The 57,671-nt window shown below is 64.8% G+C and carries 48 protein-coding genes, 3 pseudogenes and 1 riboswitch (2 of these 52 only partly in view); of the genes and pseudogenes, 16 read left to right on the forward strand and 35 right to left on the reverse strand.

The window, feature by feature from the left end:
* On the reverse strand, positions 1-896 hold the 5' portion of the coding sequence (locus FYJ92_RS18490) for a DMT family transporter (RefSeq protein ID WP_185262001.1). It extends 109 nt beyond the left edge of the window; the window shows 896 of its 1,005 coding nt (coding positions 1-896); it begins with the start codon at positions 894-896; its stop codon lies off the left edge, out of view.
* A gap of 71 nt (positions 897-967) precedes the next feature.
* Here FYJ92_RS18490 and FYJ92_RS18495 point away from each other — a divergent pair, with 71 nt between their 5' ends.
* Positions 968-1,513 carry a CGNR zinc finger domain-containing protein gene (locus tag FYJ92_RS18495; protein WP_185262002.1) on the forward strand — a complete coding sequence of 182 codons (546 nt, stop codon included), beginning with the start codon at positions 968-970 and terminating at the stop codon, positions 1,511-1,513.
* A 61-nt stretch (positions 1,514-1,574) separates the two neighbouring features.
* Here the strand turns inward: FYJ92_RS18495 and FYJ92_RS18500 are convergent, their stop codons facing one another.
* From FYJ92_RS18500 to FYJ92_RS18510, 3 genes are all read right to left on the reverse strand, one after another.
* Positions 1,575-1,946, reverse strand: coding sequence for a hypothetical protein (locus FYJ92_RS18500; RefSeq protein ID WP_185262003.1), 372 nt, complete (start codon positions 1,944-1,946; stop codon positions 1,575-1,577).
* Between the two features lie 106 nt (positions 1,947-2,052).
* Positions 2,053-2,643 carry a hypothetical protein gene (locus tag FYJ92_RS18505; RefSeq protein ID WP_185262004.1) on the reverse strand — a complete coding sequence of 197 codons (591 nt, stop codon included), beginning with the start codon at positions 2,641-2,643 and terminating at the stop codon, positions 2,053-2,055.
* Between the two features lie 25 nt (positions 2,644-2,668).
* Entirely contained in the window at positions 2,669-4,021 is a 1,353-nt protein-coding gene (locus tag FYJ92_RS18510; protein ID WP_185262005.1) for an MATE family efflux transporter, read from the reverse strand.
* Between the two features lie 128 nt (positions 4,022-4,149).
* Between FYJ92_RS18510 and FYJ92_RS18515 the strand changes: the two genes are divergently transcribed.
* On the forward strand, positions 4,150-4,584 hold the full coding sequence (locus tag FYJ92_RS18515) for a DoxX family protein (protein WP_185262006.1): 435 nt from the start codon (positions 4,150-4,152) through the stop codon (positions 4,582-4,584).
* Between the two features lie 98 nt (positions 4,585-4,682).
* Here the strand turns inward: FYJ92_RS18515 and FYJ92_RS18520 are convergent.
* Positions 4,683-4,991, reverse strand: a pseudogene (locus tag FYJ92_RS18520) (hypothetical protein); the annotation flags it as partial.
* Between FYJ92_RS18520 and FYJ92_RS18525 the strand changes: the two are divergent.
* The 3 genes from FYJ92_RS18525 (at position 4,915) to FYJ92_RS18535 (ending at position 6,537) form a co-directional block, all read left to right on the forward strand.
* Entirely contained in the window at positions 4,915-5,154 is a 240-nt protein-coding gene (locus tag FYJ92_RS18525) for a hypothetical protein (protein ID WP_185263883.1), read from the forward strand. The pseudogene FYJ92_RS18520 and the gene FYJ92_RS18525 overlap by 77 nt on opposite strands.
* Before the next feature lie 45 nt (positions 5,155-5,199).
* Entirely contained in the window at positions 5,200-5,439 is a 240-nt protein-coding gene (locus tag FYJ92_RS18530) for a hypothetical protein (RefSeq protein ID WP_185263884.1), read from the forward strand.
* 129 nt (positions 5,440-5,568) lie between these two features.
* A complete protein-coding gene (locus FYJ92_RS18535) occupies positions 5,569-6,537 on the forward strand; it encodes an acyl-CoA thioesterase (RefSeq protein WP_185262007.1) in 969 nt (322 codons plus the stop codon).
* 26 nt (positions 6,538-6,563) lie between these two features.
* On the opposite strand, the gene dnaB is transcribed toward FYJ92_RS18535, so the two are convergent.
* The gene (gene dnaB / locus FYJ92_RS18540) at positions 6,564-7,946 is read right to left on the reverse strand and encodes a replicative DNA helicase (protein WP_058930676.1); all 1,383 of its coding nucleotides are present in this window, start codon (positions 7,944-7,946) and stop codon (positions 6,564-6,566) included.
* A 688-nt stretch (positions 7,947-8,634) separates the two neighbouring features.
* On the opposite strand from dnaB, the gene FYJ92_RS18545 reads away from it, so the two are divergent.
* Both FYJ92_RS18545 and FYJ92_RS18550 read left to right on the forward strand, forming a co-directional pair.
* Entirely contained in the window at positions 8,635-9,090 is a 456-nt protein-coding gene (locus FYJ92_RS18545) for a hypothetical protein (RefSeq protein WP_185262008.1), read from the forward strand.
* Between the two features lie 2 nt (positions 9,091-9,092).
* Positions 9,093-9,665 carry a hypothetical protein gene (locus FYJ92_RS18550; RefSeq protein WP_185262009.1) on the forward strand — a complete coding sequence of 191 codons (573 nt, stop codon included), beginning with the start codon at positions 9,093-9,095 and terminating at the stop codon, positions 9,663-9,665.
* Between the two features lie 192 nt (positions 9,666-9,857).
* On the opposite strand, the gene FYJ92_RS18555 is transcribed toward FYJ92_RS18550, so the two are convergent.
* From FYJ92_RS18555 to rpsF, 6 genes and pseudogenes are all read right to left on the reverse strand, one after another.
* Positions 9,858-10,484: an FMN reductase gene (locus tag FYJ92_RS18555; RefSeq protein ID WP_185262010.1), complete on the reverse strand. Its 627-nt coding sequence runs from the start codon at positions 10,482-10,484 to the stop codon at positions 9,858-9,860.
* Between the two features lie 174 nt (positions 10,485-10,658).
* Positions 10,659-11,072 (reverse strand): annotated as a pseudogene (locus FYJ92_RS18560) (PhzF family phenazine biosynthesis protein); the annotation flags it as partial.
* Positions 11,073-11,292: 220 nt separating this feature from the next.
* Positions 11,293-11,745, reverse strand: coding sequence for a 50S ribosomal protein L9 (rplI, locus tag FYJ92_RS18565; RefSeq protein WP_160676130.1), 453 nt, complete (start codon positions 11,743-11,745; stop codon positions 11,293-11,295).
* 17 nt (positions 11,746-11,762) lie between these two features.
* Positions 11,763-12,002, reverse strand: coding sequence for a 30S ribosomal protein S18 (rpsR, locus tag FYJ92_RS18570; protein WP_003800144.1), 240 nt, complete (start codon positions 12,000-12,002; stop codon positions 11,763-11,765).
* Positions 12,003-12,130: 128 nt separating this feature from the next.
* Positions 12,131-12,724 (reverse strand): single-stranded DNA-binding protein, encoded by a 594-nt coding sequence (locus tag FYJ92_RS18575; protein ID WP_185262011.1) that lies wholly within the window; start codon positions 12,722-12,724, stop codon positions 12,131-12,133.
* A 73-nt stretch (positions 12,725-12,797) separates the two neighbouring features.
* Positions 12,798-13,103, reverse strand: a complete 306-nt coding sequence (rpsF, locus tag FYJ92_RS18580) for a 30S ribosomal protein S6 (RefSeq protein ID WP_011693941.1) — start codon at positions 13,101-13,103, stop codon at positions 12,798-12,800.
* 442 nt (positions 13,104-13,545) lie between these two features.
* On the opposite strand from rpsF, the gene FYJ92_RS18585 reads away from it, so the two are divergent.
* From FYJ92_RS18585 to FYJ92_RS18610, 6 genes are all read left to right on the forward strand, one after another.
* Entirely contained in the window at positions 13,546-16,236 is a 2,691-nt protein-coding gene (locus FYJ92_RS18585; protein ID WP_185262012.1) for a LuxR family transcriptional regulator, read from the forward strand.
* 197 nt (positions 16,237-16,433) lie between these two features.
* Positions 16,434-17,597 carry a DegT/DnrJ/EryC1/StrS aminotransferase family protein gene (locus FYJ92_RS18590; RefSeq protein ID WP_185262013.1) on the forward strand — a complete coding sequence of 388 codons (1,164 nt, stop codon included), beginning with the start codon at positions 16,434-16,436 and terminating at the stop codon, positions 17,595-17,597.
* The gene (locus tag FYJ92_RS18595; RefSeq protein ID WP_185262014.1) at positions 17,594-18,229 is read left to right on the forward strand and encodes a NeuD/PglB/VioB family sugar acetyltransferase; all 636 of its coding nucleotides are present in this window, start codon (positions 17,594-17,596) and stop codon (positions 18,227-18,229) included. Before FYJ92_RS18590 ends, FYJ92_RS18595 begins: the two co-directional genes overlap by 4 nt.
* Positions 18,230-18,381: 152 nt before the next feature.
* Positions 18,382-18,531: riboswitch (cyclic di-AMP (ydaO/yuaA leader) on the forward strand.
* Positions 18,532-18,534: 3 nt separating this feature from the next.
* Positions 18,535-19,644, forward strand: a complete 1,110-nt coding sequence (locus FYJ92_RS18600; RefSeq protein ID WP_219729670.1) for a family 16 glycosylhydrolase — start codon at positions 18,535-18,537, stop codon at positions 19,642-19,644.
* 129 nt (positions 19,645-19,773) lie between these two features.
* Positions 19,774-20,940 carry a glycosyltransferase gene (locus FYJ92_RS18605; protein ID WP_185262016.1) on the forward strand — a complete coding sequence of 389 codons (1,167 nt, stop codon included), beginning with the start codon at positions 19,774-19,776 and terminating at the stop codon, positions 20,938-20,940.
* On the forward strand, positions 20,937-22,388 hold the full coding sequence (locus FYJ92_RS18610; RefSeq protein ID WP_185262017.1) for a lipopolysaccharide biosynthesis protein: 1,452 nt from the start codon (positions 20,937-20,939) through the stop codon (positions 22,386-22,388). Before FYJ92_RS18605 ends, FYJ92_RS18610 begins: the two co-directional genes overlap by 4 nt.
* Here the strand turns inward: FYJ92_RS18610 and FYJ92_RS18615 are convergent.
* The 8 genes from FYJ92_RS18615 to FYJ92_RS18650 all read right to left on the reverse strand — a co-directional run bounded on the left by FYJ92_RS18615 (position 22,385) and on the right by FYJ92_RS18650 (position 33,368).
* Positions 22,385-23,395 carry an aminoglycoside phosphotransferase family protein gene (locus FYJ92_RS18615; RefSeq protein ID WP_185262018.1) on the reverse strand — a complete coding sequence of 337 codons (1,011 nt, stop codon included), beginning with the start codon at positions 23,393-23,395 and terminating at the stop codon, positions 22,385-22,387. The two genes, FYJ92_RS18610 and FYJ92_RS18615, sit on opposite strands and share 4 nt — an antisense overlap.
* Complete coding sequence (locus FYJ92_RS18620; protein ID WP_185262019.1) at positions 23,392-25,371, reverse strand: hypothetical protein; 1,980 nt, start codon at positions 25,369-25,371, stop codon at positions 23,392-23,394. The genes FYJ92_RS18615 and FYJ92_RS18620 overlap by 4 nt, the downstream gene beginning before the upstream one ends.
* A complete protein-coding gene (locus FYJ92_RS18625) occupies positions 25,355-26,065 on the reverse strand; it encodes a glycoside hydrolase family 16 protein (RefSeq protein WP_185262020.1) in 711 nt (236 codons plus the stop codon). Before FYJ92_RS18625 ends, FYJ92_RS18620 begins: the two co-directional genes overlap by 17 nt.
* Before the next feature lie 118 nt (positions 26,066-26,183).
* Positions 26,184-28,451 carry a hypothetical protein gene (locus FYJ92_RS18630; RefSeq protein ID WP_185262021.1) on the reverse strand — a complete coding sequence of 756 codons (2,268 nt, stop codon included), beginning with the start codon at positions 28,449-28,451 and terminating at the stop codon, positions 26,184-26,186.
* Positions 28,452-28,518: 67 nt separating this feature from the next.
* On the reverse strand, positions 28,519-29,826 hold the full coding sequence (locus FYJ92_RS18635) for a glycosyltransferase family 2 protein (protein WP_185262022.1): 1,308 nt from the start codon (positions 29,824-29,826) through the stop codon (positions 28,519-28,521).
* Positions 29,823-30,809 (reverse strand): glycosyltransferase family 2 protein, encoded by a 987-nt coding sequence (locus tag FYJ92_RS18640; protein WP_185262023.1) that lies wholly within the window; start codon positions 30,807-30,809, stop codon positions 29,823-29,825. The genes FYJ92_RS18635 and FYJ92_RS18640 overlap by 4 nt, the downstream gene beginning before the upstream one ends.
* Positions 30,810-30,822: 13 nt before the next feature.
* On the reverse strand, positions 30,823-31,587 hold the full coding sequence (locus tag FYJ92_RS18645) for a glycosyltransferase family 2 protein (protein ID WP_255482205.1): 765 nt from the start codon (positions 31,585-31,587) through the stop codon (positions 30,823-30,825).
* A 338-nt stretch (positions 31,588-31,925) separates the two neighbouring features.
* Complete coding sequence (locus FYJ92_RS18650) at positions 31,926-33,368, reverse strand: IS1380 family transposase (RefSeq protein WP_185261092.1); 1,443 nt, start codon at positions 33,366-33,368, stop codon at positions 31,926-31,928.
* Positions 33,369-33,838: 470 nt separating this feature from the next.
* Here FYJ92_RS18650 and FYJ92_RS18655 point away from each other — a divergent pair, with 470 nt between their 5' ends.
* Positions 33,839-36,073 carry a PKD domain-containing protein gene (locus FYJ92_RS18655; protein WP_219729671.1) on the forward strand — a complete coding sequence of 745 codons (2,235 nt, stop codon included), beginning with the start codon at positions 33,839-33,841 and terminating at the stop codon, positions 36,071-36,073.
* A gap of 37 nt (positions 36,074-36,110) precedes the next feature.
* Here the strand turns inward: FYJ92_RS18655 and FYJ92_RS18660 are convergent, their stop codons facing one another.
* The 15 genes and pseudogenes from FYJ92_RS18660 to FYJ92_RS18730 all read right to left on the reverse strand — a co-directional run bounded on the left by FYJ92_RS18660 (position 36,111) and on the right by FYJ92_RS18730 (position 54,832).
* Positions 36,111-37,445: a M18 family aminopeptidase gene (locus tag FYJ92_RS18660; protein ID WP_185262025.1), complete on the reverse strand. Its 1,335-nt coding sequence runs from the start codon at positions 37,443-37,445 to the stop codon at positions 36,111-36,113.
* A 10-nt stretch (positions 37,446-37,455) separates the two neighbouring features.
* Positions 37,456-38,125: pseudogene (locus FYJ92_RS18665) on the reverse strand (intradiol ring-cleavage dioxygenase).
* A 141-nt stretch (positions 38,126-38,266) separates the two neighbouring features.
* Positions 38,267-38,902, reverse strand: a complete 636-nt coding sequence (locus FYJ92_RS18670; protein ID WP_370526278.1) for a response regulator — start codon at positions 38,900-38,902, stop codon at positions 38,267-38,269.
* Between the two features lie 49 nt (positions 38,903-38,951).
* Positions 38,952-40,301: a sensor histidine kinase gene (locus tag FYJ92_RS18675; protein ID WP_185262027.1), complete on the reverse strand. Its 1,350-nt coding sequence runs from the start codon at positions 40,299-40,301 to the stop codon at positions 38,952-38,954.
* A 20-nt stretch (positions 40,302-40,321) separates the two neighbouring features.
* Positions 40,322-41,209: an ABC transporter permease gene (locus tag FYJ92_RS18680; protein ID WP_255482207.1), complete on the reverse strand. Its 888-nt coding sequence runs from the start codon at positions 41,207-41,209 to the stop codon at positions 40,322-40,324.
* 14 nt (positions 41,210-41,223) lie between these two features.
* On the reverse strand, positions 41,224-42,186 hold the full coding sequence (locus tag FYJ92_RS18685; protein ID WP_185262029.1) for an ABC transporter ATP-binding protein: 963 nt from the start codon (positions 42,184-42,186) through the stop codon (positions 41,224-41,226).
* Between the two features lie 173 nt (positions 42,187-42,359).
* Positions 42,360-43,856 (reverse strand): bifunctional phosphatase PAP2/diacylglycerol kinase family protein, encoded by a 1,497-nt coding sequence (locus FYJ92_RS18690; protein WP_185262030.1) that lies wholly within the window; start codon positions 43,854-43,856, stop codon positions 42,360-42,362.
* Positions 43,857-43,899: 43 nt separating this feature from the next.
* Positions 43,900-45,096 (reverse strand): MFS transporter, encoded by a 1,197-nt coding sequence (locus FYJ92_RS18695; protein WP_185262031.1) that lies wholly within the window; start codon positions 45,094-45,096, stop codon positions 43,900-43,902.
* Positions 45,093-45,866 (reverse strand): DeoR/GlpR family DNA-binding transcription regulator, encoded by a 774-nt coding sequence (locus FYJ92_RS18700; RefSeq protein ID WP_185262032.1) that lies wholly within the window; start codon positions 45,864-45,866, stop codon positions 45,093-45,095. The genes FYJ92_RS18695 and FYJ92_RS18700 overlap by 4 nt, the downstream gene beginning before the upstream one ends.
* A 45-nt stretch (positions 45,867-45,911) precedes the next feature.
* Positions 45,912-47,594, reverse strand: coding sequence for an ABC-F family ATP-binding cassette domain-containing protein (locus FYJ92_RS18705; protein WP_185262033.1), 1,683 nt, complete (start codon positions 47,592-47,594; stop codon positions 45,912-45,914).
* A gap of 98 nt (positions 47,595-47,692) precedes the next feature.
* Positions 47,693-49,684 (reverse strand): penicillin-binding transpeptidase domain-containing protein, encoded by a 1,992-nt coding sequence (locus FYJ92_RS18710; protein WP_185262034.1) that lies wholly within the window; start codon positions 49,682-49,684, stop codon positions 47,693-47,695.
* 55 nt (positions 49,685-49,739) lie between these two features.
* Complete coding sequence (locus FYJ92_RS18715) at positions 49,740-51,179, reverse strand: NAD(P)/FAD-dependent oxidoreductase (RefSeq protein WP_185262035.1); 1,440 nt, start codon at positions 51,177-51,179, stop codon at positions 49,740-49,742.
* A complete protein-coding gene (locus FYJ92_RS18720; RefSeq protein WP_185262036.1) occupies positions 51,172-52,638 on the reverse strand; it encodes a glycosyltransferase family 87 protein in 1,467 nt (488 codons plus the stop codon). Before FYJ92_RS18720 ends, FYJ92_RS18715 begins: the two co-directional genes overlap by 8 nt.
* A 104-nt stretch (positions 52,639-52,742) precedes the next feature.
* The gene (locus FYJ92_RS18725; protein WP_185262037.1) at positions 52,743-53,327 is read right to left on the reverse strand and encodes a histidine phosphatase family protein; all 585 of its coding nucleotides are present in this window, start codon (positions 53,325-53,327) and stop codon (positions 52,743-52,745) included.
* Complete coding sequence (locus tag FYJ92_RS18730; protein ID WP_185262038.1) at positions 53,324-54,832, reverse strand: CCA tRNA nucleotidyltransferase; 1,509 nt, start codon at positions 54,830-54,832, stop codon at positions 53,324-53,326. The genes FYJ92_RS18725 and FYJ92_RS18730 overlap by 4 nt, the downstream gene beginning before the upstream one ends.
* Positions 54,833-55,039: 207 nt before the next feature.
* Between FYJ92_RS18730 and FYJ92_RS18735 the strand changes: the two genes are divergently transcribed.
* Positions 55,040-55,540 (forward strand): NUDIX hydrolase, encoded by a 501-nt coding sequence (locus tag FYJ92_RS18735; RefSeq protein WP_185263878.1) that lies wholly within the window; start codon positions 55,040-55,042, stop codon positions 55,538-55,540.
* Between the two features lie 111 nt (positions 55,541-55,651).
* Positions 55,652-57,671, forward strand: the 5' portion of a protein-coding gene (gene murJ, locus FYJ92_RS18740) for a murein biosynthesis integral membrane protein MurJ (RefSeq protein ID WP_185262039.1). The gene runs 116 nt beyond the window's last position; 2,020 of the gene's 2,136 nt are visible here — the first part of the coding sequence; the start codon lies at positions 55,652-55,654; the stop codon falls past the right edge of the window.

Below are 57,671 nucleotides of genomic sequence, written 5' to 3' on the forward strand. Positions count from 1 at the left end.
CCCACAATGAGGGTGCCGCCCAGGAGTTGGATGGCACCGGGAAGCTCACCCAGGAGCAGCCAGGCCCAGACCACCGCGAACAGCACCTCGGTCAGCGAGACGAAGGACGCAACTTTGGAGCCAAGGGCGCGGGCAGCCACAATGCCGGAAACGTACGCCAGGACTGTTGCCATGATGATCAGGCCACCCAGGGAGACCCACCATGGCGTGATCCATGGGCCCAGCTTGGTATCCGCGGTGCTGAATGCCATGGGAAGCAGTCCCGTTGCGGCCGCCAGCCACATAACGGCCGCCCCCGCCAGCAGCCCGGCGGACGCCAGGACGATGGGCGGCAGGGAATCATTTTCCTTGGCCGTGATGAAGAAGTAAATGGCAAGGCATACGGCAGCGGCCATCCCCCACAGGACCCCGACGATGTCGATCTTGACCGTTCCGGTGAGGTCCAGCACCAGGATCAGGCCGCCGAGCGAGAGCACTGTTCCGCCTAAGGTCAACGCCCGTGGGCGCTTCTTGCTCGCCCCCCACAGCCAAAGCACGATGAGGACGGGCGCCAGGTATTCAAGCAACAGCGCTACGCCCACGGAGAGGCGGGCTACGGCATTGAAGTAGAACAGCTGGCACGCGGCCACACCGATCAGACCGAAAAGACCGATGGTGACCCAGTTGTCGCGCAGCTGGTACCACCGTCCGCGCAAGGCCAGAATCGCAGGAATTACGAGAATCAGCGCAGCACCGGTCAGGCGGGCTGTCACGGCAGCGCCCGGGGTCCAGCCGGTTTCCAGGAGCGCCTTGGCGAAGGAGCCGGAGAGCCCGAAGACGGCAGAAGAGAACAACGCGATTCCAAGACCGGAGCCAAGGAATCTGCCCGCGGCTGCGGGGTTAGGGGCGGCAGTCACCGACACCTCCTGTCAGGAGTAAAGTGGGGTAATGGTCCTGACATTACGCCCGCTCCCAGTAAGGAGTCAAGATGGTCTTTGCCCCTGACACCGAAATAGCCCTGCGCACCGTGGTCAACCTGGTCAACACGGCCGCCAACGGACGCGAATTACTCGCCACGGTGGCGCAGCTGGATGGCTTCCTTCGCTCCGAAGGGTTCAGTGGATCCCGCGCCGGCGATGCGGCGGAGCTGTCGAGTGTCCACGAACTGCGCGGGCGGCTTGCCACCCTCTGGACTGCAGACGAAGACTCCGCCGTGGCGGGCGTCAACCGCCTGTTGCGCGAGGCCAACGCACTCCCCCAGCTGATGAAGCACGATGAGTGGGACTGGCATCTGCACGCCACCGCCAGAGACGCACCGCTGGCAGAGCGAATGGGCACCGAAGCTGCCATGGCCCTGGCGGACGTCATCCGGAGCAAGGAAATGGACCGCATGCTGGTGTGCGAGGCCGAGGACTGCGATGCCGTGGTCCTGGACCTCAGCCGCAACCGGTCGAAACGGTATTGCGACACCGGGAACTGTGCCAACCGAGCGCACGTGGCAGCGTACCGGGCGCGGCAGGCGACGGTCCACTAGCCAGCGGCGGGACCTGGGCAGGACCGGCGCGCGGGAAGCCAGCCTACGGGAAGCCGGTGCGCTAGGAGTTGCTGGAGCCGGGGCTGTCAGCGTCCGGAGCCTCAGGGGCGCCGCCGGCCTGGCTTGAGCCGTGTCCCCCGAATCCATGCAACGGCTTCCGCGCTGAACTCAGGTTGACGCCCGATCCCTTGCCCAGGTGTTCGGAGTTCTCTTTGTGGCTCATGGCCAGCATGGCCGCGATCACCAACGTAACGATGAACGCAATGCCGGCCCCCGTGAAGGCGAGGTCGAACCGGGGGGTCTTCGAACTGCCGCCGGAGGCGAAGATCAGCACCGCGATGAAAGCGAGGACGGCCCAGAACGCAGAGAACATCAGCGGCCCCTTCACCGAGGTCCGCAGATTGCGCGGTTTTCCTGGTTTCTGGTCTGCCAAGGTAGTTCCTCTCCTACAGCCATGCCGAAGGGCTTGCTGGTTCGAATGTGTGCGGGGGTTGTTCCGGGCGCGTTTTCTACGCCGGGTAGAACCTTTCGCTTCTAGTTTACGGCTTCCCGGAGGCGGGCCGGGAATCGTGCCTTAGCGTCAGCCCGGACAGGACCCAGAGCACACCGGAGATGATGGCTCCGCCGCCGGCGACGCCAAGCAGTGCATGGGCTCCGAGACTGATGAAGAAAGGCAGGATCGCCGCGGTACCAAGCCCGACGATGCCCGAGGCCAGCCAGTCACGGGCCAGTATGTGCCGGCCGCGATATCGGAGGCCGCAGTACAGCTCCACCGCTCCGGCCAGGCCAAGTCCCGCCGCGGCGACAACGCCGAAGACGCGGTCCCCATGCAGCAGCGCCAAGGCAACACCTGCGCCTGCCAGGGACGCCCCGGCGGCGGAGAGGATTTTGCCGGGCATGCCGTCACGCGCGTAGCCGGTCTTCGGGATGGCCCATAGGACCAGCAGTCCCGTGACCAGCAGATAGAGCCCGCCTGCCCAGCCCATGACCTGGACCGACGGGCCGGCCCAGAAAATGGTCACCGCGCCGAACACTAGCGCGGCCAGAGCCCGGAGCAACACCGGTTTCCACAGGTCAGCCTGCGGTGCGGCGCCGGGCGCGATGTCTGCGGGGGTCACTGGTTGGCTCACCGGTCCAGTTTAGTGGCCGCCGGCCCTATGGCGAACCCAGCACCATCCAGCGGTCCGAGCGGGCACGCAGGCCCAGGGTCACAGCCCGGGCGGCCATGTAGCCCAGCGCAAAAGCGGCCCACAGCCACACGAGGCCTGCAGCCGCGGACATGCCGGAGGCAGCAACGGCCACGAGCATGGGCACGTAGACGGCGAGGTTGGCCACACCTGCCAGTGCCAGATACTTGGCGTCGCCGGCGCCGATCAGCACGCCATCCAGGACAAAGACAAAACCCGCAATTGGCTGGCCGGCGGCAAGGATCCACAGGGCGTACGTCAGGACGGACTGGACGCCGGCGTCTGACGTGAACAGCGCCCCGGCCCAAGGTGCAGCGACGGCCAACAGGGCACCTGTGATCACGCCGAAACCGGCACCCCAGCGGATCATTGTCCGGGTCAACTGCCGCGCCCTCACGGGATTGGACGCACCGAGTTCCTTGCCGATCAGGGCCTGGGCGGCTATAGCGAGGGCATCCAGGGCAAAAGCGAGGAAGGAGAAAATGGTCATGGCCAGCTGGTGCGCGGCAAGGTTGACGGCACCTTGCCCCGTGACCACAAAAACCGTGGCCAGGATGGCTATGCGCAGGCTCAGGGTGCGGAGCATGAGCCACGAACCGACGCGGGTCATCGCGCGGATACCGCTCCAGTCGGGCCACAGGCTGATGCCATGACGGACAGCATTTCGCTGGACCATCAGCAGATAGACGGCCGCCATGGCCCATTGCGCCACACTGGTGCCCGCCGCCGAGCCCGCAACGGACCAGTCCAGCCCGTAGACCAGCCATAGGTTAAGGACAATATTCAGGGCAAAGCCTGCGGTGGCCACCAGCAGCGGTGTCCTGGTGTCCTGCAATCCGCGGAGGACTCCGGTGCCCGCGAAGATGAGCAGCATGGCCACCAGGCCAGGCATGGACCAGCGGAGATAGTCAACAGCAAATGAGCGCACATCACCCTCTGCCCCCATCAGGGACACCAGCGGTTCAGCGGCCCAGAAACCGGCCACCGCCAGGACTATGCCCAGCAGCAGAGCCAGCCAGACGCCGTCGCGCCCTGCCGCAAGCGCCTTGCCCAACTGGCCGTGTCCCATCGCGCGGGCCACGGCCGGGGTGGTGGAGTAAGCGAGGAAAACCATCAGGCCGACGGCGGTGTGCAACACCGCGGAGGCTAGCCCCACACCGGCCAGCTGGGCCACGCCGAGATGGCCCACAATGGCCGAATCCGCGAGAAGGAACAGCGGTTCGGCGATCAGTGCGCCGAACGCAGGCACGGCGAGCCGCAGGATTTCCCGGGCATGGCTGGCGGGACGCTGCACGGCGGCGGGGGCGGATTGATTGGGCACAGCTTCAGCCTAACGGCCGGCGCCGACCACCCGGCGGCCCTGCTTCCATGACGCCGGATGTCATGACAAAGGACACAATGGCGGATGGTTAGTTGACACTTCAACTAAATGTCGGGGAGACTCGATTTATGAATCAGTCACGCCTTATCACCACGGCCATCACCGTCCTGCGCGTCATCCTCGGCTTCCTCTTCGCCGCCCACGGCTGGCAGAAGTTCAATGAATGGACCATCGCCGGCACCCAGGCCGCGTTCTCCCAGATGGGCGTCCCCGCAGCCAACATCTCAGCTCCCCTCGTTGCAGGCCTCGAGCTCGCCGGCGGCGTTGCCCTCATCCTCGGCGTACTCACCCGCGTGGTGGCTGCCCTGCTGGCCCTAAACATGATCGGCGCCCTCTTCCTGGTGCACGCCCCGGCAGGAGTCTTCGCCGACAAGGGCGGGTACGAACTGGTGCTGCTCCTGGGCGCTGCCGCCCTGGCACTCGCACTCACCGGAGCCGGCCGGGTGTCCGTGGACCGCGTCCTGTTCGCCCGCAAGGGCTCCAAACTGGCAGTCCTCGCCTAAGCGGACTCCTCCAAAACGAGCAACGCCCGACGGCGGACCGGCACCCAGGTGCCGGTCCGCCGTCGGGCGTAAAATTCCTTGGCTAAGGTCAGCCGGAGACCCCGGCCCAGGGAGCGGAAGGAATAGCTGGTGCCCAGGTCCACGAGCTGCAGCGTGCCGGTGTCAGTGTTGACGAGTGAGACTCGGGTCGGCCTCTCCAGCTCCGCATCCCTGTCCACCTTGTAGTCGCCGAGGATCACCGGGGAGGCGGCGCTTCCGGCCTGGTTGCCCATGCGGCCGTAGAGGTCAGGGCTTGCAATCTTGGTGAAGGCCCCGTCGCGGTAGACCAACATGCCGTCTTCACAACCCACCACCACGGTTTCCCCACCGGCAACCGCCTCGCCATGCACGCCGGGGCACCCCGCGCTCCGGAGCAGTTCACTGCGCACCGGCTACTCCGTCGCCGGCAAATTCGGCTTTACGGACACCGCCGTCGCGGCGGAGAAAATGGCCAAGGTCCAGATGAGGGACAAGGCGGCCGGCCAGTACCGGGAAATGGAGTCCTCATCTCCCTGGTGGACGGTCAGCTGAACCTGGATTTCAGCGGCACGGCGGCCAAAATCAACTCGCTCGTGATTGCGGCCCGCGCCAGGGACGGCCACCACTGACCCGGCATCTACAGAGGACTTCACCGGTCCGGGAGTCGCGGAATGTGCCGTTGTACGGCTCCGCACCCCGGCGCATGATCCTGTGTACCGGCAGTCGGTTGCGCGCGAGAACATCGCGTACAACAAGCCGCCGCACCCCAACTTCTTCATCGGGGTGGGCATGGAACTGCCCGCGCGGCCGGATATCACCTACACCCGCGCAGAGTAGGCAACAGCAGCCAGCAGCCACAGACGAAACTGCCCCCTTCCGTCCAAAAACGGCGGGCGGGGCAGTTACGTTGCGAATATGTGTCAGCCCCGACCCGCCCTTAACACTGCCTCTCAGTAAGATCGCAGCATGACTGAGACCGCAGCCAACTCCGTAACCCTCCGCTTCCTGGCCGCCCCCACGGATGTGGGCCACAGCGGCTCGGTGGATGCGGGGACCGTCCTCGAATGGGTGGACAAGGCCGCGTACGCTGCCGCCGTGGGCTGGGCCAAGTCCTACTGCGTCACCGCCTACGTGGGCAACATCCACTTCGCGGACCCGGTGAACAGCGGCGACATGGTGGAGGTGGAAGCCACCATCGTCTACACCGGACGCTCCTCCATGCACATCCGGACCGTCGTCTCGTCAAGCGATCCCAAGGGCGGGCCGGCCACAATGCGCAGCCAGTGCATGGTGATCTTTGTGGCTGTCGGCGACGACGGCAAGCCGATACCGGTTAAACAGTTCGAACCGGCCACGGCAGCGGAGATCGAACAGCGGGACCACGCCCTGGCACGGATCAAGGTCCGTGAACGCATTGTCGAAGCTATGAACGCCCAGGAATATACCGCCGCCGGGACCGCCGAACGGGTGACGCTGCGGTTCATGGCGTCCCCCACGGACGTGAACTGGGGCGGTAAAGTGCACGGCGGAATCGTGATGAAGTGGGTCGACGAAGCCGCTTACGTCTGCGCGTCCCGCTACTGTGGCATGGACACCGTGGCGGTCTTCTCCGGCGGCGTTCGCTTCTACCGACCCCTGCTGATCGGCCACGTAGTGGAGGTCGAGGCCAGGCTGGTTTACACCGGGACCAAAGGCATGCACATTGCCGTACATGTGCGCTCCGGAGATCCGAAGGGCAAGGAACTGGACCTCACCACATATTGCCTTACGGTGATGGTGGCCCGCGACGCGGACGGCAACTCGGTCCCCGTCCCCAGCTGGGTGCCGGTCTCGGCAGAAGATACACGGCTGCATGCCCACGCCCGCGAACTGCTCGAAATCCGTGGTACCGCACCAGGGAACCGGCTGCCCAACCACCTGCTGGGGCAGGGCTGAGCCAGCCAGCCCCGGCAGTAAGGGTCCTAGAAGCCGCTGCCGCCGGCGTCGGCCGCCATGTTGGCGAAGCGCGAGTAGTGACCCTGGAATGCCACCACGATGTCCTTGGTAGGGCCGTTACGGTGCTTGGCAATCAGGATGTCCGCCTCGCCCGCACGCGGGGATTCCTTGTCATAGACGTCTTCACGGTGGAGCAGGATAACCATGTCCGCATCCTGCTCGATGGAGCCGGATTCACGAAGGTCAGAGACCATGGGCCGCTTATCCTGGCGCTGCTCGGAGCCACGGTTGAGCTGCGAGAGTGCGATGACGGGGACCTGGAGTTCCTTGGCCAGCAACTTGAGCGCACGGGAGAACTCGGAGACTTCCTGCTGGCGTGACTCCACTTTCTTGCCGGAGCTCATGAGCTGCAGGTAGTCCAGGATCACGAGCTTCAGGTCATGCTGCTGCTTGAGGCGGCGGCACTTGGCCCTGATCTCCATCAGCGACATGTTCGGGCTGTCATCGATGAACAGCGGGGCATCATTCATCCGGCCCATGGTGGTGGCGATCTTGGACCACTGTTCGTCCTTGATGGTGCCCTTGCGAAGATCCTGCAGACCGATGGTTGCTTCGGCGGACAACAGGCGCATGGCAATTTCGTTCCGGCCCATTTCGAGCGAAAACATAACCGTGGCCAGGTTGTTCTTGATGGCCGCCGAGCGGGCGAAGTCCAGGGCGAACGTGGACTTACCAACTGCCGGGCGGGCGGCGATGACGATCATCTGTCCGGGGTGCAGCCCATGGGTGAGTTCGTCGAGTTCGTAAAACCCGGTGGGCACACCGGTCATGCCTTCCCCGCGGTGTCCGGACGCTTCGATCTCGTCCACCGTGGCTTCCATGACGTCCTTGAGGACCACGTAGTCCTCTGCTGTGCGCCGCTCTGCCACAGCGTAAACCTCAGCCTGCGCCTGGTTGACCAGGTCCTCCACCTCGCCGTCGGAGCCGTATCCAAGCTGGACGATCTTGGTGCCCGCGTTGACCAGCCGCCGCAGAATGGCGCGCTCTGCCACGATCTCGGCGTAGTAGCCGGCATTGGCGGCCGTGGGGACAGTCTGGATGAGCTCATGCAGGTAGGCGGGCCCGCCGATCCTGTTGATCTCCGCGCGCTTGGTCAGTTCGTCCGAGACTGTAACGGCATCTGCAGGCTCGCCGCGGCCGTAGAGGTCGATGATCGCCTCGTAGATGGTCTCGTGCGCAGGCCGGTAAAAGTCCTGGCCGCGGAGGATTTCCACAACGTCCGCGATGGCATCCTTGGACAGCATCATGCCGCCGAGGACGGACTGCTCGGCGGGGATGTCCTGTGGCGGTTTACGGCTGCCTTCTGATCCGCGGGTACCCTCGATCGAGTCCAGGTGCGTTACTGACAAAGCTGCCGTCCTCCATAGTGTGCCGCGTCATGGTGCGGCGAGTAAGTCATTTACCTGCCGGGCGCCATCCTGCGGGACCTCCACGGGACGGCATACGTTCAGGTCTATCAGCGGCCACCGACAATGAATCCCGGCGGCCCCATTGAAGTCTGTGCAAAGCGGAGTCTGCGCAGCGCGCGGGGGAGTTATCCCCATGTTCCGCAAGTTATCCACAGAATGTGCCCCAGCGGCCGGGCCGAAGGCCTCCACTGCGACGACAGCATATGTCCGCGACGGCGTCACAGCGCCCCAAAAGCAGGTATCCCGCAACGGTAGTCGCCCCCGCCCCAGCGGCCAAGCCCACAAGCCCGCAGGCCTGTGGATAACCTGTGCACTAACAGGCATAGCTTGTGCACAGCCTGTGGGTGAACCTGTGGAAACAAAAAAACTTTCGCCGGATGCAGGCGTCTGACCTGCGAAAACGTTGGTCGAGGATGTGGACGAAATTCTTTTTTTCCCAACCTTCATCCACAGCTTTCAGCGCGGCGCTGTTGAAAGTTCCGCCCTTCCGGGCGCCTTGGCCGCCGATTCATGCCCTATTGGTGATGCTGCACACGCCGCCCGGGATATTTTGACGCCATAGCGAATCGGCTGTATGCAACGGCAGGAATGTGCTGTGGATAACGGGCATCTGGCATAAGCTCTGACTATGGGCGACGTACTGATGGCTTTTCTGCCGGCCGGCGTGTTGGCGGCAATAATCTGGGCATTTACGACGGCCCTCAGACCGCGTGATTCCGGGACCTCCGACGCCGAGAAGTACCAGCAGGACCTGGCGAGGCGCTCGGCGGAGCACTATGCCGAGCAGGTGCGCGTGGCAACAGCCGTGCGTGCCCGCCTCGAAGCCAACACCCGGCCCAGCCAAAACGAACAGCAGCAATCGCAGCAGGAAGACCACGCCCGGGCGGCCCGGCGCGGGCAGTCCGGCGCGGGCGCCGGCCAGTATGGCTATGCGGCGCTGCCCGGCGGGATTCTGGACCCTCAGCTGGCAATGCAGTTGCAGACGATGGCGCAGGACGGGCACAAGATCCAGGCCATCAAACTCCTCCGCCAGGCAACCCACACCGACCTGGCGACAGCCAAAAAGTATGTAGATCGGCTTTAGGAATGGAATCGCTCGTGATCCCCGTCATCATCCTTGCGGTCGTAGCCGCCGGAGTCGCACTGGCAGCCCGGGCGGTCAGTAGGCGGCAGGCGGCCGTCAGGCAGGCCGGGACCGCCTCCGCGCCGGATCCAGTTGAGGTGGCCCGCCTGGCCGCCGCCAAGCTCTCTGAGGACCAGCACCGCAGGTTGTATGCGCTGATTGCCCAGGGACAGGCTATGGCGGCCATCAAGCTGTACTACGAGGCCACAGGAGAAGGCCTGCGGGCCTCCCGGGACGCGGTGGGGGCGTTGGCCGCCCATCCGCAGGCCTACCGCAGCCCCGCCGCTGAAGCGGCGGAGGCAGAACCCGACGACGACGACACGCCCCAGCGATTCCCTTACCGCTACCGCGCCATTGCCAGCAAGGGCGACGTGACGCGTGAGGTCAGCAGCAACATGCTCAACGACGAGATCTACGGCCGCATCCGCACGCTGGCGCGCAGTGGAGATACCGAAGGCGCCGCCACTGCCCTGACCAAGCACTCGGACATCACCCTGAAGCAGGCACGCGAGTTCATCGCACTCCTGGACGACTAGGACTCCTGGGCGGCTGCGCTTCCGGACGCCCGCACTCCCGGACCCCCGGGACCCAGCCGCTGCGTTCGCCCATGTTCAGGTCAATTGAATTCACAGGACACCTCATGTTCCGGTCATTGACCGGGGAGACCGAACAGTTCGGCAGCCGTGATCACCGGCGGGACCGGCGCGGCGGTAGGGGACGGCCGCGCACTAGCGTCCGCCGGAAATGCCCGCCAAGAGCTGCTCGAACGGCAGGGACTCCAGGGCCGCCGACTTGCGGCCGGACTGGTCCCCCGCCAGGAGGGCGGCAAACTCAGCCGCAGCACGGTCAATCCGCGACGATAGGGGGGAGCCGCCGTCGTCCGTGTTTCCCCAGTCCTGGGGGCCTGCGAAAACAGCCGTTGCGGCCATCCGGGTGCGCAGGTAGCTGAACAGCGGGCGCATTGCGTACTCAAGGACCATCTGGTGGCGGTCCGTACCGCCGGTGGCACCCAGCAGGACAGCCTTCCCCTCCAGGGACTTGGGGTCCAGGACGTCGATGAAGGACTTGAACAGGCCGCTGTAGGAGGCACTGAACACCGGGCTGACGGCAATGATGCCATCGGAAGCCTCCACGCCGGCAATGACATCCGCCAGGCGCGGGGCCGCATAGCCGGTAACGAAGTTGTTGGCGATGTCCACCGCGAGGTCGCGGAGCTCAACGATCTCAACCGTCACCTCAAAACCGGCATCGGCGAGGCGGTGCTCCGCCACAGCGGCGAGCTGGTCGGCGAGCAGCCTGCTTGAGGACGGCACACCGAGGCCGGCGGATATTACGGTGATGCGGCGGGTTTCCACTTGGACTCCTGAGATTCGGTACAGCCTATGTTACATGTATTTGCATGTAATTGGGTAACCGGCGACTGTCCGCGTTTATTCCACCGGCTCTACAGCTCCACCGTGCCGGTGATGCGAGTGGTGGAACTGCCGCCCACCCGGACGTCTTCGCCGAGAGCTTCTACGTGGACGCGCCACGGGACCGGAGCGCGTCAGGGGCGGGGCAGCGAATGCCAGCCGTCCGCCGTCGCGCTTCACGCGGACCAGGCCGGCCGCGCATTCCTGGACCAGGACCCCGTCCCGCTTCGGGACGCCACCGGCCTCAAGCCACGCGTGCGCCGACCCCAGCGTGGGATGCCCGGCAAAGGGGAACTCCTCGTGGGCGGTGAAGATGCGGACACGGTAACCGGCATCGGGATGCGTCGGCGGCAGCAGGAAGGTGGTCTCCGAGAGGTTCGTCCAGTTCGCGAAGCGCTGCATGTGTTCCGTGCTGAGACCCACGGCGTCAAGAACCACCGCGAGCGGATTGCCCCGGTAGGGTTCGTCCGTAAATACGTCCACCTGGGTGAACGGACGACGGCGGCGCGCGGGGGATGAATACTGGTTCACCGCCGCAGGCTATCACTACGGGCGGCCTGGCTGACACGTGAGCCGTGCTCTGCGAGGGAAGCCTTCATATGGGGTCCGACGATGGTGGGCTTCGGCGGCTACGACCGAATCATGGCAGAGCCGCGCACGACCTGGCCTCGGCGTGAGGCACAGAAAAACCCCGTTGCCGGTGACGGCAACGGGGTTTCTCGTGCAGTTTGAGGCTGCCTAGCCGGAAAGGCTACTTGCCTGCAACTACGTTGAGTTCGATCACAGCGGCAACGTCAGCGTGAAGGCGGACGTTGGCCTGGTAGGAACCAACCGACTTGATGTGAGTCGGCAGTTCAACCTTGCGCTTGTCGATGCGGCCAAGGCCAGCGGCCTCAACAGCGTCGGCGACGTCGGCCTGCTTGACGGTGCCGAACAGGCGTCCGGTCTCGCCAGCCTTGACGACGAGCTTGACCGGCTTGGCGGAGAGTGCAGCGGCCTGCTTCTGAGCGTCTTCCAGGGAAGCGTGCTCGCGGGCGGCGCGGGCAGTCTTGATGGACTCAACCTGCTTCTCGCCACCCTTGGACCAGGTCAGGGCGAAGTTGCGGGGCAGCAGGTAGTTACGTGCGTAACCGTCCTTGACCTCGACAACGTCGCCAGCAGCACCGAGACCGGTTACTTCGTGGGTCAGAATGAGCTTTGCCATGTTAGTTAATCCCTTCCCTAACCGCGGCCAGCGCCGGAGTAAGGCAGCAGTGCAACTTCGCGGGCGTTCTTGATTGCCTGGGCGATTTTGCGCTGTTCCTGCACCGTGACGCCAGTGACGCGACGGGCGCGGATCTTTCCGCGGTCGGAGATGAACTTGCGCAGCAATGCTACGTCCTTGTAGTCGATGACAGTGATGTCAGCGGCCTTCAAGGGGTTGGACTTTGGTTTGGGCTTACGGAGTTCAGCCTTAGCCATCGTGGAGCTCCTATTCTATGGAGCCCGTGGATATTGATCCACGGGATGGTGGTGGTCCGACGGCGGCAGTCACGTCACGTGCCTTGCGGCACCTTCGGCGGTCCCGGCGTCGGGCCTAGATGATTGGTTTAGAAGGGAGGTTCGGAATCGGGGCCGTTGCCCCAGCCACCGCCTGCGTTGGAGACGCCGGGCGTTGCCCAGGGATCCTCCTGTGCAGCCTGCTGGTTGCCACCACCGAAGCTTCCACCGGAGTTGCCGCCCTGGTTTCCACCAGAGTTGCCGCCTCCGAAGCCACCGCCGCTGTTGCCGCCGCCGAAGCCACCCTGAGCGCCGTTTCCGGCACCCCCACCGCCAGAGCGCTGGGTGCGGTTGACCTTGGCATTGGCATAACGCAGGCTCGGGCCGATTTCATCGACTTCGAGCTCCATAACGGTGCGCTTTTCGCCTTCTTTTGTTTCGTAGGAACGGCTCTTCAAACGGCCGGAAACAATCACGCGCATGCCCTTGGTGAGGGACTCGGCAACGTTCTCGGCTGCTTCACGCCATACCGCCGCGCGGAGGAACAGGGTTTCCCCGTCCTTCCACTCATTGGACTGGCGGTCAAAGGTGCGCGGGGTGGAAGCGATGGTGAAGTTCGCTACTGCCGAACCTGACGGTGTGAACCGCAATTCCGGGTCATTGGTTAGATTACCGATGACCGTAATAGTGGTTTCGCCTGCCATCTACTGCCTCCTTGTTCGATCCTGGGTGAAGAATTCGATCCTGCGGGGTAAAGAATGAAAATTGGAGCTGAAATTACTCAGCAACGACCTTCTGCTCTTCGGGGCGGGTGATCTTGGTGCGCATGATGGTCTCGTTAAGAGACAACTGGCGGTCAAGTTCCTTGGCGGTGTCCGGCTTGGCGGTGAAGTTCACCACGGCGTAGATACCTTCGGACTTCTTCTTGATCTCGTAAGCCAGTCGACGACGGCCCCAGATGTCAACCTTTTCGATGGTTCCACCATCGTTGGTGATGACGTTCAGGAACTTCTGAAGCGACGGCTCAACGGTACGCTCTTCGACCTCGGGGTCGATGATTACCATCAATTCGTAAGGACGCATATGTGAACCCACCTCCTTTGGGCTAAGCGGTTACGGCATTTCCGTAACAGGAGGTTCATTTGCGATGCCGTGCGATGCCCGGCCAACAAAACGGAGGCAGGGCGCAGCACAGACTTCAATATCTTAGTGCATTTGGACCGGATAGGCGATTCGCGCTTGACACAAGGCTAAGCGTCCTGGGACGGGCGCGGAAGCCGGGATGCGAGTATGTGGATAACTCCCCAAGTAGAGGCGGCCCAAAAATGAGTACCTTAGCGCCGGGACTTCGCTGGTGCAGGAGCATGACTGAAGCTATATTGCTATCCAACGGCTGGGTACCGTGCTGGTCGCGATGACGGGGCCAGAAAGTCCGGTCCGAACGGTCACGAAATGACCGGACGGACCTCATCAAATGTGAAATGCAAGCAGCAGCGGTCTCCTTCGATGAACAGATGGGGACCGCATGTCGTTAATAGGGCGAACCAAAGAGTTGGACCGGATCCTCTCGGTGATCCGCAGGCCCACCGAGTCCGCCCTGACGATTGTGGGCCGGCACGGCATGGGCAAGTCTGTGTTACTGTCCGAAATTCCGCGCCTGTCGGACTACCGGACTGTTGTTCTGAGAGCCTGCTCGTCCGAATCGGACTGGCCGCTGTCCGGCCTCACCGCACTGTTGAACGGCATCGATGATCCCGTCCTCAGCCGGTTCGCGGACGAACTGCTGCGGGATTCAACCGGCGCCATGAGCGTTCCCACCGTGTCCACGATGCTGCTGAACGGACTTCACCAGCGCTCATCCTCACGGACCATCATTGTCATTGACGACGCAGACCAACTGGACCCCAGCAGCCAGGCTGTGATCGGATTCCTGGCCCGCCGCCTGTCCGGCACAGACATTGTCCTGTTCACCAGCGCGCGCGAAGAATCGCCGGACAGCCCGTTCGCATCCCTTCCGGCCCTCCAACTGGGGCCGTTGAGCTACAACGACACGGTCCTGATGCTGGAGGCCATCCCCTCGCGACAGACCGCGACGGCGGCGGTCCACACAGTCGCTGCGGCCACCAAGGGAAACCCGCTCGCCGCCGTCGAGCTTTTCAGGTTGTTGCTGGAACGCGCGGCTGAGGGAAAATACGCACTGCCCGTACCACTGCCCGGCAAGGGTAGTTTCGAAGCGGAGTTCGCCGCCATCGTGGGGGGGCTTTCGCCGGTCGCGAGGCAGGTTCTGAACCTGCTTTCCCTATCCTGCCGCAGTGACATCGCCACCTTGGAAGGGGCCTACAACCCGCTGTGGGGCGGAATCGACGAACTGCTAGCAAATGGCATGGTGAGCAGGTCCGGGCCGCATCTGCGGATCCGGGACCAGTTGCTTCGGGGCTACGTCTATGCGGCAATGATGCCTGCAATGCGGACCGCCGGCCACCGTTCCATGGCGGAAGCAGCGGAACCCGCAGATCCATACGCCCACCGCTGGCACCTGAGTTTTACTGCCCTGGAGCGGCAGACCCCGTTTGGGCTGCTCCGCTTTGCCGTTGACCTGATCCGGAGCGGCGAGGTGCCGTTTGCCATCGAATACATCGAACGGGCACTGACCATCAACCCGTGGGAAGCGGAGACGGCCGCGAGACTCACCACCGTAGCCGAACTGCTGCTGAACCGAGGAGAATTCGTTTACGCCAAGCGCTACCTGGACTGGGCGCAACGCGTGACACGGAACCCAGCCCTGATCCTTCGCCTTACCGGCCTCGCCTTCGAAATCCAGTTCATGCAGGGTGGAGCCGTGCGCTCCAGCATGGTGATCCGGCTGGTGAAGGAGCTCGGCCAGCATGATCCGGCCTTCGCAAACCGCCTGCTCGTGGCCGGCGCACTGTATTACGCGGACCGTTGGGAGCCCGCGGACGCCACCAGCCTGCTGCGGTGCGCCAGCGAGTTCGAGGACCACGCCTCCCCCGATGGCCTAGCCATGGCCGAGAGCGCCATGCAACTCATCGACGTGATCAGCGGGAAGCCGGAGCAGAGCCGCAGGCCCGACGGCGGGAACGAAACAGTTGCCGTCCTTCTGGTGCAGGGTCGCGCGCTGAGCTACTCCGAACACCACATTGCCGCCCAGGAGGCCTTCGCCCGGGTGCGGAACTTCCTGGAGGCAAACACAGTCAACTGTCGCGAAACCGCAGACTTTCTCGCGGTGGACAACGAAATCCGTGCCGGCAACGTCCGGAAAGCGGTGAGACTGATCGAGGATCTTGAGCTCGCGCAACCGGAAACCAAATATCACCGGGGAATGCGGCACGTCTTCCGGATCTGGCGGGCCAACGCGATCGGAGACGAGGAACTTGCCCGCGCCTACACAACAGAATCCCAGCACTTCTCAGGCGCGGAGAGCCATCCCGCGGTCACGGCGCAGCTGGCCGCGTGCCAGGGCCATTTTGCCCTCATGCGCGGCAACCTCGCCGAGGCGTTCGCGCAGCTGTCCCGGGCAGCGGAAATAGGCCAGGCCTTCAGCAACCCAACACTGCTCCGGTGCGCGGCCGATTTGGTGGAAGTCCTGGTCAGGCTTGGCCGGCACAGGGAAGCCGCCCAAGCACTGTGGCATCTGGAGAGCCAGGCAGTTGGCCTGCGTTCCCCGTGGCTCATGACGGCTGTTGCCCGGAGCCGGGCCATGCTGGCGGACGGTGAACAGTCACTGCAGCTTTTCAGTGACGCACTCGCTGGCAGGAACCCGCAGGAATCACTGCTGGAACGCGCCCGGACCGTGCTGTGCTACGCCGAACGGCTTGGCACCTTAGGCCGCCTCCGGAGCGCCCGGGACCTGCTGCTCCGAGCGAAAGTGATGTTCGACGAAGCTGGTGCCCGCGCCTGGGCCCAGCACGTCGACTCGCTGCTGCTTGACGAACGAGTGGCATCAGCAGGTGCGCTCGTCAGCCCCGCGATCCTGATGCTTGCAGACCACGAACGCGTATTGGCCCAAATGGTGGCCCGCGGGATGAGGAACAAGGAAATCGCGGCCACCCTGTATGTCTCCGTCCGGACCGTAGAAGTGCGCCTCACCGCGATCTACCGGAAGCTCGGAGTGGAATCACGCGCGCAGCTGACGGCCCTCGCTGCCGGCATGGAAGCCACACAGGCCAAGGAACCACTAATCCTTTCCATCCTTTAGCCCTCCAACCGGGCACAAACGCCCTGCAGGTACCCGCAGTTCCCGCATTGTTCCGGGCCGATGCCCACACGGCAGCCGGCTTTCCGCACCGGAACGGCACCCGGCAGACTAATTTTGCAGTACGAACTGCGCACTCCCCGGGGCGAATGTGGGAAGGACTCGGACATGAGAACGGCCGCCGCGAAGGCCGGTGCCAGATGACGGCTGAAACCGTCCTGGCCCGCATCAACGTCATGGAACCCTGGCTCGGCGAGGACGAAGCCCGCGCCGTGGCGGAGGTCCTCGCCTCCGGCATGCTGACCCAGGGGCCGAAGGTCCAGGCATTCGAGACGAAGTTCAGCGCCGTCCAGGAGGTGCGCCACGCGGTGGCGACCTCCAGCAGCACCACCGCGCTGCACCTGGCCCTGGTGGTGGCCGGTATCGGCCCCGGGGACGACGTGGTTGTTCCATCGCTGGCCTTCATCGCCGCCGCGAATGCGGTGACATATGTCGGGGCCCGGCCCGTGTTCTGCGACGTGGATCCGGCCACCGGCACCGTGACCGCACCTGCGCTCCGGGCCGCACTGACCCTTGACACGCGGGCCGTGATCGTGGTGGACCAGGGTGGCATGCCGGTTGACTTGGACCCCGTCAGCGAGTTGTGCGATCGCCACGAAATCATCGTGATCGAAGACGCTGGCTCGGCTGTTGGCTCAGAATACAAGGGCAGGCCCGTGGGCACGGGGGCGGACATTGCCGTGTGGTCGTTCCACCGGGACAACCTGGTGACCACGGGCGAGGGTGGCATGCTGACAACCCACCGGGCAGACTGGGCGGCCCGGGCCAGGAGCCTGCGCGGCCACTCCCTGAGCGTGCCGTCGGCGGACCGTGGCAGGGCCCGCCCGACTGCGCCGGAGGTGTATGTCGAAGTCGGCTTCGACTACCAGATGACGGATCTGCAGGCCGCCATCGGCATCGTGCAGCTGGGGAGATTGGCCGGGATAGTGGCTCGCCGCCGGGAAATCGCCGCGAGGTATGAGGCAGGCCTCTCCGGCCTATCCGGACTCCGGTTTGTGGCCGATCCACCATACGGGACCACCAACTTCCAGTCATTCTGGCTCGAAGTCCTACCCAGTTTCGCGACGGACCGTGAAGGGCTCCTGGCCCGCCTGGCCGAGGGCGGCATATCAGCGCGCCGCGGCACCATGGCGGCGCACCGACAGCCTGCCTATCGCTGGCGCGGAACGGGCAACGCAGGGCTCCAGAACACGGAACGGCTGACCGACCGGACGCTGGTACTCCCTATTTTCCACAGTCTGGACAACGTGAGCCTGAACCGGGTCATGAACAGCGTCCGGGTCGCTGCCGGGATGCCCCGGTGAGCGAACTGGTTCTGGTCGCCGCCAGCGGGCTGGCCCGGGAAGTTCTGACCATGGTCCGTGCCAGCGGTCAGTACGACGTGGTCGGGCTGCTCGACGACAACAGGGAAATGGCCGGCGTCACTGTGGACGGCGCGCCGGTGCTGGGAACCATTGACGATGCCCCCAAGTTCACCCATGCGCTGGTGCTGGTGTGCCTGGCGTCCGGAAAGTCCCGGGAAGCCGTAGTGGAACGCTTGGCCGCCCTGGGCCTGCGCGATGCCCGCTACGCCACTGCGATCGATCCCACCGTGGAGTGCCCGGAGGGCTGCCGGATCGGCCGCGGCAGCATTCTCCTGAAGAACGTGTCCCTGACGGCCTCCGTCACGATCGGAACCCATGTTGTGGCAATGCCTTCCGTGACTTTTACGCACGACGACGACGTGGCTGACTTCGCGACGTTCGCCGCCGGCGTGTCGCTGGGCGGGGGAGTCCGGATTGGTCGGGCGGCCTACCTCGGGCTGAACTGCAGCGTCCGTGAACGGACTTCGGTGGGGGCCTACGCCACGGTTGGTATGGGTGCCGCCGTTCTGAGCAACGTGCCCGATGGCGAAACGTGGGTCGGCGTCCCGGCCCACCCCATCGAACAGCGCTAGCACACGGCAACTGCCGCCGGGCGCAAGGGGACGCACCGCAACTGAGAGTTCCGTTACCCGATTGTGATTAATCGAATCCTGTCGTGTACGGTCGATCAGGTGGGCCGACCTTCCAGGCCCAAAACCGGGCAGACGCCAAGCTCTGCCGCTGCCCGGAATCCACAACATACTTAGGCAGAGGCGGGGGACCCAGAGTGTCCGGGCACGGCATTAAGCCGACCCTAGGGGTGGAGCCGCTTTACGCGGCCGGATGGCCTCATCCGAACCCGACAGCTAACTCCGCAGGCGTTGAGAGGCAATCACTTATGTCTGCATCCAATGATCAGCCGCGCACTCACGCGCGCCCATATTCTGACGAAGCCGCGTCGCCCACCCAGCGACGGTCTGTGCTGAAGAAGTCCGCGGTCCGTGCCAAGTCCAAGCGCAACATGTCGCTGACCGCGGCCGCTCTTGCCGCCCTGCTGGGAGTCGTATCCCTCGGCCAGGTCTCCGACCAGGCACCGCAGAGTGCCGAATTGAACCGCGTCGCGGACACGTCCAAGCGTGACCAGGCTCCGGGACAGGTCACGCGCGACACCAACGCTGTTCCGGCACCGCTGCCGGCCACGGACCCCTCCCCCGATCCGACCACGGCGCCTGCGCCTGCGCCTGAAGAGCCTGCGGTTGCTCCCGCACCCGCCCCGGTAGCGACGACAACGGCTGCACCAGAACCGGCCCCTGCCCCTGCACTCCTTGCATCAACCGGGACAACCGGCGCCATGCCTGTAGGTGTCCCCGGCGCATGGACGATGGCTTTTGCCGACGAATTCAACGGCACGGCCCTGGACACGGCCAAATGGTCCAACTGCTGGTTCTCCCCCACCTGCGGCACCATGAACAAGGTCACCACCAGCCCCAGCAACGTTTCCGTCGGCGGCGGCAACCTTGTCCTCTCCCTCAATTCGTCCACCTCGGGTGCGCTGGTTTCAACCAACCCCAAGGGCGGGGCCACCACTGGCTACGAATTCACGACAGGTTACGTCGAGGCCCGGATCAAGTTTCCCGGCGACGGCACAAACCTCTACAACTGGCCCGCATTCTGGACCAATGGTCAGAAATGGCCTACCAACGGTGAGAACGACATCGCAGAGGTTTTGAGCGGAAAGATGACCGTCAATTACCACTCGACGACGGGAGCCCACAACCAGGGCACGGTTCCCGGCAACTGGGGCAACGACTTCCACACCTTCGGGCTGCACCGGACCGCCAACTCGGCTGACGTCTACTTCGACGGCGTGAAGGTGAAGTCCTACGCCACCGACGACGGCGGTGCACCGCAGTACATCATCCTCAACGTCGGCGCCTCAGGCAGCTCCCCAGCTGCCTATGGTGCCGCGTCACAGGTCCAGGTTGATTACGTGCGCGCCTGGAAGTAGTACCGCCATCATGTGAGCGGACGACGGCGGGGGGATCCTGCCGTCGTTCGCTTTCTTTAATTTTGTGTAAAGCCGCAGTTGTTGCCGCCATTCAGGCAGAACACCGCACCCGCAACGTAAACTCTTGCAATGAAGCTTCTGTACATCACAGAAAGCGTGCCCAACCGCGACCCCATGCTGGGGGACGGCAGTTCCATGATCCCATTCGAGGTCTTGCGGAACCTGCCCGCGGACATAGCTGTGACGCTCCTAACCTTCGCGGGGCCGGTGGATGTGCCGGCCGAAATTCGCACTCGCTGCAACACCGTTCACGTGATGCCCACCCGTCGACGCGGCTGGGCCGCCATACTGTCACTCGGCGGCCTCACTGGCTTCGGAAAGCACCAACGCTCAACCGCCAAAGCGCACACCACCGCGGCTAAACTTTCAGCTGCCCACGAAGCCACCCTGATCCACGGTCCGCATGCCCTGTTTCTCGCCCACTCCGTAACCGGGCCCCTGGTCCTGCAGACGGTGGATCCATGGTCCATCCGTGCCGCGATGGAGACATCCGTTGCCCACGCGCTGTGGCCCGCATACCGCTTCAGGGAATTCCTTGCCGTGCGGTCCGAGCGGAGGCTGCCGCCGCGTGCGCGGCTCCTCACCGTGGGAGCCCAGGATGCCGTCTCATGGTCCGAGCATCTCGCGCGGCCCGCCAGGAGTATCCCCAACGGCGCCGAACGGTCGACGCGTCGGGCCTCCACAGCAGGCAGTCCCGTGGCCTGTTTTGTCGGCAGTCTGAACTACGGCCCCAATGTCGACAGCGTGGGCGTTCTGATCAACAAAATTGCCCCGCTGGTGTGGCAACAGGTTCCGGATGCCAGGTTTGTACTCGCCGGGCGACGACCCGCACCCTCCGTCCGCGCACTGGCTGGCCCGAGGGTGGATGTCCTGGCCAACGTGCCGTCGGTTCTGGAGGTCTTCCACTCCGCCGACGTCGCCGTCTTTCCCGATGAGCACGGGGTAGGCATCCGGAACTCTGTCCGGGAAGCCCTGGCCGCTGGCCTTCCCGTCGTTGCGACGCCCGTGGCCGCCCGCGAGCAAGCTGCCCACCCTTTGCTCACCGTTGCACCTGACCCGCAGGAGTTCGCCGATCACATCGTGCGGCGGTTGACGACGCGCGGATGGCACCGCCCGGGAGCGGACGAAGCCTCCCTCCGAACGTGGCGGACGGTGGCCCAGGAATATGCGGATGAGATCGGCAAGGCAATCAAGTCCGATTCCGCCGGCATCCTGCACGGAAGGTCCCCGGCATGAGCCTCGCTCCCGGTGATCTGACCCGCGCAGGCGTCCGCGGAGCAGTGTGGCAGGGGCTGGCATTCATCTCCGGCAGGGTAATCGTCCTGATCACCACCATCATTCTGGCGCGACTCCTGTCCCCCGAGGAGTACGGCCTGGTGGCGCTGGCCCTGGTCCTTATGGCGTATGCCGAGACCATTGCCGACGCCGGTGTGGCCCAGGCGCTCGTCTATCTGCCACGAACCGGAGTCATGGCACGGTCCGCCCTGCTGATTTCCGTGCTGCTCGGTGGTGCGCTCGCCACCGCCATCGTCCTGGCCGGGCCGTGGATTGCCAGCCTCTTCAATCTGCCAGGTGTGGGGCCACTGGTCCAAGTACTGGGGATCTCTGTGTTGGCCACGTCCTTCGGCGCGGTCCCGGAAGCCCTGCTGCGACGGGATCTGAAGTTCAAGCCCCTGACCCTGGCACCCGTGGTCCGGGCTGCCACCATGGGAACCGTGACCCTGGTCCTGGCCTTTGCGGGCAACGGCGCGTGGTCACTGGCCGTGGGTACGGCGGCCGGGTCCGTTGCTTATGCCGTCACTTGCTGGTTTCTGGTCCGCAAAAACGCCCCTTGGCAGATCTGGCGCGTGGGCAGAGATGCTCTCCGGGCCAACATCGCCTATGGGGCGCCTGTAGCGGGAAGCAGTCTGCTTGCCCGCCTGATTTTCGACGTCGACTACCTCATCATTGGTCTGCTGCTGGGCGCGCAGGCTTTGGGCTACTACACACTGGCCTTCCGGCTTCCCGAAGCCCTGATCCTCAACGTCTTCTTTGTCCTCTCGACGGTCCTGTTCCCGCTTTATGCCCAAGTACGCGGCGATCCAGACCGGCTTCGCGGCGGATACCTGAAAAGTGTCCAGATCCAGACCCTGTATGGGGTGACCGCCGGCGTGGGCTTGGCGGTTCTGGCCCCGGTTCTGGTGCCTCTGCTTTTCGGACAGAAATGGACCGAGGCGGTGCTGCCGCTGGTTTTCCTGGCCCTGTACGCAGCAGTGCGGTCCCTCGGCGCGGGTGCCAACGACGTCTACAAGGCGCTTGGACGCCCTGGCCTCTCCATCGGAATTTCCGTGGCCCGGCTGGTGATCCTCGTGCCGGTCCTGTTCGTCGCCGCCCAATGGGGCATCGTCGGCGTCGCCTGTGCGCAGTTGGCAGTGGCGTTTGTTTTCGCCTGCGGCATGCAGGCTGTCGCGGCCCGGGTGATCAAGATCCGGGCGAGCCGCCTGGCCGGCGCCGTCGTCCCGGGCGTGGTCTGCGGGGCCGCTGTTGGGGTGGCCGGGTTGGGCACACTGGGACTTCCGTTCCTCGGTCCCATAATGACCACCGCCGTCGTGGTGGTCATGGCCATCGGGCTGGTGTACGCCATTCTGCGGCTGGGATTCCCGGCCTTGCTCAGGGAACTGCTGAAGCTTGCGCGCCGGGCCTAGCGCTCCTGCAGCACGCCTGTCACAACGTGCCGCCATAGCCAGAAATCCCGATCGGAGGCCACTGCCAGGCGGACCTGGTCTGTTCCGGGCCCAGGGCCCGTCTGGCGGTCCAGTCGGTAGGCAAGCGTGGCCGCCGACCGGGCCCAGGTGGCAATAACCAACATTGGAAGCACTCCGGCGTCCACCCCCCGACGCCTCAGATGGGCGGCGAGCGGTGCCAATGCCCACCCGCCCGCGCCGAACGCCTTCTCAAAGGCCGCTATCTGCGCGCCCCGATGGAATGCGTGTTCAGTTGATTCGCTGAGGTACTGAAGGTAGAAAACCAGGTCATGGCCCGGAACACCATCGGTGCGGGCCCGCTCCCAGTCCACCACCTGCAAAGTTCCGTTGTCCCGAAGGAAGAGGTTGGGATGGCTTAAGTCACCGTGCTCCACGATGGCGGGCAACGGCACATCGTGCAGCGGCGCCAGAAGCTCGTGAGTGCGTTTGACCAGCTCCTTGGTTTCCGGCTCGTCCGCAACCAGCCGGCAGAGCGCCTGCAGCGGCTCGCCAATGGTCCGGTCGTACCATCCGTCATTCTGGGCTGCTGCCTGCGTGCACGGCAGCGCGTCTACAAAGTCCGTCCCCGCGCTGACGGCGCCCGATAGGTCCGCGACCACAAGCCGGGGATCAAGGGGGGCTCCAGTCACAGCGGTTTCCACGAGCACTGTGTGGGCGCCGACGTCACAGACAGTCACCACATGCGGGACACCGGTGGCAGGTCCGGCGCCGAGCTGCCTCAGAACCTTGGCTTCGTGCCGCACGCTGTCGTTCTCGCCCGGCTGCCGCGGCACCTTCACCACAAGGCTGGGCTCCCTCGCTCCTGCCGCGAAAATCAGTGCCACCACGTGCCGGGACGTGATGAATCTGGGTGTCAGGAGGACGGTCTCCCACTGCCTGCCAATGCCGTATTTTTCGAGCTGAAGCTCCTCATAGCGCTCTGCCAGGAACCGGTCAACGAATGTCATTGCGGCTCCTCCGCCGAGGGGCGGCGGCCCGTGACAGTTCCTTCCGGAATAGCCAGGTCAAAGAGATGGAGCATGAGTGCCAGCCGTGCGGCGAGGGCTTTGGCGGCGCCGAAACGGACATCCTTGTGGAGTGAAAGGGTGTTCCTGATAGCGGCAGCCGAATCCACTGGAACGATGCGGGCCGTACGGTCCAGCGACGGCGCATTCCAGTACGCGCTGACATCCTGGTAACCGCTGCGGATAAGGGCGTGTTTCCAGCCTTTCAGCGTCCGGGGTCCGGACCGCCGGAACAGAGAACGCCGGACTTCAACGCACATCCAGCCGCCAGGTTTGACGGCGTCTGCGGCAGCCTTGAAGTCCATCAGATCGGGGTTGCTGAGCAGGACAACTCCGTAGGTGCTGCCTTGATCCGCACGTCCGGGCGCTACCGCTGCCGCTGCGGGATCGATCAGGTGGAGCGCGGACTTCAGTTCCGGGCTGGTGGTGCCGCCGTACCCGACGCTGCTGACCTGCAGGTCGGGGAGCAGGAACCGCCAGTCCAGCCGCCTCCAGAGGTGCGATGTGAGGGCTCCGATCGCGCCTGAGCCGGTTCCTTGCGTCCCGGATGGTTCCTGGCCGGGTGATCCGGCCCCGGAGCCGGACTCTCGATCGACACCTGGCCCCGTCTCCGCCGTCTGCGAGACCTGGTTCCACACGATCCCGGTGGCCTGGCGCAGCACCGTCTCCGCTCCTTGGGTGGCATCGATGAGAGTGCTGCCCGGCAACTGGCCAGCAAGTTTCCGGTAGGCCTGCCTCCAGCCTTCCAGGATCTCAGGGGAGTGTTCACCCTTCCTGCTGAACATAACGTGGCCAGGGACATCAAGAACGAGCAGGAGGTCAGGGGGTTGAACCACAGTAAAGGCAACAGTGTTGGTCATCTTTTCCAAAATGCCTCCCGCGCCAGTACCGGGCAGCAGGGCGTCGTAGGGCACACGGTCCATCAGCACCAGGCGCCCCATTAAGCTGTAGAGCCTTTCCAACAACCCACCCCGCAGCATCCGGTACACCTTCTTGGCACTCCGGCCGCCCGGAACCTTCACCAACCAGGCGTCCCATGGGCCCGCTCCCCACATGCCCATGTACAGATACTTGATTGGCAGGGGTACGGTAGCCTGCAGCCCGCGGAGCAGCGTCGTCTTTCCCGCGCCGTCTGGCGCCATTACTGCGACGACAGGTCCGCTGCCTTGTAGTCGGGCACCAAAGAGGCGAAGACCCTTATGCCTGGCAGCGGTCAGGCGGGGCGCAGCCGTACCGCCGGCCCACCTGGACGCCATCGACGCCGCGGTGGCCGGCACTTGGTTGAAGTTGCCCGCCCGGACCAGAGCCAGTATTTCCGCCGCTGTCCCTTGTCCCATGCGGTGGTCGACAAAGCACGCAATGAAATCGTAGGCAGAAGCGGCCTCGGCCGCCTTTCTGGCCGCGTCCACCCTCGCAGGTGCGATTTGACCTTTGTCCAGGAAGAGGTGGAGCAACTGGAGCCAGCCCTGGTCTGCAGGTGCCGGGAGCCACAACGGACCTCGGCGCACGCGACGGCCCAGACACTGCGGGGCCAGGGAAGTCCGCCACTGCTGATAGGGCCCGAAGGCGATCTCCGAGACGATATCCAGCTTCACCCAGCTGCCATCGGTGGCCGAATAGCAGAAGTAGAACCAGTGGCTGCCATGGCCGGGCGCCAGGACACGGCGGAAGCCTTCCGCCTGGAGCAGATCGTCCAGTATCGGCAACAAGTCGCTGGCCACAAGAATGTCCACGTCTCCAGTGGGGCGCGCCAAGTCGTCTTGCCCCCGGAGCAACAACCAGGACTGTCCCGTGGCCTCGAGGGCATGCAGGGCCGCTCTGAGGTTGCGCTCGATGACCGGCGCCTGCTGCAGCCCGACAGCCCCCGCGGCATCTGGTTCCGGGCGGACAGGACCCCCGGCTTTAGGGGGTGTAGGCATATTGCACCGCCCAATCGATTTGAAGATACCCGGATGTTTCGGCAGACGGATACGACGCGCTGGCGCGATCGGAGGTCTCCACCTGCAGCGTCCACCTCATCGGCGTATCGGGAACGCCGGCGGGGTCCGTTGTCTGGCTGATGAGTTGTCCATCCCAAAACCATTTGACGTTTCCCGGAGTCCATTCAGTGGTGGCCACATGCCATCCGTCAGGCCCGTCGGGTGAATAGACGCGGTTGGGCGGGTCAAATTTCATGGGTCCGGTGGCACGGGAGCCCTTGATTGCCGAGCTAGCATAAAGAGCACCATCCAGGCCCCCTTCCGGCCAATCAATTTCCCCTTCATTCCAGTCATCGCTGACAGGCCACAGCAGAAAGGCAATCTTGTAGCCGGGCATGGAATCATACCGGAACTTCACGGAGTACCGTCCATAGGTTTGACCGGTATAGCCAAAGGGAACAACGCTCGCCACCCGTGGGGATCCTGCGGCCGTATGGAGGAAGTAGTCAAGATTTCCCTGACTTACCGAGAGAACCTCGTCCGGCGCGTAGAGCCCTCTGCCGGAGCTGTCGGCGAAACCGGCATATCCCCTCATCTCTGCACCATAGACCTCGCCAACACTTCCGGAGCCGGCTGGCCGGGTGAAATCCTGGGCACCGGTCAGTTTCCATCCCGGAAGATCTCCAACGGGCATTTCCGTAAGCCTCTCTGTGAGTTGTTCCGCAGCCAGGTAGGGAATCACAATTGCCCCCGCGATAAGTGCAGCTGTCGCACCGATGGATAAACTGACAAACCTGCGAAACCGAGCAAGGTTAAGGCGCCGATTTGAATTGGTAGATTCGGACCGTAGTATTGCTGAAGACATTCTCGACGCCGGTTCCGTTCTCAAGTAAACGCTGCAGTTCCGGTAAGTACTGGGCCTCGAAAAGCTTTTCTTCCACCGCTTGGCGTTTTTGCTCTTCGGTAATGACCACATAATTGTTGTCCGCCGCTCGGAGCCTGTCAGCATAGGCCCGCAGGCCCTCAACACTGATTTTTCCTTTTGCTTGCCGGAAATAGTCAACCAGCGACGTCACACTTCCCCATTTGAGATAATGCGGATAGTCGGGCCCCACCAGCAACGGGAAGAAGTACTTCGTCTTAAAGACAATGTCGCCTGCCTTGGTGTTCGCGTCTAGCCACTGGCTGGCGCTGACGTCGTCCTGGGACACGCGATAGTCGGCCTCAGGCTGGAAGTGCACCACAGTGAACAGCATGGCCATCGTGACGATGGTTGCGCTGGCGCCAATGACTGTTCGACGAGTCCGGACAGGTCCGGACCAGAACAGCCACGCTACGCCAATAGAGAGCCAGGGCAAGGCGAAGAGAAAAACCCTGAACCGCGCCTCGCCCCCGTAAGACTGCGCCAGCAGCCCCAGGGCCGGTGCGAAGGCGAGCCAGGCCACAACAAGTGTGGTCCGTACGTGACCATGAAGCAGGCGGCGGACGAATCCGGCCACCGCCAGCACCCCCGTTAGCAGTGTAAGCACAACCGCCAGGTGCGCCAGCGTGTGCCCTGTCAGTACCCAAGTTCCCAGGACCAGCGGATCGCCGCGTGGCGGGCGGTAGCCGATGTTGCCAAAGATATTGAATCCGCTGAACAGACCATACTTTCCCTTAACGTATGCCAGGTTCGGAATAAAATATGCCAGCGGCAGAACAACCAGCGCGGGCGCGAGCCAGCGCGGCCTGAAATACCCAGAGACAAGAAGCGGGAATAGACCCAAGAGTGCGAGATAAGGCGTCAGTTGGTGACTCACCACAATTACAGCTTGGAGTACAAGGATGGCCACACAGGCTAAAATTTGTCTCTGAGGTACATTCCCCTCCCATATACCAGGCATAGCGCCGGACCGCCCGCTCTTGGCCCGCTGCACCGTCCGTGAAAGTCGGATCCGCGTTTCGAGACGGAGCATCCAACTGACCGGAACGCCCCTTAGGAAGGTAAAGGCAACAAGGCACATCGCCAGATAAAGCGAGTAAGAATAGGACTGGGGCGAGTAGTAGTTCTGGTTCACCCAATTGGCAAGCGTAAACACAAGGGTCGCAGTCCAATACATCCGCGCCCGGTTGGAGATGGTGCGCGCAATCGCGAGCACGAGCACCGCATCGACCAGTGCAAAGCCGGTTTCTGCCCACGCTGCGTAGTCCAGTGCCGTCCGATATCCCATCACTTCGCCCAGAAAGGCGCTCAGCGCAAAGAACCCCGGCCACCGGTTATAGATATCGATAGATGGATCCACGGTGCCTGTCGCGGTGATGAAGTTCGTGACGGCCATATGTTTGTAGGTCCAAGGAAAACGTGGAACCTGGGCGAGCAGGCCAGCAGATGCGTATAGCATTACAACGAGGCTGGACACCGAGACGCTCATCAGCAGCGTGGAGAACGTCCGTCGAGCTACCAAGCCCCAGGCACAGGTTGCAACAACGAGCCCCACGGCGACATACCAGGCCAGCGGAAACTCTGCCAATAGCCCGAAGTCGCCGAGCCTGCCGGTTCCGGCTGTGGCCAGCCCTATGACCCAGAGGGCCGCGGCCAGCGCGAGCGCCCACCAAGGCAGCATCGCCATGGACCGGGGGCGCCGGCGCTGCTCCCGTTTTCCTGTGTCACTCTCCGGCTGTCCACCTTGCCTCGCGCCGCGAACAAACGATCCCGGCAGGTAGGTGCCTGGCCTCAGGATGATGAAGCCCACCGAGGCCAGGACGGTTGCTGCCGCCACCTGGCGCGGAAACCACAACCCGGTCCACGCCATCACCACTGCCACTGCCGTGTAGGTAACCGCACTGGCTGCCACTATCCAGACAAGTCTGGAAGCCCGATCCGCAGACGGAAGGCGTGATAAGACCACCCAGCCAGGCAGTAGCAGGCAGACAACCAGCTTAAAAGCAGCCAAGAAGCCGCCACCGATGTCCATCAGGATGAGGAGGGCCGCCACTATTCCAAGTACGGCCAGCCCCGCATCGAGGTGCCGCGGCTGCTTCGGTGACGCTTGGGCAGTTGCCAGCGACGGGGAATTATCATCGTTGATGAGCAGTGCCATCGGCGCGGCCTCCTGGGTCGGTGTGACTGAATGTCCAGCCTGATTCAAATGAACAGTTTGCGGGGCTTCATAACCTCCTGGCGGTCCTCGCACACCGTTCCAACAGATAGTTGAGCGGTCCGCGAGCCAGCGAGTACAGCTCAAGCCGCAAAACGTGGGCGAGTTGTTGATCCCAGGAATCTCGGCACTTGCTGCGCCCGGCCAGTGGCCGACGTGAGGCGCCCGCATCTTGCAGGAAGCTCCAGGCGACTAACGGAATGCGGGCCAAGGCCAGCCGGGCCGTCTGGGGATTCAGGAGAATCTTTGCGAGCCAGGCCCCGAGTCCGCTCCCGTAGCCGCGCGCCTGGGCGCTCAATTCGTCAAGACCATCACGGTGGCGGTGCCAGACAATCGCGGACGGCTGAACCACCAGGCTGTACCCCGCAATAATCACGCGGGTGAACATGTCAATGTCTTCCCCTCCGCCGCTACGGGTTCCAACGCCCAAGGCGTTATCGAAGCCGCCTAGGCTTAGAGCGGTGATCCGATGCAGCGCGAAATTTGCTCCCGTTCCGAAGGCGCCCGGACAGAAGGGGAATTTCGCTAGTCCTGCTGGCGGGTCAGCGAAAGAGTAGACCCGCGGCGCCACGCTTTTGGACCAGCTGACCCGATCATCGAAGTATCCCTGGGTCGGCGAACGCAGCTCGCCGGCAGGCACGAGCCCTGTAACGCAGGCCGTCCCGGGCATGCGTTCGAAACCGGCCGCGATTTCGCGGAGCCACGCCTCGTCAACTACGACGTCGTCATCGGTGAAGGCGACGATGTCACCTTGTGCATTGCGAAGACCTGCGTTGCGCGCACGCGAGAGCCCCGGGGCGGGCTCGGTGATGAGCCGGATCCTTGGATCGTTGAATTCCACGCACACCATGTTGCGGGTCTCGTCCGTACGTGGTGCATTGTCCACCACCAGGATATCGAAATTGGGGTAGTCAAGCTGGCTTATCGCCGTCAGTGATTCTCTAAGCAGCGCTGAGCGGTCCCGTGTGCAAACAACAACAGTGAGGGACGGCATTGCTTCTCCAGGGGCCACCGGTGCAGCCGCCGGAAGTGCCGCGACAGCCTCGTCAAGGACCCCGCGCTGGACTATCCCCACAGGTGCCTCCACATCCACGAAGCCACGAACCGCTCTCCCCTGGCGTACTAACAACCGTGCACGGTGGTAGCCGGCATGGTTGAGCAGCTGCAATTGGGTGTGATCAGAAAGCCAGTCCATGTCAAGGGCACCGATCCAGCGGGCTCCCTGCCACTCCGGCGGAAGCGAACTCTCCATGGCCGGTGCCAACATGAAGGCAGCCCGCTCCTCGACGGGCATGAGTTCCTCAACACGCTCGCTCACTGGACTTCCCTCCACGCTGCGCCCACCCGTATGGTCCTGGGCAGCGGGCGGCCCTCAACATGGGACATCCGCCTGCCGCGCACATACCCGGCGGCCGTGCACGCGAGTACGGCAATGACGGCCCCCGCGCGACCCAGTCCCTGGGGGTTATCGCCTCGGCTCCAGTCACGGACTCCGGAAAATACAGCGCGCGGCAAAGTGCTGCGGACGTATCGCCGTTCCGGTCCGAGAGCCCGCTTCTGGCCTACAATCTGGCTGACCTGCGCTTTGGAGAGCCCCTCGGACCAGGACCTCGACAGCATGTAGCGCAGCGTTCCCCTCTCCGCCGGAACGTGGTGGCGGACCACCGCCGCAGGTTCGTAAACGATGCGCGATCCAGGTGTGCCCATCTTGGAGCGGATGCAGATCTCCGTTTCCTCACAGCCAAGCGGCAAACTGCCCTGACGGCCCAGCGAAATGTTGAAGCCGCCAACCTGACGAAGGACTTCAAGCCGGAAGGACATGTTGGCGCCAATGACATTCCGTACCTCGGAAGCCACTTTGGGCATTCCGCGGTGGCTGCATCCGACGATCCAGTCAAGCTCTTCACCGAAGTAGCCAGGGCGTCCTTTTTCCCACACCGGCTCGACGCGCCCGCCGACGGCCAGCACGTCAGGATCGTCATAGAGGACAAGCAGGCGTTCCAGCCAATCCGGCGCCGCCTCAGCGTCGTCGTCGAGGAAGGCCACTACGTCTGAGTCTGCCAGCCCGACCCCGGTATTCCGGGCCCCGGAAAGCCCCCGGGGACCGGTGCTCTCCACCACCGTCACGTCGTCGATAATTTCTATGAGCCGCTCGAAGAGCTCTTCGTTATGGTCGATCACCACCAGAATCTCCTGCGCCGCGACCGATTGGGCCCTGACGGATTCGATGACGTCCAGCAAAAGGTCCCAACGCCTTTGTGTGTAGGCACAAATGACGATCGATACAGTGGGACGTGCCATACGATCCAGCATGCTAGCTTGCCCGGACCAGGGAGAGGACCGTCTGGGGGTCCGTGGGGGTCCGCGGGACAGTCACATTGGCGTACGCATATTTCACCCGGCGGAGGGCTTCGGGCCTGGCTCCTGCCGTGGGCGACTCCCACAGGGTGCATTCACGGGCCAGCGTGCCAAGGACCCGCCACCCATCCCGGAATGTCTGCAGGTTCGAGGCTCCGGAAATTCGGTCGAGCTCAATGCTCGGCACTTCTGCGATGCGAAGTCCGGCCCGTGCCGCCCGGACGATCAGCTCGGTCTCAATCTCGAAGCCGTCGGATTCAAGCTCGAGGACCTCAAGGCACTCCCGGCGGAAGGCGATGTAGCCGTAGCAAAGGTCGGAGTAATTGCTGTGCAGAACCGTGTTCGCCAAGCCTGTTAGCACCTTGTTGCCAACGTTCCGCAGCCGCGTCAGGTCTTCGGATCCGCCTCCGGTGACGTACCGCGAGCCTTTGACGAAGTCGTAGTCATGCTGGAGAGGGGATACAAACCAGCCGATCTCCTGCGGATCCATGCTTCCATCGGCGTCCAGCATGACAATGATGTCACCGGTGGAGGCGGCGAAGCCGGACCTTACCGCTACGCCTTTGCCCTTGCGCAGTTCGTGGACAATAACGACGTCGGAACGGAGTGCCTTCGCAACCTCCACCGTATTGTCCCGCGAGCGCCCGTCGACGATGACTACTTCGTCAACGTACGACGGCATGCGGCGAAGCACCCACGGGAGATTCTTTGCTTCGTTCAAGGTTGGAATGACGACACTGACTGAGGCCCTGGTGACCTCGACCACCGGCATCGTGAATGCAATTGGGAGCTGGGTGGAAATGGACAAATACCTCACCACTTCATGACGTTTGCGGATTAGTCAACACCGCGCTCGGCTGGGAAGTCGAGCGCGGCTTTAGCCCGGATTTTTCATCGGACGGCGGTCGGGGCGCCGGGTCCGGGTTTTTGTCGTCCCGGCGGGCTGGATCGGATTTAGGGCGTGGCTGAAGGGCCCCGGGGTCGCGGGGCGGGGCGCGGGCTTCCACTGATCCCGTTGGCGTGCTCTTTCCGGCTCGTTGGTTGACGGGGGCTGCGGTGTCAGGTCCGCAGCAGGTGTGCGGGGCGGTTAGCGGCTGCAGCGATCCGGCTGATCGCTTCGAGCAGTGCGGCGATGAGGGGTTTCTCCGGTGCGGCGTCGGGCAGCAGCAGGTGGGTCCGGCGGGCGCGGGTGATGATCTTGCCGGCGGTGGCGAAGAGCCGGTAGCGCCAGCGTTTGATGTCCCAGCCCTGTGCCTTGTGGCCGTCGGGCAGGGCGGTGAGCTGGAGCCAGGAGACCAGGTTCGCGGCCAGGACCGCGAGGTTCGCCCAGGCCTGGTTCGCGGCGAAATCGAAGAAGGGGAGCTTGCTCAGGCCGGTGTTCTTCAGCGTCTTGATGCGGTTCTCGCAGCGGCCGCGGGCCCGGTGCCGGGCGTCCAGGAACGGTCCGTGCCAGCGTGGGGCATTCGTCAGGAACGCTGTTACACGGTGACCGTCGATGTCGAGCAGGGTCGGTGTCGCACCGGGGTGCAGCGGTTCGGCGCGCAGGAAGATCTTCGTCCCGGGCGGGTAGTCCTCGAGCGGGATCACCTGGGTGGCGTTGATGACCCAGGCGTCGTCGCGTTCGTTGCCGTCCTGGTCCAGGGCCGGCTGCCAGTATTTCTTGTCGTTGATCCAGTCGATCATGTGGGCCTTGCCGACCGGAACCGGGTACGAGACGGAGAACTGCACGCCGCGCGAATGCAGGTACCAGAGGAACTTCCGGGACGCGCCGGCGCTGTCGGTGCGGACCAGGATTTTCTCCCCGTCCAGTTCGTCGTCTTCACCGTAGAGTGCGTCGGGCAGGACCGCGATGGCGGCCTCGAAGATGCGGATGTGGTCCTCGGCGTTGTTCGCTGTTGCCCCGCCGTGGCGCAACAGCACCGCGAGTTCCTCCCCGGTGCCTCGGCCGGAACCGTAATCGATGCTGGCGGTGAACGGGGCGAATCCAAACCCGCCCTTGTAGTTGCCGGTGGCTCGTTCCTTCTCGGAGTGCGAGGCCACCAGTGTGGCGTCGAGGTCGATGACCAGCGGGTCCGCGGCCGTCGCCGTCACCGCCGGGCTGCGGTCACCCGCGGCTTCCCATGCCCGGGTCCGCAGTTCCTTGGACAGGGTCGAAAAACCGTAATCGAAAACGTCCGGGTTCTTCACGGTGCGTTCGAAGAACCGCGAGACTGTCGCGTTCGAGGGCACTTTCCCGAACACTCCGGGCTGGGAGCGCAGGATGTCCAGGTCGGAGGCGTACTCGCCGCCGGCGGCGAGCATCACCGCCAGCGACCCGAGCAGCCTCCCTGGCCGGTGCGAGGCCATCGCGGGGACGAACTGGCCCAGCCGGTCCTCGCACAGATCCCGGAACCCGAGGGCGTCAATGAATGAAGTCAGGACCCTGGCACCGGCATGGGAGACCAGCGACTGGCCGGTGAAAGTGACCGGGACGGATGGGAAGACCTTGGTAGACTGGGGCATCGAAAAGGTGCTCCTTCAAGACACGGAAATAACGGCGTAGACACCCCTATTTTCCCTTGTCAGAGCACCTTTTCGTCTCTTAAACACACCCGTCAGCCCAAGACTGATGAAAACCCCGGGTTAGCGCTTTATCCGGTCATGGGTCTGGTCTCTGGCCCCAGCAAACATAGCCTTCGACTCTTGCCGTGATGAAGAGCCTATTGCCGGCCTGACGCAGAGTCACCAGTAGCAAGTACTCACTTTTGTACGGCGGCCTACGCGTTTTCCGACCACGTACAGGGGTTTATCCGCCGGCTCGAATATTAGGTATGGGGGTTGTTATTCGGCCCGCATTTTAGGTATTGGGGGATTTCTTGCGGGTCGCACTCCCGGGGTCTACGCTTGACAATTAACTGGGGTGCCGCCACTGTTTCTGGGCCAGTGCGCAAAGGGACTCCAGCCCGTCTACTCTGATGCGCCAGGAGCCCACGATGAAAACTACCCGTGCCGCCAAGTGGCTGAGCCAAACACTCGCCATAGCCGTCATCGTTGCGGGCTCCCTTCTGGCCGCTTCCCCCGTGGCATCGGCGGACCCGGCCTACGGCACTCCGAGCCTAAGCTATTCAGGTGTCAGCAACCCGCCCACGTCGGACAAGCCGCAGAGCAAGCTGTGGTGGAACGACGGCTCGTGGTGGGCGGACATGTGGAAGGCCGGGAGCGGGTGGTCCATTTTCCGGCTGGACCGCGCCACCCAGTCCTGGGTGGACACGGGCGTCGTGAATGACACCCGCGGCAGCACGCTCGCTGATACCTTGTGGGACGGCAGCCACCTGTACATTGCGTCCCATGTAGTGACTATCAGTGGAGACGGCCCGCCAAATCCGTCCCTCTCGGGGCAGCCGGCAAAACTGTACCGCTATAGCTACTCAGCAGGTAAGTACACGTTGGACAGCGGGTTTCCCACGGAGATCACTAACAACTCCAGCGAATCAATGACCATCGATATCGACTCGACCGGAATGCTCTGGGCAACGTGGACGCAGGTCACGGGCAACGCGACATCCGGCTTCACCAACAGCGTCTACGTCAATTACGCCGCGAATGGAGGCCCTGGCTGGGCCACCCCGTTCGTTGTTCCGGTCTCCAATCCGAACCCCGCCCCTGACGACATTTCAGCTGTGGTGGCATACGGGAAAAAGAAAATCGGCGTGATGTGGAGCGACCAGATCACTGGTTCCGTATGGTGGGCAACGCGCACCGATGGAACAGCTCCAACGGCGACGTCATCGTGGAAAGTCCAGCCAGCGATCCAGGGAAAAGGACAGGCAGATGACCACCTGAACCTAAAGACTCTTCAGGCGGACACCTCCGGGCGGGTTTTCGCGGCGGTCAAAACCAGTCTCAACGATTCCAGCTCCGACCCGACGCTGCCTCAGTTGCTGCTGCTGGTTTTCAAACCGGGAACCGGGTCCTTCTCCACGTCGACAATTTCCGTAGCCGGCGACTGCGTCTCCCGGCCGCAGATCATGCTGGATACCCAGAACAACCTGGTTCGGGCCTTCCAGACGGCGCCGCCAACATCCGCGAGCGGCTGTGCCTATTCCGGCGTGGCGGGCAGCATATATGAGAAGACCGCGTCCATGGACAACCCGGTATTCGGATCCGGACGGGGCACGCCCATCATCCAGAGCGCCTCCTCGTCGAACATGAACAACGTGACCACAACCAAGCAGAGTGTGGACAACTCCACCGGCATTGTGGTCCTGGCCAGCGACCACGTGGCAAAGCGTTACTGGTTCTCGGACCGGTCCCTGGGACCGGTAACACCGCAACCCGCACCAACAGCAGCTTTCACAGCCGCACCCACCACCGGCACCGCACCGCTAAACGTCAGCTTCACCGACACCTCCACCGGCACACCCATTTCCTGGTCCTGGACCTTCGGCGACGGCGGCACCTCCAACGCCCAGAACCCAGCCCACACGTACGCAGCCGCTGGCACCTACACAGCCACACTGACCGCCACCAACGGCGGCGGCACAAGCTCCGCCACCACAACCATCAGCGTCAACCCGGCTCCCCCGGCCGGCGGCGTAACGGTGGTCGGCTCAGCCACAACGTTCGCGGGAACGGCCGCCTCCGCCGTGTCGTTGCAGGCACCGGCCGGAACGTCACCCGGAGATGTGCTGGTCGCGGCCATCACGGCGGACCTGAATCCGTCCATGGCCTCGGTGCCTGCTGGCTGGATCCCCCTGGTGAATGCCCTTTCGATCAACAGCGGGTCAACATCCGGTGCCCGGGCCTTCGCCTACTACCATGTGGTGGGCGCCGCCGATCCGGCAAGCTACAGCTGGATGTTGAGCACTTCCGTGCGGTGGGGCGGCGGCGTTACGGCCTACCGCGGCGTCGATAACGCCAACCCGCTGGACGGCCCGCTGACCACGGCAGTTGACACCACATACTCCGCGACCAGCATCACGGTTCCCGGCAGCACGACGGCCACCAACGGCGCAATGCTGATCGGCGGAGTCGCGTGTGATTGCGCTTCTCCGGTCGTGACGGCGCCCGCTGGCTGGACCGGACGGTGGGAGGCTGCCGGTGGCCAGATCGCGGAACTGGCAGACCGGGTCCAAACCAGCGCTGGCTCCACTGGTGCGTCAACCTGGACCCTGAGTGCCGCGCGGGCTGTCGCTGCATGGCGGACGGCGCTCAAGCCGGCCAGCTGACCGGGGCGCGTGAAAACCGGCCGTCTGATCGAACCGCCTAAACCACGGTTCGGAAAAACAGCTCAGTGACCGTGGCCAGCCGGTGCGGGTCCGCCACACCGCAGAGCTCGCGGGCGGAGTGCATCGAGAGCAGGGGAACGCCGACGTCGACAGTCCGGATCCCCAGTCGGGTGGCGGTCAGGGGGCCAATGGTGGAGCCGCAGGGCATCACGCTGTTGGACACAAATTCCTGGTACGGCACCTTCGCTTCGCCGCACAGCCTGGCCCAGAACGCCGCGCCGGCGGCGTCCGTCGCGTACCGCTGGTTGGCGTTGATCTTCAGCAGCAGGCCGCCGTTCAGGACCGGATGGTTGGCCGGATCGTGCCGCTCCGGGTAGTTGGGGTGAACGGCGTGGCCCGCGTCCGCGGAAACGCAGAACGACGCCGCCAGTGCTTGCCGCCGCTGGCTCACCGATGCACCCAGGCCGTCGGAGACCCGCACCAGCACGTCCTCAAGAATGGGTCCGCACGCTCCCGAACGTGAATTCGAGCCGATTTCCTCGTGGTCGAACGCCGCGAGGACGGCAATCGGCGCACCCTTGCCCGGGGCACCCGCGGCGGAAGAAGCAGCGTGCGCGATCAGCGCGGCCAGCCCGGCGTGCGTCGCGGACAGGTTATCAAGGCGCCCGGAGGCGAAGAACTCACCGTTAGCCCCGAAAACCGCTGGCTTCTGTGTGTCTGCAATAACGACGTCGTACCCGCCGATCCCCGCAGGATCAACCGAAGCGCCACCAGGCACATGGGACGCCAAAACGCCCAGCAGATCTACGTCGTCGGGATTCCCCAGGCCCCACACGGGGTTCATGTGCCGCTGCTTGTCCAGGGTCAGGCCGTCGTTCACCGCACGGTCAAGGTGGATGGCCAGCTGCGGGAAGCGGAGCATCGGGCCGGTGGCGGTGAGATGTTCGGTGCCGTCCAGCATGACCAGCCGGCCCGCCAGCTGAAGTTCGCGGTCCAGCCAGGAGTTCAGCAGCGGGCCGCCGTAGACCTCCACCCCTGCCTGCAGCCAACCGAACGCTCCGGTGGTGGGTTTGGGCTTCAGCTTGAAGGACGGGGAGTCAGTGTGCGCACCGAGGATGTTGAACCCGGTAGTGGGCCCGGCGTCTTCCGGGACCACCCAGGCGATCAGTGCGCCGTCCCGGACCAGGTAGAACGATCCGGCCCCGCCGGCCCAGGGGTCACGCTCGTCCAGGCCCGTGAACCCGGCCTCCTCCAGCCGCCGGGCGGCCTCGTGGACGGCGTGGAAACTCGACGGTGATGCGCTGACGTACGCGCCAAGGTCCTGGATGTGGTCAACGGCACTGGAAGCGGCGGCGGCGGAAGGTGAAGGCATGGTTCCGAGTCTAAATGGTCACATTGAGCCCGGCAGTGTAACCGGCGGATGCCGATCCTGTCATGGTGGCCAACTGGTAGATGCCGCCGTCATCCCTGAAGACGTTGTCCGACTGCAGCGTGGTGCGGGCCATGTTGCTGACACTGGCCTCGTAGCCGTGAGTGGCGTAGACGTCGTCGCAGGCGGCCTTGGTCAGGGCGATCTGCGATACAGCCAGCACCTGACCGGCGGCCGTGGCGTTGCTCATGGACTGGAACACCTCGAAGTGGATATGCGGCCAGCGCCCGGAATAGGCGCCGGGGAAGATGGACGCAAAGGTGACCTGGCCGTTGGAGTCGGCCTCCTGGACGCCGCGGAGGTAGTTTTCGTTTGCCAGTCCGGAATCGTACATGGAGTACCTGCCGTCCCGGTCGCAGTGCCAGGCGTACACGGCCGCACCGGCCAGCGGCACGCAGCCGTTGGCGTTGTCCAGCAGGGTCAGGGTGAACGTCAGCGGCACGCCTTCAGCCTTGGCTGACCCCGTCCCGAAGCTGGCGGTGATGTCCTGCCGCACCACGCCGGAGGCTGCCAGGACGTTGGGGCCGTTGGAGCCGTCCCCGGGAAAGGGACCCGCTGTTCCTGCGGGATCTCCACGCCGCACTCCGCGATCGCAACATACCGAGGGAACGGCGGCTGATCATGGTGGACAGATCGAACTCGAGGCCGCGGTCGTGGTTGGGGTGGGGAAGGTGGGTGCTCATGGCTCCATCCGACGCGTCCCGCCTATCCCCTGCATAGGCGGTTCCTGTGCGGAACCTGTGCGTCAGCAGGCCGCGCCAGTGTCAGTAGTCGGGATTGCTCGGGACCACCAGGCCGGTCTCGTAGGCGTACACCACTGCCTGGACCCGGTCCCGCAGGTGGAGTTTGGTGAGGATCCGGCGGACATGGGTCTTCACCGTTGCTTCCGACAGGAAATACCGGTGCGCGATCTCGGCGTTGGAGAGGCCCTCCGCCATGGCTTCGAGCATCTCGGTTTCGCGTGGGGTGAGGTCTTCGAGCAGGGGGTCCCGCGGCGCGGTGGAGGGTGCCGGCATGGCAGCACCGCGGACATAGGTCTCCAGCAGCCGCTGCGTGACGCGCGGGGCCACCACGGCATCCCCGCTGGCCACCACCCGGACGGCGTTGACCAGGTCCGACGGCGCCACGTCCTTGAGGAGGAACGCGGACGCGCCTGCCTGCAGACCGGTGAACGCATATTCGTCCACATCAAAGGTGGTGAGGATGATGACCCGGGCACAGGATCCGGAGGCTGTGATGGCACGCGTTGCCTCGATGCCGTCCAGCACGGGCATCCGGACGTCCATCAGCACTACGTCGGGGTTCAGCTCGCGGACCAGCCGCACCGCCTCGGCACCGTCGGAGGCCTCACCAACAATATGCAGGTCTTCCTCGCCCTCAAGGATGAGGCGGAAGCCCATCCTGAGAAGCGGCTGGTCATCCACCAGCAGGACGTTTATCGGATGGGTCTCAGTCACGGTTGCCTTGCAGTTGAGGTGGATGGTTGTGGGTTTCCGCGGGCTCGTCAGCCGGCCAGCTCAGGACGGCATGGACCCGCCAGCCGCGGCCGCGCCGCCCGGCCACCACGGTGCCTGCGTAGATACGCGCCCGTTCGGCCATACCCGCCAGCCCCTGGCCGGAACCGGGACCGGCAGAACCCGGCCCGCCGCCGTCGGAGGTGCCCGGACCCTGGACTCCGGCGCCGTCGTCGAGCACTTCAATGGTGACCGTGGAGCCGGCCCGGACGATTCCCACATCCACCCGTCCCAGCGACCGGCCATAGCGGAGCACATTGGTCAGTGACTCCTGGACTATCCGATAGACCGTCAGCTGGAACGCCGCGTCGTCGGGCATGGCCGGGCCGGTGTGTGAGTAGTGAAGCGGCAGGCCCGCGGTCCGGAAACCCTCCAGGAGCTTCGCCAGGCTGTCGCCGGAAGCAAGGGGCTGGCGCGGTGCGATTCCGCCGGTGTCGTCCCGGAGTACGCCCAGCACGCGCCGCATGTCCGCCAGCGCGGTGCGGCCGGTCCGCGACAGTTCACCAAGCACCTCGCCGGCGCGGTCGGGACTTTTCCGGACCACGACGGCGGCGCCATCGGAGAGGCTAACCATCACCGTCAGCGAGTGCGCCACGACGTCGTGCATTTCGCGGGCGATCCTGTTGCGTTCATTGACGGACGCCAGGCTTGCCGTCCGCGCCGCCCAGGCGGCGATCTCCTGCTCGTGCTCCCGTCGCTGCCGCACCGAGATGCCGATCCCGGTGGCGATGACGTTGGACAGGGCGATGGTGGCGCCGGTGGCGATGCTGGTCAGGAGGTGGAAATCCCCGGGATTGCCGCCGGCGTCGTGGATGAAGGAACTCTCCATGGGGCCGACGGCGGCCAGCAGGTATAGCAGGGCCAGCGGCGCCGTGGCGGCTGCCATCGCCACCAGCGCGAACCGGCGCGTGTGCACCAGGGCCACGGCGTAGAGCGAGAACCACAGCCCCGCCGAAACGTTGGAGCCCCACGGGTGCAGCAGCGTGACCGCCACTTCCATGACCGCGACGAAGGCTGCCAGCGCCACGGGGTGGGAGCGCCGGAAGAACAGGGCCCCCGCGACCGCGAAGAGGAGCGCCGCCGCCAGCCAGGCGCCGGACATGATCGTGTCCACCACGGTCGGCGCCACCAGCAGCGCGTAGCCGAATATCACCACACCGTCCATCACCCGCGGGCGCTGGTAGAGGTACCGCCGGAGCAGGCCGCGGCGCTTGGCCGTGATTTCGGCAAAGGACGCATCGGCCTGACTGGCCGGCGCGTCCCTTACGAGTGCCGCTTCATTCATGCTCTAAGCCTGGTGTCCGCCTAGACGTCGCGTTTCTTGAGCACGATCATGGCCGGAACCAGAAACAGCAGAACGTAGCCCAGGAAAATCAGGCCGCCCTGCCAGGGATCGATGACGCCGTCGGTGTGGCCAATGGACAGGAACCGTCCGCCGGCGTCGCTGGGGAGGTACTGGGGCACGTACTTCCAGAAGTCACCCGGGATGAAGGCCATAAAGCTTGCCGCGATGGACACCACGAAGAACAGGCCCACCAGCACGGTGATGCCGCCGGCGGAGTTGCGGAGCAGCGCGCCGAGTGAGAGGCCGATCAAGGCCACGCCGGCAACGTAGAGTCCGCCCGTGAAGATGCTGTACAGCACGCCGTCCGTGGACCAGGCCAGGTCCATGCCCAGGCCCTGGAAAACCGGCATGGCAATCAGGAACGTGGCCACTGCGGCGATGGTGGTGATGACGTAGGAGATCACGGCGAGCAGGATTGCCTTGGCCACAAAGACCGGCGTGCGACGCGGGACGGCGTCCATGGTGGAACGGATCATGCCCGTGGCGTATTCGGAAGAGATGAACAGGACGGCCAGCGAGCCCAGGACCAGAATGCCGATCTGCAGGCCGGCATTGGGCAGGTTGTACAGGTCAAAACCAGATCCCGGCGGGAAGGACTGCGCCATCATTTCGGGCGTCAGGGCCTGGCCCTGGTCCCGCGCCCGCCGGGCCATTTCGTCCAGGAAGGAGAACCGGATCAGTACGGCAAGGGCTCCGACGCCGACAATCGCCACCAGCGTCAGGAACAGCAGGATGCGGGTGGACATCAGGGAGAACAGCTTGATCCATTCGGACCGCAGGACACCGCCGAACGTCACCCCCTTGGTGCCAGCGGTGGTGCGGACACGGGAAGTTTGGGTATCAGTCATGGTGGTCATCGTCCTTACTTTCCTGCCGTTGCCGGGGCGGTTTCCGGAGCGGACTCGCTGCCGGGTCCACCGGTCAGGTGTGAGTGGTATTCCACTTCGTCCTTGGTGAGATCGAAGTAGGCGTCTTCCAGAGACGACTGCTGCGGGGTGAGCTCGTAGACGAGGACCCGGTTGTCCAGTGCCACCTGGGCGATCTGCCGCGCGTCCAGGCCCGTCACTTCCAGGGTTTCGGGCTGGCCCTGATCCACCGTCACGCCATCGCCGGACAGCAGGGCTGACAGCTGGGTGGCCGCGGATGTGCGGACCAGGGTCTTGACCTGACGGGTGCCCGCAATGATGTCCTGCACGGGGGCGTCCGCAATAATTTTTCCGCGGCCGATCACGATCAGGTGATCTGCTGTCTGGGCCATCTCGCTCATGAGGTGTGAGGACAGGAAGACGGTCTTGCCCTCTCCGGCAAGGTAGCGGACCAGGTTGCGGACCCACAACACACCTTCCGGATCGAGGCCGTTGACCGGCTCGTCCAGGATCAGGGTCTGAGGATCGCCCAAGAGCGCGTTGGCAATGCCCAGGCGCTGCCCCATGCCCAGCGAGAAGCCGCCTGCCTTCTTCCGGGCCACGGCCTCCAAACCGGTCATCTCGATGACTTCATGTACCCGGGATGTGGGGATGTTGTGCGTCGCCGCCATGGCCCGCAGGTGGTTGTAGGCGCTGCGGCTGGTGTGAACCGCTTTGGCGTCCAGCAGCGCTCCGACCTCGTGCAGGGGGGCCGGGTGGTCGGCGTAGTGCAGGCCGTTGACTGTCACCGTGCCCGACGTCGGGCGGTCCAGTCCCATGATCATGCGCATGGTGGTGGATTTGCCGGCTCCGTTCGGACCTAGGAAGCCCGTTACTTGCCCTGCCTTGACGGTGAAGCTGACGCCGTCAACCGCCGTTTTGCTGCCGTAGACCTTGGACAGGCCTGTTGCCTCAATCATGGAAGTGTTCCTTAGAACAGCAGCCGCGTGGCTGCGGAATGCGGGGAAGTTTCGTTTGTACGCTCCACGCTACCGACGGCACCGCCGGATTTCGCCTGTCTCAGGGATGATTCAGGGTCGAATCAGGGTAGTCCGGACGGATGATTAGGGGTCCCCTCCGGGACGCAGCCGCCTTAGGTGCGGGGCGAGTAGTACGTCAGGGCGCGCGGTTCCACCCGGATCCGGACGCTTCGCACGCCGGCCAGTGCTTCGCCGTCGACCGCCAGCGCCATGGGGGAGCCTTCCGACTCAATCCGGACCTCTCTGGCTTCCCGCAGGTGGGTGATCCGGGACGTCGACACCGTGCCGGTCAGCACCGACCACAGGAGCCGGAGCCGGGCAAAGGATTCGTCGGCGGTGATCATCCGGACATCCAGGACGCCGTCGTCCAGCACGGGCCGCGACAAGGGCGCGTGGTCCCGGGGGTAGTAGCGGCCGCGGCCGATGTACGCGATCCAGAGTTTGTGCCGGACACCGTCCACGGTCAAGGCGGTGGGCGTCCCTGCGGCGAAGGTCCGGAACATTGCCGCAACGCCGGCCAGCGGTTTGCCGAGGGCCGGCTGCAGCTGCTCCCTGCGCCGGACGAGGTTGGGGTAGAGGCCGATGCTGGCGGTGTTCAGCATGATCAGGTCAGCTCTCTCCGGGTTGCCCGCCAGCCCGCGCTCCACGGTCACAACGCCGACGTCGGCGCGGGCCGCTTCACCTGCGGTCGCGGCTGCCACAGCGTCGTTAAGGTTGCCAGTTCCCGTGTCCCGGGCGAAGTGGTTAAGGGTCCCGCCCGGGAGCACCAGCAGGGGAAGGGAACGTTGGACGGCTGCCGCGGCCGCGGTGCCAACGGTTCCGTCTCCGCCCCAGACACCCAGGGCACGGGTATCCGGGTGGGAAGCGGTGGCCTGGATAGCCTCGACCAAACTCTCACCTAGCTGGACCGTTTTTATATACGCTTTGGGGAATACTTCCTGGAGGGCGTCCGCTGTCTGTTCCGTAAACGAGCCGCCAAGGGTATTCACCACGATGCTGAGGCCTTCACCGCCGGGCAGCGTGGGGGCTTCGGTTTCGGTGCGGGACACACCGGGAAACGGTGGGCGGACTGGCCACCACTTGCGGGTCACCAGCGCCGCCCCTGCGCCGATCGCCGAACCGAAGAACACATCCGATGGCCAATGGGCGCCGGTATGGACCCGCGAGTAGGCCACCCCCAGTGCCACCGGCGCAAGTGCCGCACCGACCACCGGCTTGACCATCCCGGCGCCGAGCGCGAAGGCAATAGCCGAGGCCGAATGCCCCGATGGCATGGATGAGCTGGTGGGCTGCGGGTGGACGAACCGGAAAACCGGCAGATGCTCCGGGAGCGGCCGTGCCCGCGGAAGCAGCGTCTTGAACACCACATTGGTCACCGCTGATGCCACCGCTTGGGCGATCAGCCCGTGCATGGCGGCCCTCCGGGGCTTGCCGGGAAACGCGGCCATGATCGCCGCTGCCACCATCCACAGTTTGCCGTGAGTGGCGGACGCCGAGAGGCGGCGGAAAAACGTATCGTGGTTCCCGCCCGGGAACGACGCCACACCGCGGACGAGATACCGGTCAAGTCGGCTGATCAACCCGGGTGCTTTGCGCCACACTCTGTACATCACCCCACCCTATTACCGGTAGTCCCGCCCTGCGTGGAGGTCGCTACTTGGAGGACAGGGGCCTCGCGGCTCCGGCGAGGAGCAATGCCACCACGATCGGTGCGAGGATCGCCAAGAGTGCCAGATGGATTCCCGTGAGGTCACCCAGGTAGCCCAGCAAGGGCGGGCCGGCGAGGAAGGAAACGTACCCCAGGGTGGAGACAACCGAAACCCTCGCGGCAGCGTGCTTCGGATCGTCGGCAGCAGCGGACATTCCCATGGGGAACGCCATCGCGGCGCCCACACCCCACAGGGCAGCACCAACACCGGCCAGCCAGATGTTCCCTGCGAGCACAAACACGCACAGGCCTGCAGCCGCGGCGGCCATGCTAGCCCGGAGCACCACAACACGTCCGTGGATGTCGATCGCGCGGCCGCCGAAAAGCCGCATGGCTGTCATCGCCAGCACAAACAAGGCGAACATCAGGGCACCGGTCGATTCCGAGGCACCCAGTCCGTCTACGGTGGCCTTGGCGAGCCAGTCGTTTCCGGCCCCTTCAGTGAGTGTTGCACCCAGGACCACAACGCCGATCAGCAGGGTGCGGCTGTCCCGCCAGGCAGACGGCCCCTTGACGGTCTGCGGCTCACCTTCCACCGGAAGGGCGTGAGCTATGTGCGGGAGGAAGTAGCGGGGCGCCACGAGGGCCACTACCACCACCGCGCCGGCGATGGCCAGCAGGTGCAACGGCAGGCCAACACCGATCGTTGACAGGCCCGCGCCGATCAGCGCCCCCAGAAAGGCCCCGCCGCTGAAGGCCGCATGGAACTGCGGCATGATGGTGCGCCGAAGCTTGTGCTCGACGTCTGCCCCTTCAATGTTCTGGGAAACGTCCCACAGCCCGACGCCGATGCCGAAGAAGAACAGCGCAACGGCAGTGCCCGGCACCGATTCCGCCGACAATGACAGTGCAATGCCCACCCCGGCCAGGGCTGACAGCAAACCGCCTGCTCGCACCGCGTTGGCGGTGCCGATCTTCCCCACCACAAGTCCCGCCGTCGGAAGGGCCAGCAGTGAGCCGACGGCAATACACAGCAGAAGCGCGCCCATCTGGCCGGAGGTCAGGTGCAGCGTCTCGGTGACGGCGGGGATTCTGGCGGCCCAGCTGGCAAAAACAAAGCCGTTGACACCGAAGACCACGAAAGTGGCGGCCGCGGCTGCCCTTAGGGACGGCCCGGCCGTCGTGCTGGTGTTGATGCTCATGCTTTGACTACTTCCACCGACAGCTTGTTGAGGAGTGCGAGTTCGTCCGCACTCAGGTCTTTGTCCGTGACTATCACGTGCACTGCGTCCAAGGGGGCAACCAGTGCCATCGCGGTGGCATTCCATTTGGCACCGGCGCAGGCAACAATTACCCGCGCCGCCGATTCAAGGCCAGCCCGCTTCACTGCGGCGTCCTCGAGATCATGGGCCAGGAGGCCGTCCTTTAGGTTCAAGGCGCAGGGCGTGACCACTGCCGTGTCGAAGCGCAGGGACCGGATGTTGGCTTGCGCGAGCGGCCCCTGGAACGACAGCTCGCCGGGTACCAGGCTTCCGCCGGGGAGCAGCAGGGCAGGACGCTGGCCGGCATGCGGGTCGCCATCTGTGACCGTTGTCAGGGAGCGCATGGACATGGGCATTAGCGTCAGTTCGCGCCCGCGGAGGACACGGGCAATTTCCGTGGCTGTCGTGCCGCTGTCCAGCCACACATGTTCGCGCGCTCCCAGCAGGCCGGCCACAGCGACGGCGATCCTGACCTTCACGGCCTGGTCTTCGAGTTCGCGCTGGCCGTAGCCGGGGTTTTCGCCGCCGGCAATAAGGCTCGTAGCACCGCCGTGGACCCGGCGAAGGACGCCATGCGCTGCGAGCAGCTCAAGGTCCCGCCGGATGGTGGCGCCCGATGCGTCGCACGCCAGGGTCAGCTCTTCCACCGAGACCTCGGTTTTACGGCGCAGCAGCTCCCCAATCAGGCGGTGCCGCTCTTCGGTCTTCATGTTCATATGATAGCAATTCTTGATCATATGAACATTAGCTGACGCTTAGCGGGCGCGCTCAACCCGCTTTTCGTCCCACACGGGCTCGGGGGACTCGTAGACGCGGCCGTCGGAACCGAACACCAGGAACCGGTCGAAGGTGCGGGCGAACCAGCGGTCGTGGGTAACAGCCAGGACGGTTCCCTCGAAGTGGTCGATCGCCTTTTCCAGAGCCTCGGCCGAATGGAGGTCCAGGTTGTCCGTGGGTTCATCCAACAGCAGGAGCGTGGCGCCGGAGAGCTGCAGCAGCAGGATCTGGAACCGCGCCTGCTGGCCGCCGGAGAGGGACTCGTACTTCTGCTCCGACTGCGATGCAAGTCCGTAGCCGTCCAGGGCGCCGGCGGCGGCCTCACGTCCCAGACCGGACCGGTGCTCGTCGCCGCGGTGCAGGATCTCCAGCAGGGTCTTGCCCAAGAGGTCGGGCCGGACGTGGGTCTGGGCGAAGAAGCCGGGCCGGATGCGGGCGCCGAGTTTAACGGTGCCTTCGTGCGGCACTTCGGCAATATCGACTTCGGACACGGGGAGGTGCTCGCGTTCGGGGTCCGTCCCGCCCGTGGCGAGCAGCCGCAGGAAATGGCTCTTGCCGGTGCCGTTGGAGCCGAGCACACCCACGCGGTCCCCGAACCACACCTCGGTGGAGAACGGCTTCATCAGCCCGGTCAGTTCCAGTTTCTCAGCCACGACAGCTCGCTTGGCGGTCCGGCCGCCCTTCAGCCGCATGCGCACGTTCTGTTCGATCGGCAGTGCCTCGGGCGGCCCGGCCTCGAGGAACTTGGCCAGGCGCGTCTGGGCGGCCTGGTAGCGGTTGGCCATGTCGGAGCGGAAGGCCGCCTTATTCTTGTACATGTTGACGAGTTCCTTGAGCTTCGCGTGCTCCTCGTCCCAACGCTTGCGGAGCTCCTCGAAGCGGGCGTTCCGGTCGGCGCGGGCGTCAACGTAGGAGCCAAAGCCGCCGCCGTGCACCCAGGCACCTGCGCCATTGATACCCGGTTCGAGGGTCACGATGCGTCCGGCCGCATTGTTTAGCAGCTCGCGGTCGTGGCTGATGAAGAAAACAGTTTTTTTGGACTCGTTGAGCTTGTCCTCAAGCCAGCGCTTGCCCGGCACGTCCAGGTAGTTGTCCGGCTCATCGAGAAGGAGCAGCTCGTCGGGGCCGGCAAACAGGGCCTCCAGTACCAGGCGCTTCTGCTCGCCGCCGGAAAGGCTCGACGCCGGGCGGTGCTGCGCACGGTCGAAGGGCAGTCCGAGGGCGGCCATGCAGACCTCGTCCCAGACGGTTTCGACGTCATAGCCTCCTGCGTCTCCCCAGTCCACGATCGCCTGGGCGTACCGCATCTGGGTGGGCTCGTCGTCGTGCTCCACCATCGCGAGCTCAGCTGAGTCCACTTCCTTGGCCGCGGCGGCCAGGGCCGGCGGGGCGGCGGAAACGAGCAGGTCGCGGACCGTGGATTCATCCCTGACCTGGCCGACGAACTGGCGCATGATGCCCATGTTTCCGGAGCGCCCGATCACACCTTCATCCGGAACAAGGTCGCCGGAAATGATCCGGAAGAGGGTGGTCTTGCCGGTGCCGTTGGGGCCGATCAGGGCTGTTTTGGTACCGTCCGGGACCTTGAAGGTCACGCCGTTGAGCAGGTGGGTGCCATCGGAAAGGAAGTAGTCAATACCGGAAATGTCTATGTGGGCCACGCCAACAATCTTCCCACGCCCGCCCCACACGAGTTTTTGTCCAGATAGTGTGCCGTCTCCACCACTTTGCGCGGAACATCTGGACAAAAACTCGAGGGTTAGCCGGCGGCGGTAAGGAACTGCTTGAGCAGAGGCCCGGACGTGGTGGCTCCAAGGCCGCCGTCCTCAACAAAGACGGCCACGGCCAGGTCACCGTGGACAGCCACAATCCAGGCGTGCGTCTTGGGCGGGTTCTCGTTGCCGAACTCCGCCGTGCCGGTCTTGGCGCCCACCGGCGCGCCCGGAACGGTCGACAGGAAGCCGGCGTGGCCGGACGTCACCACTGCCCGCATCATGTCGGACAGCGCCGCGGCCTCAGCGGCAGTGATCGGCTGGCCGGACGCCTTGGACGGCGCCTCGGGCGTAACGGTCGACGACGGCGCACCCGCGTCCGCGTCCGCCGTCGCCGCGCCGGAGGTGTCTTTGGCAGTTGCGCCGTCTGGGTTCAGGACCAGCTGCGGTGAGACGGGGGATCCCTTGCCCACGGAGCCGGCCATGATGGCCGCCGCCAGCGGGGACAGGAGCACCTTGCCCTGGCCGATCATCGAGGCGGCACGTTCGGTGCCGGCAGCCTCGCCCGGAACGGATCCCAGGAACGCCACGGCGCCCAGCGCGGGGGCCTCCACGGCCACGCCCATGGCGACGGCGGCGGCCTCAAGCTGGGCCTGCGTGACCGTGTCCCGCGCAGCGATGAACGCCGTGTTGCACGAGTGGGCAAAGGCGTCGCGGAGTGGCACCGATCCCAGTGAGGATTCCGGGTAGCCTTCCGCGTTCTTGAACGTGCGGCCGTCCACGGTGAGGGTGGGTGTGCACTCCACCTTCGAATCGGGTGTCAGGCCGTTGCGGAGCATGGCGAGCGAGTCGATGATCTTGAACGTTGACCCGGGCGCGTACTGGCCCAGCATTGCGGTGTTGTAGCCGTTGCTTCCCGGGCCGGAGGCCGCCGCGAGAACCGCGCCAGTGGACGGGCGGAGCGCCACGATGGCCGACGCCGGGCCCACACCCGCAAGGGTGCTCTCGGCCAGTGCCTGGAGGTTTGGATCCAGTGTGGTTTTCAAAGGCGTGCCCGGGGTCGGGGCCATCTCGAACACCACCCTGCGGGGATCTGTCCCTGCGGCCCGGATCTGTTCGCTGGTCAGGTCGGCCCGCTGCGCACGGATCACCACGGCATCTGTGCCGCGGAGTTGTGCGTCGTACTGCTGCTGGAGGCCGCCGACGCCGGTCACGTCTCCGGCGGTCAGAACGCCGCCAGACGCCTCGATCTGTTCCGCCGTGACCTCTCCCACGGTGCCGAGGACTGCCCTCGCGAACGTGCGGCTGGGCGCCAGCGGCTGGACTTCGGGGATGGCGCGGGCACCAGAAATGGCCGTGATCTGCGCGTCGGTGACAGTGCGGCCCTCGTCACGGAGGGTGATGGCCCGGACGAACGCCTCCGGACCGGAGGCCGCAACCTGATGGGCATAGGTGGCGGGATCCACGCCCACCAGTTCGGCGAGCTTGGTGGCCGACGCGGCGACGTCCGCGGATCCCAGAAGCAGCCTGTCAATCCCCACGTTCACCACGGGCCGGTACGTGACAAGTTTCGCGTCACCGGCTCCAAGGATGTCGGCGCGCTGCGGCGACTGCGTGCCCTTGCTGAGGATTTCGCTGTCGCCGAGCCCCGGGACCAATGTGGCCGGGTTCCAGACGGTCAGCCATTTGTCCCCGGACTTCGTGAACTGTGCGGAGACCGTGTATTTCCACTCGCCGGCGCCGATTTTCCACGTGTAGTTCAGCGGAACGGCCGCAGTGTCGCCGTCCAGCGTGAGCTCGCCAGCCGCCACAGTGGGCTTGTCCGGATCCAGCGCCTTGAAGATGTCCTGGACCTGTTGTTTGGCCACCCCGGAGTCCTTGCCATCAAAGGCGATCGAGCCGACGTCGAGCGTGGAAAGCGCGGACGCAAACTGCTTGGCGGCGCTCTCGGCACCCCCTCTGCCGTCGTCGCAGGCAACCAGGGAGGCGCCGAGGATGAGTCCAGCTATGGCAAGTGACAGTTTTTTTGAGTTCCCCACCGCGCTATTATGCCCCGATTTAAACTGTGCCTGCGGTCACCCATCCTCGCCCGGTTCAAACCCCGAGCGGGGGGACTTCCAGACCAAATATGTCCTTGAGGGCATATTTTGCGGCGAAATACCCTGGCATCCCTGTCACACCGGGGCCAGGCGGTGTGGAGGAGGAACAGAGGTACACGCCAGGCACGGGTGTCCGCCACGGAACGCGGGACACCACCGGGCGCTGCACAAGTCCGCGCACATCCATGATGCCGGCGCTGAAATCTCCGCCCACGTAGTTCCGGTTGTAGCTGGCAAGCTCCGCCGCCGTGGTCACGTGTCTCTGCACCACCACGTCCCGGAACCCGGGTGCGAAGCGCTCCAGCTGGGCGGTCACGGCCCCGCCCATGTCGCGGGTTGATCCGGCGGGCACGTGGCAGTATGCCCAGAGGATCTGCCGCCCGGCCGGGGCGCGGCCGGTGTCGAAACGCGATGGCTGGGCCACCAGCACGTACGGCCGCTCCGGGTGCCTTCCGGCGGACACGTCATTCTCCGCACTCGCCAGCTCCGCGCGCGTGCCGCCGACGTGCACCGTGCCGGCGTCACGCAATTCCCGTGCCGCCCACGGAACGGGACCGGACAGGATGAAGTCCACCTTGCAGGAGCCATTCCCATAGCGGAACGTCTCCAGGGCTTGCCTATACCTGCCCGGGAGCTTGTCGCCAGCAATGGCCAGCAGACCCCGGGGGGCCACATCCAGCAGAGCGGCCCGCGCGCCGCCTAGTTGTTGGAGGCTCTCGATCGGCGCCCCCGCGTGGATCACTCCGCCGTGGGCACGGATGTCGGCTTCCAGCGCGGCAGCGATGGAGGCCGATCCGCCCAGCGGAACCGGCCAGCCTTCGGTGTGGGCCAGTGCGGTGAGCATAAGCCCGGCACCGGCGGACGCCAGCGAGGGCAGCTGCGATACCGCGTGGGCAGCAACGCCGCTGAGCAGAGCAGGCGCAAGGTCCTCCTTAAACCGGGAGTTCCACAGCCGCGATCCCTGCTCCAGCGTCCGCAGCCCGAAGAGTGCGGCCACCAGGGGATCCCGGGGAATTCTGAGCAGCTGGTGCTGCGTCAGATCCATCACGCCGCCAATGCGATCAACGAGCGGGCCGAGGAGCCTGCGGTAGGCGTCGCCGTCCCTGCCCAGGCCCTGGACCGTCCGTTCGATGCTGTGGTAGCCGAGGGCCGCCCGTCCGCCGTCGAGCGGTGATCCGAACGAAAGCTCCGGCACCACCAGGTCTATCCGGCGTGCCAGCTCGAAGTCACGGAAGAAGGGGGACGCCAGTGCCATGGGGTGCACGGCCGAGCAGATGTCATGGAAGTGGCCCGGCTGCATCAGTTCGGCGGTGCGGGTGCCACCGCCGATGGTGGCCGCCGCCTCGTGGACTTCAACGGAGAGGCCGGCGCGCGCCATCACGGCAGCTGCGGCCAGCCCGTTGGGTCCGGACCCAACGACGGCGACGTCAGGCATGGTGCTTCGCCCGCCAGGGAAGTACCGCATGTGAGCGATGGCGGAGGCCGAACCGTAACCAGTCCGGCAGTCCGTCGAACGGCCCTCCCTGCGGATCATCAAGGTGATGCCGGCGGACGGGATCGTAGTCCGGGTCATGGATGTCCCAGACAACCCGGAACATTAAATATGCTGTTACAAGCATATGAAGGGCTACTGCCAGTACGTAGTAAGGCATATCAATATTGTGCTGTGTCGGGCCTTGGCTGGTCACCTGGCCCAGGTACATCCAGACGGCTGCCCAGTGCAGGCCTTCAACACCCTGCCAAACTAGAAAATCCCGCCAACGCGGCCGGGCCAGTGCCACCAACGGGATGAGCCACAGGACATGCTGTGGCGAATAGACCTTGCTGGTCAGGATAAAAGCACCCACGATGAGGAACGCCAACTGGGCCAGCCGCGGCCGGCGCCGTGCTGTCAGCGCCACCGCGGCAATCATGGCGCAGGCCAGCAGGAACACGGCAAGGGCCAGCCAGTTGATAGTGGCGGGATCCAGCACGGGCCAGTGCAGCCGCCGAGCCACCAGGTTGTAGGCGAACCATACAGACCCGTAGCCGGCTTCCCTCGTCTCGGTGAACCCAAAGAAGTACCACCAGCCGGACGGGTTGGAGACGGCAACAGGTACGTTAATGGCCAGCCAGGCTGCGGCGCCGGCGCCGGCTGTGACCACGAACGAGCGGATCCGCCCGGTCCGCAGGGCCAGCAGGAGGATGGCTCCGAGAACCAGGGCGGCATAGGGCTTGGTCGCTGCGGCAAGGCCGATCAGGATGCCTGCAAGCACCAGCTTTTCACGCGAAAAGCACAGCATTCCCACCGCCAACAAGGCGACGGCCCACATGTCCCAGTTGATGGTTCCGGCCAGCACAATGCCGGGTGCCAGCGCCACCATGGCCGAATCCCAAGGGCGCCGCTGCGACATCCGGGCCGTAGCCAGCACAGTGACAATCCAGACTGCTGCGACCAGCGTGGCGTTAACGTCGAAGTAGCCGAGGACCCGCGCGTCACTTACGCCCTCGCCCGGGATCAGCCAGGCGGTCACGCTGGCAACAAGTCCCATCAGGACGGGATCTTCAAAAAGAGATGCTGTGCTCAGGACCGGGAACGTGCCGTCTCCCAGGCCGCGGTTGCGGAAAAATTCCGGGAAGTCGGAATAACACGTGGAATAGAACTGGCCGGGGCTGGACCAGCCGTTGGCCCGGCAGTAACCCTTGATTGCAATGCCGGCCAACGCCGCCAGTACGGTCAGGATGATCAGGACCCGTTCCACGGTAAAAACGCCGGGGGAGACGAGGCCGGGCGCCGACCGTGCACCCATCGGCCCGCCGATCAGTTCCGTGAAGTTCTTCAGCAGCAGGTCACTGCGGCTCGGAACAACCAAGCGGGCGCGCCGCGGGCGCGCCGGTGGCTTCGTCTCCTGCATGTCTGAGAGCTTACCCGGGACGTGCCCGCCGGACCGCGGACTCCAAAACCGGCCCCTCGCCTCAGTTCAGGCCGCCGCAGGAAGACAAATTCCCGATTAGGTCTTTAGAGTCCCCAACGGACAATGGCCGGGGTCCGCTTATCCCAGCCGAGCGTGCAGACCTTCGCGGTTCCCAGGATGAAATGACGGCCCTCGGCAGGCGCTAGTTCCAGCCAGCGCGCGGTGAGGATCCGGGAGAAGTGCCCGTGCGCAACGATCAGCACGTTGTCCAGGCCGGATTCCAGCACACTGGCCACAATCTTGTCGGCGCGGGCTGCCACTTCGTCCAGGGTCTCGCCGTTGGGCACACCATGGGTCCAGATCAGGTAATCCGGGTTGTCCTTGCGGATCAGGTCCGAACTGATGCCCTCATAGTCGCCGTAGTTCCATTCCACCGCCAGCGGCTCATGCTGCGCGTCAGGGTAACCTGCCAGCTCCGCGGTCCGCCTGGCGCGGCGCAGTGGGGACGTCAGGACCAAGTCGAAGTCCACCTGGTCCAGCACCTTCCGGGCCTCCACGGCCTGCTGCTCGCCTTCCACGGTCAGGGGCAGGTCGGTGAGCCCGGTGTATTGCCCGCTCTTGGACCACTCGGTCTCGCCGTGGCGCAGGATCCAGAGCTGGGGGCGGGGGGCGGTCATCGGATTAATCATTTGGACTCCTCGTTCGGGGAAAGTTCGACGGCGGCGGGAGGCTCTGCTGCTTCCGGCACCGGGGGTGCCGCCTCGGGCTGCTCCGCCCACCAGGCGCGCAGCCTCGCTTCGGCGTCGTCCGGTTGCAGGGGTCCGTTTTCCATCCGTTCCTCCAGCAGGAACTTGTAGGCCCGGCCCACCACGGGACCAGGCTTGAGGTTCAGGATCGCCATGATTTTGGCGCCGTCCAGATCGGGCCGGACCGCGTCCAGCGACTCCTGCTCGCGCAAAACGGCGATCCGGTCTTCCAGGTCGTCGTAGGCGAAGGCGAGGCGCTCAGCCTTCCGCTGGTTGCGGGTGGTCACGTCCGAGCGGGTCAGCCGGTGCAGCCGGTCCAGCAGCGGGCCGGCGTCCGTGACGTAGCGGCGCACGGCCGAGTCACTCCACCCGGCGTCACCGTAGCCGTAGAAACGCATGTGCAGCTCTACGAGCCGGGCCACGGCCTTGATGGTGTCGTTGTCGAAGCGGAGAGTCTTCATCCGCTTGGCAGTGAGCTTGGAGCCCACCATGTCGTGGTGGCGGAAGCTGACCGCGCCGCCCGGTTCGAAACGCCGCGTAGCCGGCTTGCCGACGTCGTGCATCAGCGCTGCGAACCGCAGCACAAAGTCGGGGGCCGGCACGGCGCCGTCCGCATCCGTTTCCAGGGCAGCGGCCTGTTCCAGGACCTGAAGGGAGTGCTGGTAGACATCCTTGTGGCGGTGGTGCTCGTCAGATTCCAGCCGCAGAGCGGACACCTCAGGCAGCACGAACTCGGCGAGGCCGGTTTCCACGAGCAGGTCCACGCCGACCCGGGGGTGGGCACCGCAGATGAGTTTGACCAACTCATCACGGACCCGTTCGGCCGAGATGATTTTGATCCGCTCGGCCATCTGGCTCATGGCCAGCCGTACGTCGTCGTGCACGGAAATGCCCAGCTGCGAGGCGAACCGGGCGGCGCGCATCATACGGAGGGGATCATCGGAGAAGGAGGCCTCGGGTGAAGCGGGCGTCGCCAGGACGGCGGCGTTGAGATCCCGGACGCCGCCGAACGGATCAATGAGTTCAAGCGACGGGAGCCGCAGGGCCATGGCGTTGATGGTGAAATCGCGGCGCAGGAGATCGTCGGTCAGGGAGGTGCCGAAGGCCACCACGGGCTTGCGCGACTCCGGATCGTAAGCCTCGGCCCGGTACGTGGTGATCTCGATCTGGAAGCCGGCCTTCCGCATCCCGATTGTCCCGAAGGCCCGGCCGATTTCCCAGAAGTTGTCCGCCCACTTCTTGATCAGGGCAACTGTCTGGCCCGGCGTGGCGTCCGTGGTGAAGTCCAGGTCCGGTGAGGCGCGTCCCAGGAAGAGATCCCGTACCGGACCGCCCACCAGGGACAGCTCGTGGCCGGCGTCGACAAAGCGCTGCCCGAGCTCCAGGACCACCGGATCAACCTGGAAATCGACGGTGTTGGAATCAATCTTGTGATGTGCGTGCGCCATAGTTACTTAAGCTTGTCAGAAACCAGCGGCTTGGCAGGCCAAAATCTCCTCAAGATCGCTCCTATTCGCCTGCAGCCCCTCAAAGTGCGTCATACGCAGTCCACTTTGATGTCATGTTCCGGTCATCATGATCGGACAAGAGTCGTTAGAGTGGACTCCATGGCCCATCCCGTACCGAGCGCTCCCGGCAGGAGGACAAACGCACCGTTGCCGTCGGCAATTGGTGCCCACGTCGCGCCTGCCCTGCACTCGGCCCCGGCCTCGCTCCCCACGGTGGAGGAAATTTCCGCCGGCGGCGTTGTGGTGGACACGTCCGACGCCGAACTAAGGGTTGCGATCATTGCCCGCCTTAATAGGGGCGGACGGCTGGAGTGGTGCCTTCCCAAGGGCCATCCTGAAGGCAAGGAAGACAACGAGCAGGCAGCAGTGCGTGAGATTGCCGAGGAAACCGGCATCGAGGGCGACATCCTGGCCCCGCTCGGCAGCATCGACTACTGGTTCACTGTCAGCGGGCACCGTGTCCACAAAACCGTCCACCACTACCTGCTGCGCGCCAGCGGCGGCGAACTCACCATCGAAAACGATCCGGACCACGAAGCCGTGGACGTCGCATGGGTCCCCATCAAGGAGCTAGCACGGAAGCTCTCCTTCCCCAACGAGCGGCGCATCGCGGATCTGGCCCGGGAAGTCCTGCCAGAACACCTCTAAGGCTGTCTCCGCCGGAGCTGCATGTATGCCTGTTCGGGCATATAACCGGCCCGTTGCGGAACAACCCGTCCGTTGCGGTACAAACAGCGTCCGGGTGAGACGATGAAGGCGATGTCAGCTACCAATCCCCCCTCCGATAAAGCCGGCCCTGCCGCCCCGAGCGGAACCGCGAGTGAAACGCGGTCCAGCGCCATCATGGCTGCCGGCACCTTGGTGTCCCGGTTCCTGGGCTTCGGCAAGACCTGGATGCTGGGTGCCGCGCTGGGCCTCGGCTCCACGGTTAACGACACGTTCATCAATGCCAACAACCTGCCCAACCTGATCTTCCTGCTGGTGGCCGGTGGTGTGTTCAACGCCGTGCTGGTGCCTCAGATCATCAAAGCGAGCAAGGCTCCGGACAGGGGAGCCGACTACATCAGCCGGCTGCTGACGCTGGCCGTGCTCCTGCTGTTGGGCCTCACCGCGCTGGTCACGCTCGCTGCTCCGTGGGTCATTGAGCTGACCACGCAGGGTTATTCGCCGCAGCAGAAGGCCCTGGCAGTCGCCTTCGCCTTCTGGTGCCTGCCGCAGATCTTCTTCTACGGCCTCTACGCCCTGCTGACACAGGTCCTCAACGCCAACGGCGCGTTCGGGCCGGCCATGTGGGCCCCCATCATGAACAACCTGGTGGCCATTGGCGGCCTGGGCATGTTCATCTGGATCTTCGGCGAGAACGCCATGAACCCCCACACGCTGGACAACTGGGGCCCGTCCCAGACACTGCTTGTGGCAGGCTTCTCGACCATAGGCGTGGTGGCCCAGACAGCCATCCTGCTGATCCCGGTCTTCCGCCTGAGGCTGGGGCTCCGGCCCCGGTTTGGCTGGCGCGGAGTGGGCCTTGGCCAGGCCGCCAAGCTGAGCGTATGGACGCTCCTGACCGCCGCCGTCGGGCAGTTGGCGTTCCTGTACGTCATGCGCATCGCCACTATTCCCGGTGCCGAGCGGCTCCGGCTGAAGGCTGCGGGGGATCCGGCGGCAGAGATGCTGCCCGGCAACGCGGTCCTGGAGGTGGCCAGCCAGCTGTACCTGCTGCCGCACTCGATCATTGCGCTCTCCCTCGCCACTGTCCTCTTTAACCGGATGACCCGTGCATCGCAGGATGGCAACCGCGCAGAACTCCGCGACGCCCTCTCGCACGGTCTCCGCACCATGGCGGTGGCCACGGTCTTTGGCGCGCTGGCACTCTTTGCGCTGGCCGGGCCGCTGGGCATGTTCTTCTCCGGTGGTCCGCGCCAGGACGGCGTGATGCTGGCCCAGACGCTCACCATCCTCGCGCTGAGTACCCCGTTTATGAGTGCCAACTTCATGATGTCGCGGGTTTTCTATGCCAACGAAGACGCCCGCACACCGTTTAGTATCCAGCTGCTTCTTGCTGTGGTTTACGTGGCCGGTGCGTTTGGGATCCAGTTCCTGCCGGTGGGCCAGATCATTTACGCCATCGCGTTGCTGTACATGGTGGGCAACATCCTCTCGGTGATCATCAGTGCCTTCTTCCTGCGCCGTCTGCTGGGCCACCTCGACGGGCCGCGGATCGCCAACTCGTACATCCGAATGGGATATGCGGCGCTCGGTTCCGCGATCGCGGGCGCCGGGGCGTTGTGGCTGATGGGCAGCTACAGCGCGGACGGGTTCGCCTGGAGCGGCCGGCCCGCTGCGCTGGTGACCGTCGTCGTCGTCGGACCGATCATGTTGGTTGCCTATCTCTTCCTCCTCAAGATCTTCCACGTCGCGGAACTCGGCGATCTCATGCGCCCTCTGTTGGGACGACTGGGGCGCGGTACCGGACCTTCGGGCGGCACCGGGGGAACGCCGGCTGCGGTTGACGACGTTTCCGCAACGGAACGTCCGACGCCGGAACGCGCCACGGTCTCGGTGGACACCGGCCTGATTCCCCGGATCTCTGGCGAATTCGACGCCGTGTCGTTCCGCGCAGGTCCCGAACCGGAACGCCAGGCGGCGCCTTTGGTGCCGGAAACTCTGCCGGGGGAACCCGGAATGCGTGCCGCTTCGGGTCCGGGGGAGGGTGCACACGGGGAAACTGCCGGGGGCACTGAACCCGCCGCGGAATACCTTCCCGTCGAAGACGTTCCCG

Source organism: Pseudarthrobacter sp. NBSH8 (genome assembly GCF_014217545.1).
In the GTDB taxonomy this organism is placed as follows: domain Bacteria; phylum Actinomycetota; class Actinomycetes; order Actinomycetales; family Micrococcaceae; genus Arthrobacter.

Bases quoted from the DNA above. Each gene is read 5' to 3' on its own strand.
- FYJ92_RS18620 (WP_185262019.1), bottom strand. From the start codon at position 25,371: ATGCCTACACCCCCTAAAGCCGGGGGTCCTGTCCGCCCGGAACCAGAT.
- rpsR (WP_003800144.1), bottom strand. From the start codon at position 12,002: ATGGCTAAGGCTGAACTCCGTAAGCCCAAACCAAAGTCCAACCCCTTG.
- FYJ92_RS18670 (WP_370526278.1), bottom strand. From the start codon at position 38,902: ATGGGCTTCCGCCTCATCCTTGAGGGCGAGGAAGACCTGCATATTGTT.
- FYJ92_RS18630 (WP_185262021.1), bottom strand. From the start codon at position 28,451: ATGGCACTGCTCATCAACGATGATAATTCCCCGTCGCTGGCAACTGCC.
- FYJ92_RS18640 (WP_185262023.1), bottom strand. From the start codon at position 30,809: ATGGCACGTCCCACTGTATCGATCGTCATTTGTGCCTACACACAAAGG.
- FYJ92_RS18600 (WP_219729670.1), top strand. From the start codon at position 18,535: ATGTCTGCATCCAATGATCAGCCGCGCACTCACGCGCGCCCATATTCT.
- FYJ92_RS18695 (WP_185262031.1), bottom strand. From the start codon at position 45,096: ATGAGCATCAACACCAGCACGACGGCCGGGCCGTCCCTAAGGGCAGCC.
- FYJ92_RS18525 (WP_185263883.1), top strand. From the start codon at position 4,915: ATGCCGTCTTCACAACCCACCACCACGGTTTCCCCACCGGCAACCGCC.
- FYJ92_RS18615 (WP_185262018.1), bottom strand. From the start codon at position 23,395: ATGACATTCGTTGACCGGTTCCTGGCAGAGCGCTATGAGGAGCTTCAG.
- rpsF (WP_011693941.1), bottom strand. From the start codon at position 13,103: ATGCGTCCTTACGAATTGATGGTAATCATCGACCCCGAGGTCGAAGAG.
- FYJ92_RS18605 (WP_185262016.1), top strand. From the start codon at position 19,774: ATGAAGCTTCTGTACATCACAGAAAGCGTGCCCAACCGCGACCCCATG.
- FYJ92_RS18720 (WP_185262036.1), bottom strand. From the start codon at position 52,638: ATGCAGGAGACGAAGCCACCGGCGCGCCCGCGGCGCGCCCGCTTGGTT.
- FYJ92_RS18660 (WP_185262025.1), bottom strand. From the start codon at position 37,445: ATGCCTTCACCTTCCGCCGCCGCCGCTTCCAGTGCCGTTGACCACATC.
- FYJ92_RS18655 (WP_219729671.1), top strand. From the start codon at position 33,839: ATGAAAACTACCCGTGCCGCCAAGTGGCTGAGCCAAACACTCGCCATA.
- FYJ92_RS18700 (WP_185262032.1), bottom strand. From the start codon at position 45,866: ATGAAGACCGAAGAGCGGCACCGCCTGATTGGGGAGCTGCTGCGCCGT.
- rplI (WP_160676130.1), bottom strand. From the start codon at position 11,745: ATGGCAAAGCTCATTCTGACCCACGAAGTAACCGGTCTCGGTGCTGCT.
- FYJ92_RS18675 (WP_185262027.1), bottom strand. From the start codon at position 40,301: ATGAATGAAGCGGCACTCGTAAGGGACGCGCCGGCCAGTCAGGCCGAT.
- FYJ92_RS18535 (WP_185262007.1), top strand. From the start codon at position 5,569: ATGACTGAGACCGCAGCCAACTCCGTAACCCTCCGCTTCCTGGCCGCC.
- FYJ92_RS18550 (WP_185262009.1), top strand. From the start codon at position 9,093: ATGGAATCGCTCGTGATCCCCGTCATCATCCTTGCGGTCGTAGCCGCC.
- FYJ92_RS18575 (WP_185262011.1), bottom strand. From the start codon at position 12,724: ATGGCAGGCGAAACCACTATTACGGTCATCGGTAATCTAACCAATGAC.
- FYJ92_RS18625 (WP_185262020.1), bottom strand. From the start codon at position 26,065: ATGCCCGTTGGAGATCTTCCGGGATGGAAACTGACCGGTGCCCAGGAT.
- FYJ92_RS18590 (WP_185262013.1), top strand. From the start codon at position 16,434: ATGACGGCTGAAACCGTCCTGGCCCGCATCAACGTCATGGAACCCTGG.
- FYJ92_RS18680 (WP_255482207.1), bottom strand. From the start codon at position 41,209: ATGACTGATACCCAAACTTCCCGTGTCCGCACCACCGCTGGCACCAAG.
- FYJ92_RS18690 (WP_185262030.1), bottom strand. From the start codon at position 43,856: ATGTACAGAGTGTGGCGCAAAGCACCCGGGTTGATCAGCCGACTTGAC.
- FYJ92_RS18610 (WP_185262017.1), top strand. From the start codon at position 20,937: ATGAGCCTCGCTCCCGGTGATCTGACCCGCGCAGGCGTCCGCGGAGCA.
- FYJ92_RS18650 (WP_185261092.1), bottom strand. From the start codon at position 33,368: ATGCCCCAGTCTACCAAGGTCTTCCCATCCGTCCCGGTCACTTTCACC.
- FYJ92_RS18730 (WP_185262038.1), bottom strand. From the start codon at position 54,832: ATGGCGCACGCACATCACAAGATTGATTCCAACACCGTCGATTTCCAG.
- FYJ92_RS18495 (WP_185262002.1), top strand. From the start codon at position 968: ATGGTCTTTGCCCCTGACACCGAAATAGCCCTGCGCACCGTGGTCAAC.
- FYJ92_RS18515 (WP_185262006.1), top strand. From the start codon at position 4,150: ATGAATCAGTCACGCCTTATCACCACGGCCATCACCGTCCTGCGCGTC.
- FYJ92_RS18585 (WP_185262012.1), top strand. From the start codon at position 13,546: ATGTCGTTAATAGGGCGAACCAAAGAGTTGGACCGGATCCTCTCGGTG.
- FYJ92_RS18685 (WP_185262029.1), bottom strand. From the start codon at position 42,186: ATGATTGAGGCAACAGGCCTGTCCAAGGTCTACGGCAGCAAAACGGCG.
- FYJ92_RS18725 (WP_185262037.1), bottom strand. From the start codon at position 53,327: ATGATTAATCCGATGACCGCCCCCCGCCCCCAGCTCTGGATCCTGCGC.
- FYJ92_RS18545 (WP_185262008.1), top strand. From the start codon at position 8,635: ATGGGCGACGTACTGATGGCTTTTCTGCCGGCCGGCGTGTTGGCGGCA.
- FYJ92_RS18715 (WP_185262035.1), bottom strand. From the start codon at position 51,179: ATGCCTGACGTCGCCGTCGTTGGGTCCGGACCCAACGGGCTGGCCGCA.